The organism is Nitrospirota bacterium, assembly GCA_016194305.1.
Classification (GTDB): Bacteria; Nitrospirota; Nitrospiria; order JACQBW01; family JACQBW01; genus JACQBW01.
The window spans coordinates 1-57,671 of the sequence record JACQBW010000033.1 but is presented as its reverse complement, the minus strand read 5'-3'; the positions used below and the strand labels follow the sequence as shown (position 1 = coordinate 57,671).

Annotated in this window: 58 protein-coding genes (1 of these 58 running past the window's edge); 35 read left to right on the top strand and 23 right to left on the bottom strand. The window is 46.1% G+C overall.

The features are described 5' to 3' along the window. The 6 genes from HY200_09890 to HY200_09865 form a co-directional block, all read left to right on the top strand. Positions 1-1,488: the 3' portion of an arginine--tRNA ligase gene (locus tag HY200_09890; GenBank protein ID MBI3595256.1), read on the top strand. 159 nt of this gene lie to the left of the window's left edge; the window shows 1,488 of its 1,647 coding nt (coding positions 160-1,647); its start codon lies off the left edge, out of view; it ends in the stop codon at positions 1,486-1,488. After that, positions 1,449-2,618 carry a tRNA guanosine(34) transglycosylase Tgt gene (gene tgt / locus HY200_09885; protein MBI3595255.1) on the top strand — a complete coding sequence of 390 codons (1,170 nt, stop codon included), beginning with the start codon at positions 1,449-1,451 and terminating at the stop codon, positions 2,616-2,618. The genes HY200_09890 and tgt overlap by 40 nt, the downstream gene beginning before the upstream one ends. 46 nt (positions 2,619-2,664) lie before the next feature. Continuing rightward, entirely contained in the window at positions 2,665-3,003 is a 339-nt protein-coding gene (gene yajC, locus HY200_09880) for a preprotein translocase subunit YajC (GenBank protein ID MBI3595254.1), read from the top strand. Beyond that, positions 3,000-4,640: a protein translocase subunit SecD gene (gene secD, locus HY200_09875; GenBank protein MBI3595253.1), complete on the top strand. Its 1,641-nt coding sequence runs from the start codon at positions 3,000-3,002 to the stop codon at positions 4,638-4,640. The genes yajC and secD overlap by 4 nt, the downstream gene beginning before the upstream one ends. Positions 4,641-4,658: 18 nt before the next feature. After that, the gene (gene secF / locus HY200_09870) at positions 4,659-5,579 is read left to right on the top strand and encodes a protein translocase subunit SecF (GenBank protein ID MBI3595252.1); all 921 of its coding nucleotides are present in this window, start codon (positions 4,659-4,661) and stop codon (positions 5,577-5,579) included. Positions 5,580-5,743: 164 nt separating this feature from the next. After that, a complete protein-coding gene (locus HY200_09865; protein MBI3595251.1) occupies positions 5,744-6,076 on the top strand; it encodes a hypothetical protein in 333 nt (110 codons plus the stop codon). Between the two features lie 6 nt (positions 6,077-6,082). Here HY200_09865 and HY200_09860 read toward each other — a convergent pair whose 3' ends face one another. The 4 genes from HY200_09860 to HY200_09845 form a co-directional block, all read right to left on the bottom strand. After that, the gene (locus HY200_09860) at positions 6,083-6,772 is read right to left on the bottom strand and encodes an ABC transporter ATP-binding protein (GenBank protein MBI3595250.1); all 690 of its coding nucleotides are present in this window, start codon (positions 6,770-6,772) and stop codon (positions 6,083-6,085) included. After that, positions 6,765-8,009: a lipoprotein-releasing ABC transporter permease subunit gene (locus HY200_09855; protein MBI3595249.1), complete on the bottom strand. Its 1,245-nt coding sequence runs from the start codon at positions 8,007-8,009 to the stop codon at positions 6,765-6,767. Before HY200_09855 ends, HY200_09860 begins: the two co-directional genes overlap by 8 nt. Positions 8,010-8,025: 16 nt before the next feature. After that, a complete protein-coding gene (lysS, locus tag HY200_09850) occupies positions 8,026-9,516 on the bottom strand; it encodes a lysine--tRNA ligase (protein MBI3595248.1) in 1,491 nt (496 codons plus the stop codon). A gap of 87 nt (positions 9,517-9,603) precedes the next feature. Then, positions 9,604-11,358, bottom strand: a complete 1,755-nt coding sequence (locus HY200_09845; GenBank protein ID MBI3595247.1) for a hypothetical protein — start codon at positions 11,356-11,358, stop codon at positions 9,604-9,606. Positions 11,359-11,420: 62 nt separating this feature from the next. Here HY200_09845 and HY200_09840 point away from each other — a divergent pair, with 62 nt between their 5' ends. From HY200_09840 to iscX, 8 genes are all read left to right on the top strand, one after another. Continuing rightward, positions 11,421-13,307, top strand: coding sequence for a HEAT repeat domain-containing protein (locus tag HY200_09840; GenBank protein ID MBI3595246.1), 1,887 nt, complete (start codon positions 11,421-11,423; stop codon positions 13,305-13,307). Next, positions 13,291-14,772 carry an HD-GYP domain-containing protein gene (locus tag HY200_09835; GenBank protein ID MBI3595245.1) on the top strand — a complete coding sequence of 494 codons (1,482 nt, stop codon included), beginning with the start codon at positions 13,291-13,293 and terminating at the stop codon, positions 14,770-14,772. The genes HY200_09840 and HY200_09835 overlap by 17 nt, the downstream gene beginning before the upstream one ends. 137 nt (positions 14,773-14,909) lie before the next feature. After that, entirely contained in the window at positions 14,910-15,371 is a 462-nt protein-coding gene (locus HY200_09830; protein ID MBI3595244.1) for an Rrf2 family transcriptional regulator, read from the top strand. Between the two features lie 20 nt (positions 15,372-15,391). Next, on the top strand, positions 15,392-16,606 hold the full coding sequence (locus tag HY200_09825) for an IscS subfamily cysteine desulfurase (GenBank protein MBI3595243.1): 1,215 nt from the start codon (positions 15,392-15,394) through the stop codon (positions 16,604-16,606). 27 nt (positions 16,607-16,633) lie between these two features. Further along, entirely contained in the window at positions 16,634-17,044 is a 411-nt protein-coding gene (iscU, locus tag HY200_09820; protein MBI3595242.1) for a Fe-S cluster assembly scaffold IscU, read from the top strand. 3 nt (positions 17,045-17,047) lie between these two features. Continuing rightward, a complete protein-coding gene (gene hscB, locus HY200_09815) occupies positions 17,048-17,779 on the top strand; it encodes a Fe-S protein assembly co-chaperone HscB (GenBank protein MBI3595241.1) in 732 nt (243 codons plus the stop codon). 91 nt (positions 17,780-17,870) lie between these two features. Continuing rightward, positions 17,871-18,149 (top strand): 2Fe-2S iron-sulfur cluster binding domain-containing protein, encoded by a 279-nt coding sequence (locus HY200_09810; GenBank protein MBI3595240.1) that lies wholly within the window; start codon positions 17,871-17,873, stop codon positions 18,147-18,149. 5 nt (positions 18,150-18,154) lie between these two features. Beyond that, on the top strand, positions 18,155-18,361 hold the full coding sequence (gene iscX, locus HY200_09805) for a Fe-S cluster assembly protein IscX (protein MBI3595239.1): 207 nt from the start codon (positions 18,155-18,157) through the stop codon (positions 18,359-18,361). Positions 18,362-18,390: 29 nt separating this feature from the next. Here the strand turns inward: iscX and HY200_09800 are convergent, their stop codons facing one another. From HY200_09800 to HY200_09790, 3 genes are read right to left on the bottom strand one after another with little or no spacing between them, the layout of a single operon-like run. Next, positions 18,391-18,657 (bottom strand): hypothetical protein, encoded by a 267-nt coding sequence (locus HY200_09800; protein MBI3595238.1) that lies wholly within the window; start codon positions 18,655-18,657, stop codon positions 18,391-18,393. Continuing rightward, positions 18,658-18,999, bottom strand: coding sequence for a DsrE family protein (locus tag HY200_09795; GenBank protein MBI3595237.1), 342 nt, complete (start codon positions 18,997-18,999; stop codon positions 18,658-18,660). It abuts the gene before it with no gap. Positions 19,000-19,027: 28 nt separating this feature from the next. Continuing rightward, a complete protein-coding gene (locus tag HY200_09790) occupies positions 19,028-19,336 on the bottom strand; it encodes a DsrE family protein (protein ID MBI3595236.1) in 309 nt (102 codons plus the stop codon). A gap of 101 nt (positions 19,337-19,437) precedes the next feature. On the opposite strand from HY200_09790, the gene HY200_09785 reads away from it, so the two are divergent. Further along, positions 19,438-20,589, top strand: a complete 1,152-nt coding sequence (locus tag HY200_09785) for a cysteine desulfurase (protein ID MBI3595235.1) — start codon at positions 19,438-19,440, stop codon at positions 20,587-20,589. Here the strand turns inward: HY200_09785 and gltX are convergent. The 4 genes from gltX to HY200_09765 all read right to left on the bottom strand — a co-directional run bounded on the left by gltX (position 20,578) and on the right by HY200_09765 (position 26,216). Next, positions 20,578-21,987: a glutamate--tRNA ligase gene (gene gltX / locus HY200_09780; GenBank protein ID MBI3595234.1), complete on the bottom strand. Its 1,410-nt coding sequence runs from the start codon at positions 21,985-21,987 to the stop codon at positions 20,578-20,580. The two genes, HY200_09785 and gltX, sit on opposite strands and share 12 nt — an antisense overlap. A 102-nt stretch (positions 21,988-22,089) precedes the next feature. Next, positions 22,090-24,006 carry a HAMP domain-containing protein gene (locus HY200_09775; protein MBI3595233.1) on the bottom strand — a complete coding sequence of 639 codons (1,917 nt, stop codon included), beginning with the start codon at positions 24,004-24,006 and terminating at the stop codon, positions 22,090-22,092. Beyond that, positions 23,961-24,116 (bottom strand): transposase, encoded by a 156-nt coding sequence (locus tag HY200_09770; GenBank protein ID MBI3595232.1) that lies wholly within the window; start codon positions 24,114-24,116, stop codon positions 23,961-23,963. Before HY200_09770 ends, HY200_09775 begins: the two co-directional genes overlap by 46 nt. A 198-nt stretch (positions 24,117-24,314) precedes the next feature. After that, entirely contained in the window at positions 24,315-26,216 is a 1,902-nt protein-coding gene (locus HY200_09765) for an ABC-F family ATP-binding cassette domain-containing protein (protein ID MBI3595231.1), read from the bottom strand. A 69-nt stretch (positions 26,217-26,285) separates the two neighbouring features. On the opposite strand from HY200_09765, the gene HY200_09760 reads away from it, so the two are divergent. The 8 genes from HY200_09760 to HY200_09725 all read left to right on the top strand — a co-directional run bounded on the left by HY200_09760 (position 26,286) and on the right by HY200_09725 (position 32,735). Continuing rightward, positions 26,286-27,557, top strand: coding sequence for an MFS transporter (locus tag HY200_09760; protein MBI3595230.1), 1,272 nt, complete (start codon positions 26,286-26,288; stop codon positions 27,555-27,557). A gap of 68 nt (positions 27,558-27,625) precedes the next feature. Continuing rightward, on the top strand, positions 27,626-27,874 hold the full coding sequence (locus tag HY200_09755; GenBank protein MBI3595229.1) for an AtpZ/AtpI family protein: 249 nt from the start codon (positions 27,626-27,628) through the stop codon (positions 27,872-27,874). 5 nt (positions 27,875-27,879) lie between these two features. Beyond that, on the top strand, positions 27,880-28,611 hold the full coding sequence (locus tag HY200_09750) for a F0F1 ATP synthase subunit A (protein ID MBI3595228.1): 732 nt from the start codon (positions 27,880-27,882) through the stop codon (positions 28,609-28,611). 61 nt (positions 28,612-28,672) lie between these two features. Continuing rightward, positions 28,673-28,903 carry an ATP synthase F0 subunit C gene (gene atpE, locus HY200_09745; protein ID MBI3595227.1) on the top strand — a complete coding sequence of 77 codons (231 nt, stop codon included), beginning with the start codon at positions 28,673-28,675 and terminating at the stop codon, positions 28,901-28,903. Positions 28,904-28,942: 39 nt separating this feature from the next. Continuing rightward, entirely contained in the window at positions 28,943-29,449 is a 507-nt protein-coding gene (gene atpF, locus HY200_09740; protein MBI3595226.1) for a F0F1 ATP synthase subunit B, read from the top strand. A 109-nt stretch (positions 29,450-29,558) separates the two neighbouring features. Then, on the top strand, positions 29,559-30,593 hold the full coding sequence (locus tag HY200_09735) for a glycosyltransferase family 2 protein (protein MBI3595225.1): 1,035 nt from the start codon (positions 29,559-29,561) through the stop codon (positions 30,591-30,593). Between the two features lies 1 nt (position 30,594). Beyond that, on the top strand, positions 30,595-31,749 hold the full coding sequence (locus tag HY200_09730) for a glycosyltransferase family 4 protein (protein MBI3595224.1): 1,155 nt from the start codon (positions 30,595-30,597) through the stop codon (positions 31,747-31,749). Between the two features lie 17 nt (positions 31,750-31,766). Further along, positions 31,767-32,735, top strand: coding sequence for a GDP-mannose 4,6-dehydratase (locus tag HY200_09725; protein MBI3595223.1), 969 nt, complete (start codon positions 31,767-31,769; stop codon positions 32,733-32,735). A gap of 12 nt (positions 32,736-32,747) precedes the next feature. On the opposite strand, the gene HY200_09720 is transcribed toward HY200_09725, so the two are convergent. From HY200_09720 to HY200_09705, 4 genes are all read right to left on the bottom strand, one after another. After that, the gene (locus HY200_09720; protein MBI3595222.1) at positions 32,748-33,476 is read right to left on the bottom strand and encodes an SDR family oxidoreductase; all 729 of its coding nucleotides are present in this window, start codon (positions 33,474-33,476) and stop codon (positions 32,748-32,750) included. Positions 33,477-33,567: 91 nt separating this feature from the next. Next, positions 33,568-33,840: an acylphosphatase gene (locus HY200_09715; protein ID MBI3595221.1), complete on the bottom strand. Its 273-nt coding sequence runs from the start codon at positions 33,838-33,840 to the stop codon at positions 33,568-33,570. 21 nt (positions 33,841-33,861) lie between these two features. Then, positions 33,862-35,811, bottom strand: coding sequence for an acetate--CoA ligase (acs, locus tag HY200_09710; GenBank protein ID MBI3595220.1), 1,950 nt, complete (start codon positions 35,809-35,811; stop codon positions 33,862-33,864). Between the two features lie 79 nt (positions 35,812-35,890). Continuing rightward, positions 35,891-37,771 carry a HAMP domain-containing protein gene (locus tag HY200_09705; protein MBI3595219.1) on the bottom strand — a complete coding sequence of 627 codons (1,881 nt, stop codon included), beginning with the start codon at positions 37,769-37,771 and terminating at the stop codon, positions 35,891-35,893. Between the two features lie 200 nt (positions 37,772-37,971). Between HY200_09705 and HY200_09700 the strand changes: the two genes are divergently transcribed. The 6 genes from HY200_09700 to HY200_09675 all read left to right on the top strand — a co-directional run bounded on the left by HY200_09700 (position 37,972) and on the right by HY200_09675 (position 41,985). After that, a complete protein-coding gene (locus tag HY200_09700) occupies positions 37,972-38,298 on the top strand; it encodes a (2Fe-2S) ferredoxin domain-containing protein (protein ID MBI3595218.1) in 327 nt (108 codons plus the stop codon). 5 nt (positions 38,299-38,303) lie between these two features. Next, positions 38,304-38,675 carry a dihydroneopterin aldolase gene (folB, locus tag HY200_09695; GenBank protein ID MBI3595217.1) on the top strand — a complete coding sequence of 124 codons (372 nt, stop codon included), beginning with the start codon at positions 38,304-38,306 and terminating at the stop codon, positions 38,673-38,675. Then, positions 38,672-39,205 (top strand): YkgJ family cysteine cluster protein, encoded by a 534-nt coding sequence (locus HY200_09690; protein MBI3595216.1) that lies wholly within the window; start codon positions 38,672-38,674, stop codon positions 39,203-39,205. Before folB ends, HY200_09690 begins: the two co-directional genes overlap by 4 nt. A 128-nt stretch (positions 39,206-39,333) precedes the next feature. After that, entirely contained in the window at positions 39,334-40,149 is an 816-nt protein-coding gene (locus HY200_09685) for a DUF2156 domain-containing protein (GenBank protein ID MBI3595215.1), read from the top strand. Between the two features lie 19 nt (positions 40,150-40,168). Beyond that, complete coding sequence (locus HY200_09680) at positions 40,169-41,050, top strand: NAD(P)-dependent oxidoreductase (GenBank protein ID MBI3595214.1); 882 nt, start codon at positions 40,169-40,171, stop codon at positions 41,048-41,050. Next, positions 41,047-41,985: a methyltransferase domain-containing protein gene (locus HY200_09675; GenBank protein ID MBI3595213.1), complete on the top strand. Its 939-nt coding sequence runs from the start codon at positions 41,047-41,049 to the stop codon at positions 41,983-41,985. Before HY200_09680 ends, HY200_09675 begins: the two co-directional genes overlap by 4 nt. A gap of 50 nt (positions 41,986-42,035) precedes the next feature. On the opposite strand, the gene pyk is transcribed toward HY200_09675, so the two are convergent. Next, entirely contained in the window at positions 42,036-43,460 is a 1,425-nt protein-coding gene (gene pyk, locus HY200_09670) for a pyruvate kinase (GenBank protein MBI3595212.1), read from the bottom strand. Between the two features lie 323 nt (positions 43,461-43,783). On the opposite strand from pyk, the gene HY200_09665 reads away from it, so the two are divergent. Together HY200_09665 and HY200_09660 are read left to right on the top strand one after the other, a co-directional pair. Further along, complete coding sequence (locus HY200_09665; GenBank protein MBI3595211.1) at positions 43,784-44,386, top strand: hypothetical protein; 603 nt, start codon at positions 43,784-43,786, stop codon at positions 44,384-44,386. Positions 44,387-44,581: 195 nt separating this feature from the next. Further along, the gene (locus HY200_09660) at positions 44,582-45,637 is read left to right on the top strand and encodes an AI-2E family transporter (protein MBI3595210.1); all 1,056 of its coding nucleotides are present in this window, start codon (positions 44,582-44,584) and stop codon (positions 45,635-45,637) included. A gap of 70 nt (positions 45,638-45,707) precedes the next feature. Here the strand turns inward: HY200_09660 and HY200_09655 are convergent, their stop codons facing one another. From HY200_09655 to bamD, 7 genes are all read right to left on the bottom strand, one after another. Further along, entirely contained in the window at positions 45,708-46,646 is a 939-nt protein-coding gene (locus HY200_09655; protein ID MBI3595209.1) for a paraslipin, read from the bottom strand. A gap of 18 nt (positions 46,647-46,664) precedes the next feature. Next, positions 46,665-47,111: an NfeD family protein gene (locus tag HY200_09650; protein ID MBI3595208.1), complete on the bottom strand. Its 447-nt coding sequence runs from the start codon at positions 47,109-47,111 to the stop codon at positions 46,665-46,667. A gap of 201 nt (positions 47,112-47,312) precedes the next feature. Continuing rightward, positions 47,313-47,756: a hypothetical protein gene (locus HY200_09645; protein ID MBI3595207.1), complete on the bottom strand. Its 444-nt coding sequence runs from the start codon at positions 47,754-47,756 to the stop codon at positions 47,313-47,315. After that, positions 47,753-48,697 (bottom strand): DUF692 family protein, encoded by a 945-nt coding sequence (locus HY200_09640; GenBank protein ID MBI3595206.1) that lies wholly within the window; start codon positions 48,695-48,697, stop codon positions 47,753-47,755. The genes HY200_09645 and HY200_09640 overlap by 4 nt, the downstream gene beginning before the upstream one ends. Before the next feature lie 19 nt (positions 48,698-48,716). After that, entirely contained in the window at positions 48,717-48,878 is a 162-nt protein-coding gene (locus tag HY200_09635; protein ID MBI3595205.1) for a hypothetical protein, read from the bottom strand. After that, positions 48,868-49,512 carry a bifunctional precorrin-2 dehydrogenase/sirohydrochlorin ferrochelatase gene (locus HY200_09630; protein ID MBI3595204.1) on the bottom strand — a complete coding sequence of 215 codons (645 nt, stop codon included), beginning with the start codon at positions 49,510-49,512 and terminating at the stop codon, positions 48,868-48,870. The genes HY200_09635 and HY200_09630 overlap by 11 nt, the downstream gene beginning before the upstream one ends. Before the next feature lie 20 nt (positions 49,513-49,532). Beyond that, positions 49,533-50,291: an outer membrane protein assembly factor BamD gene (gene bamD, locus HY200_09625; GenBank protein ID MBI3595203.1), complete on the bottom strand. Its 759-nt coding sequence runs from the start codon at positions 50,289-50,291 to the stop codon at positions 49,533-49,535. A 133-nt stretch (positions 50,292-50,424) separates the two neighbouring features. On the opposite strand from bamD, the gene HY200_09620 reads away from it, so the two are divergent. The 4 genes from HY200_09620 to HY200_09605 all read left to right on the top strand — a co-directional run bounded on the left by HY200_09620 (position 50,425) and on the right by HY200_09605 (position 57,500). Beyond that, entirely contained in the window at positions 50,425-51,408 is a 984-nt protein-coding gene (locus HY200_09620) for a ketoacyl-ACP synthase III (protein MBI3595202.1), read from the top strand. Next, positions 51,402-53,429 (top strand): ribonuclease R, encoded by a 2,028-nt coding sequence (rnr, locus tag HY200_09615; protein ID MBI3595201.1) that lies wholly within the window; start codon positions 51,402-51,404, stop codon positions 53,427-53,429. Before HY200_09620 ends, rnr begins: the two co-directional genes overlap by 7 nt. 136 nt (positions 53,430-53,565) lie before the next feature. Then, positions 53,566-57,159 carry a chromosome segregation protein SMC gene (smc, locus tag HY200_09610; protein ID MBI3595200.1) on the top strand — a complete coding sequence of 1,198 codons (3,594 nt, stop codon included), beginning with the start codon at positions 53,566-53,568 and terminating at the stop codon, positions 57,157-57,159. Positions 57,160-57,323: 164 nt separating this feature from the next. Then, positions 57,324-57,500, top strand: coding sequence for a hypothetical protein (locus HY200_09605; protein MBI3595199.1), 177 nt, complete (start codon positions 57,324-57,326; stop codon positions 57,498-57,500). Positions 57,501-57,671 lie beyond the last annotated feature (171 nt).

The window sequence follows — 57,671 nt, the reverse complement described above, 5'->3', positions numbered from 1 at the left end:
CGCCAGTCTCCCCGGAAAATCGCGGAGAAACTATTCAATCTATTAGCCGGACACCCTCTGATAGAAAAAATCGAGATTGCGGGTGCGGGGTATCTCAATATTACATTAAAAATCAGTTACTGGCACGATAAACTGCGGGAGATTATTCAAAAACAAAATAAGTATGGCTGGTCCGAGGGTGGAAATGGGATAAAAGTGCAGATCGAATTTGTCAGCGCGAATCCCACGGGGCCACTCCATGTCGGTCATGGGCGCGGAGCGGTCGTGGGAGATTCTCTGGCCAAGCTTTTCAAAATGACCGGTCATGATGTGCAATGTGAATATTATATCAATGACGTCGGAAAACAGGTGGAGCTTCTGGGACAATCGACCTGGGCCAGATACCGGCAATTACAAGGCGAGAACTCGGAAATTCCAGCTGAAGGATATCTCGGTGAATACGTGACGGAAATTGCGCGGGAAATCATTTCGAAAAACATTTCACTCCCCGCAAACGAAACCGAAATGGTTCCTTTCTTCACACAATTTGCCAAATCCATTATTCTGGAAGAGATCAAAAAAGATCTGGACCGGCTCGATATCCGGTTTACCGACTGGTTTTCTGAAAAAGAGCTGTACGATTCAAACCTTGTGTCAGAAACGCTCGAAACCTTGAAAACAAATGGATTCTTATATGAATCGGATGGAGCCACGTGGTTTGCTACCCTTCGACTTGGCGATGACAAGGACCGGATTGTCATCAAGAAGAACGGAGAAAAGACCTATTACGCGTCCGATATTGCTTACCATTATCATAAATTCAAGCGTGGATATGACCGGATGATCAATATCTGGGGAGCCGATCACCATGGGTATATCAATCGCGTCAAAGCGGCCATAAAGGCGCTTGGATACGATCCGAAAAAACTGGACATTCTGTTGATTCAATTGGTCAATCTGGTGAGAGAAGGAAAGCCCGTCGCCATGTCCAAGAGATCAGGAGAATATGTGACTCTTCGGGAGGTGATTGACGAAGTCGGTCCGGACGCAACCCGATTCTTCTTTCTGACCCGGGGAACGGATATTACGCTCGATTTTGATCTCGAGCTTGCCAAGAAGGAGTCGAATGAGAACCCGGTCTTTTATGTTCAGTATGCCTATGCAAGACTTTGTTCCGTTTTAAGAAATGCTGAAAATCAAAAAACAGATTGCAATGAGGATGGAGCGGATCTGAATTTATTAACTCTGGATCAGGAACTTGCCTTGATGAAACAGCTCGCTTTGTATCCTCAGGTGGTTCAAGATTCTGTCGGGGCACTGGAACCGCACCGGCTTGCTTACTATCTTCAGGATCTTGCCGGATCCCTTCATCAGTATTATTATAAGAACCGAATCCTGTCAGATGATATCCCATTGACGCGTAGCCGCCTAGTGCTGACCCAGGCAATCAAGATCGTGCTGGCCAACGGATTGGAAGTTCTTGGAGTTCATACGCCGGAGAAAATGTAGAGTTGGACTTTCAGATACTCAAAAAGGATTCTTCTTCGAAAGCCAGAACGGGATTATTGACTACCCCGCATGGAGAGATTCGGACACCGGTATTTATGCCGGTCGGAACGCATGGTTCTGTAAAATCAATGTCACCCCGGGATCTCGATGAAGTCGGCACAGAGATTATTCTCGGAAATACCTATCACCTTTTTTTGAGGCCCGGAGACAAGGCCATTGTGCAACTGGGGGGACTACATTCCTTTATGTCCTGGTCGAAACCGATCTTGACTGACAGCGGAGGGTTCCAGATATTTAGCTTAGGCCAGCTCTCAAAAATATCCGAAGAAGGTGTTCAATTCAAGTCCCACCTGGATGGATCATCCCATTTCTTTTCTCCGGAGTTCGCAATCGAGGTACAGGAAAATCTCGGAAGTGACTTTATGATGGTTCTCGATGAATGCCTCCCATATCCCGCTTCATTCCGGGAGACCGAGGATTCTCTCAGTCGGACGACCCGCTGGGCTTCGCGTTGCCAAACTGCCCAAAAAAAAAGAGAAGAAATGACACTGGTCGGGATTGTTCAAGGGGGTTTCTACCCTGTGCTTCGGGAAAGAAGCCTTCAACAGCTCATCGAACTCAATTTTTCTGCTTACGCGCTGGGAGGCATGTCGGTGGGGGAACCCAAACCACTCATGTATGAAACGATGGAAGCGATTCTACCGTTGTTTCCGGAGAAGAAACCACGATACGTCATGGGAATCGGAACCCCGGAAGATCTCGTTCAGGGAGTTCTGCAGGGGGTGGATCTCTTCGATTGCACATTGCCTACCCGGCATGCCAGAACCGGAGAGCTCTTTACCCACTTTGGAGAAATTGCCATCAGAAATGCCAGGTATGCGTCCGATTCCGATCCGGTCGATGCGCTTTGCCGGTGTTATACTTGCAGGAACTTCACCCGGGCGTATTTGAGGCATCTCTTCATGTCAAATGAGATTTTGGGAATTCATCTCAATACGATTCATAATCTTTCTTATTATTTAGATCTGATGAAAGAGATTCGGCAATCCATCAACAATAATAACTTGGATACGTTTTGCAGAGAGTTTTACCATCTTCGAAACAGTGTAACCATCCAGACGGGCCATTAGTCAAAGAGAAAAAAACTGTGGCTTGTTTATCATAAAAGGAGAGTCTATGTTTAGTTCGGTGGCTTATGCTCAGGCCGTTCCTGCTGCAGGAGGGTCCGAAGGGAGTATGCTTGCGACACTTATCCCCTTTGGATTGATTTTTATCGTCTTTTATTTCTTGCTCATCCTTCCCCAGCAGAAGAAAGCAAAGAGTCATAAACAGATGCTCGAAAATCTCAAAAAAGGTGATCGCGTTGTGACAGTAGGCGGTGTTATTGGATCGGTGACCAGTATCAATCAGGACGTGGTTACGCTTCAAATCGCGGACAATGTTAAAATCAAGGTCATCCGTGAAGGGGTGACAGGGTTAAGGAAGGCGGAAGAGGAAGGAGAGAAAGGATCATGAAAAAGGGGATCAAGGGAAGAATCATTTTAATTAGTTTGACGATACTCAGTTCGATTGTGTTTTTTTTACCTTCCACCCGATTCTATTCCCTTTTCCCCAGCTGGTGGGGAAATATTTTTCCGAATAAAGGAATCAATCTTGGCCTTGATTTACAAGGTGGAATTCATCTTGTTCTTGAAGTGGAACAAGATGAGGCTGTTTCAAATAATCTGGATCAAATGATGGCGGGGATCAAAGATTCCGCAAATGAAAAAAAGATTGAGGTCAGTTCGGTTAAAAAAGTGGCGATGTCCGATATTCTGATTGAGTATCCCAGAAAGGAAGCAAAAGAAACGTTGACAAAAGTGATCAATGATCAATTTCCTTTCTTAATCAGCAAGGAATCGAAAGACAATGCCCTGTTATTGACGCTGTCAAATGACGAGGCTAGCCGAATCAAGGAGAACGCGGTCTCCCAATCGATGGAGACCATTCGAAATCGGATCGACCAGTTTGGTGTTGCAGAACCGTTGATCCAGAGGCAGGGGACGAACCAGATCCTGATTCAGCTTCCCGGCATAAAAAATCCTCAACAGGCACTCTCTCTGATCAAAACGACCGCGCTTCTGGAGTTTAAACTGGTGGATGACGAAAACAGTTTTTCCAGAGAACTTCCCAACAGTCTTAAACTGGATCAGGAAGAAAAATTTAAATCTGAATTTGGCCCCAGAATTCCAGAAGGCGATGAAATTCTTTTTGAAAAAATTGTGGACAAGGATAGCCAGGCTGTTACTAAACGTCCTTTTCTGATCAAAAAAAGAACTTTGTTGACAGGCGACAAATTGAGTGATGCGCGGATGTCATTCGATGAATACAATAAGCCCTATGTCTCAGTGGTTTTTGACAGAACCGGTTCAAAACAGTTTGAAACCATTACGGCCGAAAATGTGAGAAAACGCCTTGCGATCATACTGGACGGTACGGTCTATTCCGCCCCGGTTATTCAAGACCGAATTTTGGGCGGACGGGCCCAGATTTCAGGCGGATTTACCCCGGAAGAAGCAACCAGCCTGGCCATTGTACTGCGGGCCGGTGCGCTTCCCGCCCCGGTTAAAACAATCCAGAACGTGACGGTCGGTCCTTCTTTGGGGAGAGATTCTATCGAGATGGGTTTCCGGGCCGCAAAATGGGGCACATTACTTGTGGTGGTTTTCATGATTTTCTATTACCGGTTAGCGGGGCTCATCGCGGATTTCGCTCTGGTACTGAATGTGATTTTGTTGATTGGCGCTTTGGCAGCGCTGAATGCCACATTAACTTTGCCGGGTATCGCCGGCATCATTTTGACCATCGGGATGTCCGTCGATTCAAACGTTCTTATTTTTGAACGAATCCGCGAAGAGCTTCGGCTGGGGAAACCGGTTCGGGGAGCAATCGACTCGGGATATGATAAGGCCTTTCTGACCATCATTGATTCCCATGTGACGACACTGATTACGGCATTGGTCCTGTTTATTTTTGGAACAGGGCCCATCAAGGGGTTTGCGGTCTCCCTGAGTCTGGGCGTGACCATCAATCTTTTCACGTCGCTGGTCGGAACCAAGGTGATATTTGACATGATAACCATGAGAAAAAAGATAGAAACTTTAAGTATATAAAAAGGTGAGGTGCGATGCATGTTTGAATTATTAGGGAAGACGCGAATTGATTTTATAGGTAAGCGCTACTATGCATTTCTGTTTTCCGGATTGATGATTGTGTTAGGGCTCATTTCTCTATTCTCGATCAGTATGGGAAAGGCCAATCTCGGAATTGATTTTGCCGGAGGAACGGCTGTTCAGCTTAAATTCGAACACCCTGTCAAGATTGAGGATGCCAGGGTGATTTTGGAAAAAAATGATCTGAAGGAAGCAGAACTCCAGGAGTTTTCAGAGGGGAATAAACTCCTGATACGAATCAAGAAACAGACAACCATTCAGGAAAAGATTGCAGAAAAAGTCGTTTCAATTTTTACAAAGGAACTGCCAGACAATCATTTTGTCATTGATAGCAGCGAAGAGATCGGACCTACGATCGGTCAGAAACTTCAAAAAGATGCGACGCTTGCTGTTGGGATCGCCATGCTCGGAATTATCATCTATATAGCCTTTCGTTTCGAGTTTAGATTTGGTGTGGCGGCGGCCATTGCGACATTTCATGATGTTTTGGCTGTTTTGGGAATATTTTATTTATTGCATAGGGAGATTAATCTTCTTATTGTGACTGCGCTTTTAACGCTTGCCGGATACTCCTTGACGGATACGGTGGTAGTTTTTGACCGGATCAGGGAGAATTTAAGGCTGAGAAGCCGGGAGACCCTGGAACAGGTGATTAACAATGGCATCAATCAGGTATTGAGTCGTACGATTGTAGTCTCCTTGACGGTCTTTCTCGTCCTATTGGCTCTATTCTTTTTTGGGGGAGAGGTGATTCATGACTTTTCATTTGCTCTTCTGATGGGAGTTGTTATCGGAACTTACTCTTCCATATTTGTCGCAAGCCCAATCCTTGTCGTTTGGAAAGGGAGCAAGGGAAAACTTCTTCGTCGAATGGCCTGAGGAATTGCTTGAAATCCGGCGAGTGAGAGAGAACAATTTTTTTAAAATATCAAAAAAATCAATATGTTGCATTTCCTTAAACTGGCATAAAAGATGCAGTTCATATAATAGACGGAGTTTGTCTTTTTCAAATTAAGAAACCTCTACTACTAAAAGGAGGAGTAATGAGTAAGGATTTACAGCTATTTTGGGGACTGACCGTTATTTTCGGACTCAGCTTTGGTTCACAGGCTTTGGCGTTAGAAGGCGATTATTCGAATGATCGAGACGTGACTGTAAAAGAATCGGTCGATCCTTCTTCTGGCAGAGAAACAAGTGAAATCGGTGAATTGGAAAAGGAATCAGACCGGGACCTGCTTTCTGACGCCGGTCATCACGAAAGTGTTCACGAAGATCACGAATCTGTAAATGGGGAGTCGCACGAATCCGGCAGAGCCGAATCGCAGGACTCCGGGGGCGGGGGAAAAGAACCGGCCGAACATCTCGGATCAAAGTAAGTGAAGTCAGGATACCTTGATCGTGCCATCGACCATTTCCAGTAACCGATCTCCCTGAACGGCGATCTTTTCATTATGGGTGACCAGAATAAAGGTGATCTTCTTATCCTGATTTAATTTTCTAAGTAATTTAAAAATTTCCATACTCGTCCGGGAATCGAGATTCCCGGTCGGTTCATCTGCAAGTACAAGAGAGGGACTCAGTAACAGTGCTCTGGCTACGGCGACCCTTTGCTGCTCGCCTCCCGATAGCTCTCCCGGCTTATGATCGGTTCGATGACCTAAGCCAACCTCCTCCAAAATCTTTTTTGCCATTTGTAGAGACTCTTTCTTTGAAATGCCTCGAATGAGGCCCGGCATGGCGGCATTTTCAAGCGCGGTAAATTCAGGGAGAAGATGATGAAACTGGAAAACAAAACCGACCTGTTTATTTCGAAATTCTGCAAGAGAGGACTCTCCCAATTGTGAGAGTTTGGTTCCTTCAAAGAGAATTTCTCCGCGGGTTGGCGAATCGAGAGCGCCCAATAGATGGAGAAAGGTACTTTTCCCCACTCCGGAAGCTCCGATAATTGAGAGAAATTCCCCTTTTGCAACGTTCAGATTTATTCCCCGGAGAACTTCGATTTCCCGGTGATTCAAAATAAATGATTTGCTCAGGTTTTTAATTTCCAGGAGAACGGGTGAGGGACTATTCATACCGAAGCGCTTCGACCGGTTTAAGTTTTCCCGCCTGGAGAGAGGGATAAAGCGTTGCGCCAAAACTGATTAAGATTGCCGAAAAAGAGACCCAAAAAATATCCAGTGCCTTGACTTTCACGGGAATGTGACTGATGTAGTAGACATCGCTGGGAAGTGTATAAACCATCGGAATCAATTCGCAAATCCCGTATCCCAGTGGAATACCGATCAGAGTTCCAAGGACACCGATCGTAATCCCTTCCAGCATAAAAATTGCCATAATGCTTCTTCGCGTAGCCCCCATTGCTTTTAGAATTGCAATCTCAGATTTTTTTTCAACGACCATCATGGTCAATATCCCGATGATATTAAAAGAAGCGACAAGGATGATCAACACCAGGATAATAAACATGACACCCTTTTCAAGCTGGAGAGCCGAGAAGAGATTCTTGTTTAGACGCATCCAATCCCGGGCGGAATAAGAGATTCCTATTTTAGTTTCAATATCCTTTGCGATTTTACCCGCCTGAAAGTAATCGTCTACCCTGACTTCAATGCCGGAGACCGTATCTCCCATTTTAAAGAATTCCTGCGCGTTCTTGATTGAGATATAGGCAAGTGACGAATCATATTCATAGAATCCGGAGTCAAATATCCCAACGACCTGGAATCTCTTCATCCGGGGGATGAGTCCAAACGGCCCGGCTTCTCCAACCGGAGAAATGACATTGATCCGGTTGCCGGTGAATACACCCAGTTTCAGGGCCAGTTCCCTGCCGATAATAATGGACGGGACCATGACCTTATTTTCCCCAGGATGATCGATATCGAGGTCGCCGAGTGATCCTTCAATCAAATTTTTGTGGATATCCGTGATCGCGCCCTCGGTCCGGGAATGAATGCCGCGCAAAACGACACCATGCACATTGGCGTCGGAACTGAGGAGGACCTGATTGTAGATGAATGGCGTCGATGCAATCACATGCGGTGTCTGATTGACCTCGTTCAAAAGACTGGGATAATCGGGTATTGAATCCTTTAATCGATCGGTGATGACGATATGGGAGTTGGTTCCGAGAATCTTTTCCCGGAGATCTTCTTTAAATCCGGTCATTACAGCAAGCGTGGCAATCAGGGCCGCTGTTCCGAGAGTGATCCCGGCAATAGATATAAAAGTATTGAGAGAGATTGTTTTGTGTTTTTTTTTAGCCAACAGATAACGGAGACTAATCTGAAACTCATAGGGAAGATTCACGTGCGGGCTCAGACTCCTATTTTTCCGGTTTCATCTGGGGGAAGAGAATGACATCCCGGATCGAGGCCGACTGAGTCAGGAGCATGACCAGCCGGTCGATCCCAATTCCTTCACCCGCAGTAGGAGGCATGCCATGTTCCAGTGCGCGCAGGAAATCTTCGTCGACGTCGTGGGCTTCCGCGTCACCGGCTTCTTTGAGAGTCATTTGTGTTTCAAATCTTTTACGTTGATCCACAGGATCGTTTAATTCGGAGAAAGCGTTCGCGATTTCGCGAGAAACAACGAAGAGCTCAAACCGTTCAGTCAGAGCGGGATCCTCCTCCTTCCTTTTGGCGAGGGGAGAGATCGCGGTTGGAAAGTCGACGATGAAAGTCGGTTGTGTAAGATGCGGTTCGACTATGGTCTCAAAAATTTCATTGAGTATCTTTGGAGTAGAAAGATTTTCATCGAGCCTTACCTGATTTTCTTTAGCCAAACGAATAATTGCACTTCGGTCATCAGCCATATCCGCCTTGAAAGAGGTGTAGGCGGATAATCCTTCATAGTATGAGATTCTTTTCCAGGGTGTCGTTAAATCAATTTCCGTATTGTCGTACCGGAATTTCAATGTGCCCAGGATCTCCAATGCGATTTTGGAAATCAAATCTTCCGTGAGGAGCATCAAATCCTGATAGTCGGCATAAGCCATGTAGAATTCCAGCATGGTAAATTCTGGATTGTGCGTCGTGGAGATTCCTTCATTCCTGAAATTTCGGTTGATCTCATATACCCGATCGAACCCGCCCACGATCAGCCGCTTCAAATAGAGTTCGGGAGCAATACGGAGAAAAAGGGGAATATTCAGGGCATGATGATGTGTGACGAATGGTTTCGCGGCGGCTCCGCCTGCTTTTGCCTGCATCATCGGCGTTTCAACTTCAATAAATCCCCTTTGATTTAAATATTGCCTGACCAGGTCAATCACTCTGACCCGTTTCAGGAAGGTTTCTTTGACTTCTGGATTGACGATCAGATCGAGATAACGCTGACGGTAACGAATTTCGACATCCGTAAGACCATGCCATTTCTCAGGCAGAGGACGCAAGGATTTTGTCAGGAACGATAACTTTTTAACCTCAATAGTCAGTTCATCTGTCTTGGTGCGAAACAAAGTTCCTTCGACTCCGATAATATCTCCAAGATCGATAAGCTCGAATACCTGAAACTGGGTATCCCCGAGAACATCTTTTTTGAAATAAACCTGAATTTTTCCGGAATGATCTTGTATATGGGAAAACGCCGCTTTTCCAAATCGTCTGGAAGTCATAATTCGACCTGCGATGGTTGTCCGGAGTTGTTTTTCATGGAGTTCATCCCGACTATATCCGTCGTAGTCCGAAATTAATTTCTTGATCGAAGTGCCCACCTTAAAGGATGTTCCAAAAGGGGGAACGCCCAATTCATTTAACTTCGTAACTTTATTTAGACGCTGGGCAACCTGGTCACTCAGTTCGTTTTGTTCATCCATTCATTTTGTCCAAGAAATTGTTCGCAAAAAATTCCATAAAAAACACTGAATCATAACATGGTAAGGGTGATTATTCTATTTCTTATTTTACGGGGAGGAGAGGATCGCTCCGTTGTCTCCCACGACCAAGAATGATTTTTCGTTCCAGATCACAGCAGAGAGATGATCCAACGTGCCTGAAATTCGTCTTGTCCATTGCTTCCCGTCGTCTGACGTCAAGATCGTACCACTTTCTCCAACCGCAGTGAAAATATTTCCGGACCAGGCGATGGCGTTGAGCCTGCTGAGAGTGCCAGATTCCTGAATGGTCCAGCGAACTCCGTCAATAGAATTCAGAATAGTTCCTGAAGTACCCACTGCAACCCACTGACTTCCGGACCAGGCCAGGCCGAGAAGAGTCTGAGAAGTGGGCGGAAGTCTGGAAGTCCAGGTCATACCGTCTGGGGAAGCGAGAATGGTACCGTTATATCCCGACGCGAGGAATTCATGCCCCTGCCAGGTTACGCAAAAAAGGTTGTTGGTTGTTCCGGAGGCTCTCTTCTTCCAGGTGATGCCATCGGGAGAAGTAAGTATGGTTCCCTGATACCCCACAGCGACAAATTGAGTTCCGGACCAGGTTGCACCGAGGAGAGTATTGGAATTTTCTGGAGCACTTGGAGTCCAGGAAATGCCGTTCATTGAATAGAGGAGTGTGCCGGAGATTCCAACGGCGACCAGTTTAATCCCCGATCCGGTGATATTCTGGAGAAAGTTCGAAGTTCCTGAAAAACGGGGCGTCCAGGTGATGCCGTCTGGAGACGTAAAGATCAGACCCCAGTTTCCAACAACAATGAATTGGCTTCCTGTCCAGACAGCGCCATGTAGCCAGGTGACCATCCATTCGCGCTCTTTATTCCAGTCGACTCCGTCCCGAGAAGTCAATATCACACCGGAGAGGCCTACCGACACAAATTTTTCACCGGACCAGGTAATTCCGATTAGGAAAAAATGGGTCCCGGAAGCTCTTTGTGTCCAGACCACACCATCCGGAGAGGTTAAGATCGTTCCGCCATACCCGACCGCGATAAATTGAGAACCGTTCCAGACTATTCCATTCAATTCGAACAATGTCCCGGAACTGGTTTCTTTCCAGAGCGTTCCATCCGGGGAGGAGATGATTGTGCCCCCTTGACCTACGGCGATCAGTTGGGAACCCGACCAGGATAATTGATAGAGATGACGAACCGTTCCTGTATTTTGTGATGTCCATTTGATGCCGTCAGAAGAGGTCAATACCGACCCTGAACTGCCCGCGATCACAAATCGGGATCCGGTCCAGATGATATCAAAATAGCTATTGGAAACCGGGGAGATCCTTTTTGTCCAGATCGTTCCGTCGGGAGAGGTCAAAATCGTGCCCGAAGTCCCCGCCACGACGAGCAGTTCGTTCGAGCCTCCGATTGCAATGAGGTCTTCGGATATACCCGAATCCTGATTCCTCCAACTTATTCCATCCAGCGAAGAAAGAATCGTACCGCCGCCTCCCACAGCAATGTTTCGATTTTGAAAGTGGGTAATTCCCACCAGTGATTTCGTCGTACCTGATTTTTGGGTGATCCAGTTCTTCCCGTCTCGGGATGTCCGAATGGTCCCCCGGTCTCCTACCGCGATAAACTGGAATTCGGACCAAATGACACGGGTGAGAGAATGGGTTGCCGAAATCCAGTTGGTCCCTGCCTTTGGAGAGCCGGAGCCAGCGGCTGGTTCTGTGGGAATGTTAACGCCGGCCTTTCCCAAGCTTGAAACAGGTGTCTCGAACAGCAGGATAAGCAATAAAAGGGCGATGCGGTAAAATAGTCTCATTTTGGAAAAAACTTTCAATCTGTCGGACAAGGGAAGACCTCGGAAAGTCTCGATTTTAAAGGATGATTATCTATTTTTCCCTTCACAATATCAAGACTTTGTCGATTGAAGCCGCTTTGACAAAAATCATCGCAGGCGGTAGACTTTTTAATGTGAACGAAGATCAAAAAAAACAGCCTGGAACAGCTTCATTGACGCTCAAAGGAGAAACTGACGACATTTCTCTGGCACAGGAGATCTCTTCGCTTCATGAGGTCTTCAAAGTCCTGATCAAGGCATTAAAAAATCTCAAAATTTATCTCGCCAATAATCCGCTGCATCAACGCTTTTTAAAAGAATTTTACAGCAAACTCGAACTTCATTTAAAGACCTATGGGGAATCTGTTTTGACTGTCGGTCAATATACATTAATCTATCACGACCAAATTATTTACGAAAATATCAATCGCCTGGATAGTCTGGCATTCAAATTATTTGTCGACGGTGTCCGGAAAATGACTCTGCTGGAAGGAATTACCGAGGAAGAATCGGGAAGTTTCTTGGATGTTTTGGGAAAGAGTTATGACGCGGAACGTCCGGATGACGATCTGGTTACACTGCTGTGGGAAAAGAAATTCCATCATATCAAGTTCCAGATTATTGAAGACTATTTCAGCGATGCAGATCAGGTGATCCAGATTTCTGAACCCGAAGCAAAAGAAGGATTTAACAGCATGGTCCAGGCGGAACTGGTTCAACAGAAGGAATTGGCGAAAAAAGAGGCTTCGCTTGCGGATGAACAGACAGGTAAATTTCGATTTCACCAGGTTTTCAGGCTGACGGAGGATGAGATATTTTCAATTAAGAATGAGATGAAACTCGAAACGGAAAAGGATTTGATTTCAGAATTGATTCAAATCGTTTACGCAGTTCTCCAGGTTGAAAAAGAAGAGCCCCTGTTTAAAGAAGTGGTCGAATTGCTTGTACAAAACTCGGTACAAATGATCGAGGCGGGGGATATGGTTCAGATCGAAAAAATAGCGCGGTTGTTCAATTCATTGAAAGAACAGATTCCTCCATTGCCCGACGTCAAGCTCGCCATTCTCAACGATGCGATCGTTTCCCTCGGAAAAACGGACTATTTAAGTAAAATTGAACCCCATTTAAATACCATGGACGAAAAGAACCTTTCGGCTCTGGGTGAATATTTAAAAATTTTGAATTCTTCCGCAGTTCATTCCATTATCGATATATTGAGCAAGGCGAAAGTCAGAAAAACCCGGAAATTGATCTCCGACATTCTGGTGGACATGGGAAAAAAGGAGATTACCCCGATTCTTAATCGATTGCAGGGGAGCCCCTGGTATGTGGTCCGAAACCTGGTTCAGGTGATCGGGCAGATTGGAAGTTCTCAGGCGGTGGATTCCTTGAGAAAATTGATTAATTACCCGGATGAAAGAGTTCGCAAGGAGATTGTTTATTCGCTGATGCTTATTGGAAAAGAAAACGAAAAAGCCCGCGACATGATTCTGTACTTCCTGAACGATCATGATATGGGCATTCGAAAACAGGTTTTGCAAATCATTCAGACTAACCGGCACGAAAAGGGTCTCCCTTTGTTGATTAAAATCATTGCGGGAAATGAATTTGAAGCCCGGGATTCCGAGGAACGGTACCTGACCTTCAGTGCACTCGGAAGGTTGGGAAAAGAAGACCTTTTGCCCATGTTGAGAGAGCGATTGAAGCCGACCTTTTTGTCGTTTCTCAAACGGAGTCTGAAAGAAGAGCAGGCCATCTGTGCGCTTTATGCTCTGCGGCACATGGAAAGCCCCGAGGCAATCGTACTTTTAACCGAAGCCAAAAAGCACCCTTATAAAATGGTCGCGGATTTCGCCACAAAAGCACTCTATGAAATTCAAAAATCAAAAGAGAAAAAGGAGTTGAAGGAAACGCATGAGCTCAAACACTGACATCGATAAAAATGAGCCGGCGCCTCCCAGGACCGCCGACGTCGAACTCCTGAACTTCGGTAAACGATTTGTTATTCAGATGAATATATTGCTGAAGATGGCTCAAATTCATCAGGTTCAGAATTCTTCTTTCGACAGTCCTGTATCGAATCTGATGAGTGTTCTTGAACTTTGTTTTGCTCACGACGATTCGATGACCATCGCCCGGGAACGGGACACTCTTTTTTTGAATGAAGAAAAGCTCAAGATGGACATTGAAACGTTTTCATCCTTTTCTAATTTTATGGATGCCCTGGCGCAAAGAAAAATCGGTAAGATTAATTTTTTAAAAACGGTTACCGGTCAGGATCTTAGAAATTTTATCGTTCTTTTTAACAGCGTCGATATTAAGTCAGATCCCGAACCATTTCAAACCTTTCAGAGTTCTCTTGAAAAGTTTCCGCTAGAATCGATAAAAATTGAAGAATATATTGAGAAAAAAGGGATTGACCTCTCCTCGAATGTCCATAAAGGAAGCAAGGAATTTGCCAAAAAAACCTATATGAACACCGTCTCGGCGGTCAATCAGGTGATGGAAAGCGCCAAGCTGAATCAGGCGGTCAGCATGAAAAGGACAAAGCGGTTGGTCCAATCGATGGTCGACCTGATCCTGCAGGAGGAATCGGTCCTTCTTGGATTGACGAATTTGAGATGTTACGATGAATATACCTACCATCATTCGGTCAATGTTTGTATCCTGAGCCTGGGCATGGGTCAAAGATTGGGGTATGACAAGATTGAATTGTCTAATCTCGGAATGGCTTCTTTATTTCATGATATCGGAAAAGCAAATGTTCCCGTCGACCTTCTCAATAAGCCGACAGATTTTGATGATGAGGAGTGGAAAATCATTCGCCGCCATCCGATTCTCGGAGTCAGAAATATCTTGAAAATGAAAGGTTTGAATGAACTGGCCATTAAAACGATGTACGGTTCCTTTGAACACCACCTTAACTACGATAATTCCGGATATCCTAAATTGGCGGAAAAAAGAAAGTTGTCGCTCTTTGGAAGAATCATTTCAACCGCCGATTGTTATGACGCGATGACTTCATCCCGTGTCTATAACCGGATTCCGATCCCGCCTGACAGGGCGCTCCAGCTGATGCTTAAGAAGAGTGGAACCGCGTTTGATCCGGTGTTGATCAAAGTGTTTGTGAACTGTATTGGATCTTTTCCGATCGGAACACTCGTCCTGCTCGATACGAGCGAAATCGCCGTCGTTGTTCAAACTCATCCGGACTCGGATAAAGGGGACCGTCCTAAAGTGAAGATTATTGTAACCAAATCGGGCCAGGAGATGATTGATGGTGAGGTCGTTGATCTCAGCGAGACCCTGACCGGAGCGAGAGATTTCAAAAGAAGTATTCTCCGTACCATTGACCCCCACAAATATAAAGTGGATGTCAGCCGTTATTTTATCTGATTTGTCCACAAAATCCTCCCGAATTTCTCTTGACACCGATTCATCAATGGTGTAAATTTATATACGACTGAATTAGTCTCAATCTAAAGTGGTCGGATATAAACGCACCGTAAAATCTATCAAGAGGTCATCGATATATGTTAAAACTATCGAAAAAAACCGATTACGCCCTGATTGCCATGCATTATATCGCTATGGAAAATGACCAGGTTGTCAATACCAAGGCGATTGCTGAAAAATACCATATCCCGCTTGAGCTTTTAGCTAAAATTCTCCAAAAATTGGCCAAAAAAGGTCTTGTGATCAGCCATAACGGGCCAAAAGGGGGCTATCTTTTAGCTAAAGATCCTGCCGACATTTCAATCGGTGAAGTGATTGAAGCAATTGAAGGACCCATTGGCATAGCTGAATGTTACCACGATGAAAACAATTTTTGTTCCCAGAAGGCCCATTGCAATATCAGGACGCCGATGGGGGTCATCCAGATAAAAATAATTGATCTATTAAAAGGCATCTCGCTGGAACAGATGCACCAGGAAACTATCAATAGAGAAAATTTACCCGTGCACGCGCAACTGCAGAACATTCTTATTCAATAAAGGAGTATTGAATCATGGATTTGGAAAACCCGATATTTATGGATAATCATTCGACTACCCCAGTTGATCCAAGGGTGCTGGAAGCAATGATTCCTTATTTTACGCAGAAATTTGGAAATGCGGCGAGCCGAAACCATGTTTTTGGTTGGGAGGCTGAAAAAGCGGTGGAGGTTTCCCGGGCGGAGATCGCCTCCCTCATTCATGCGGATCCGAAAGAGATCGTCTTTACGAGTGGGGCGACAGAATCGAACAACCTGGCTTTGAAAGGGGTGGTCGAGATGTACCGTGAAAAAGGGGATCATATCATTACCTCGATGACCGAGCACCGATCGGTACTCGATACGGCCAGGAAACTCGAAAAATCAGGAATGAAGGTGACCTATGTCCCAGTCGATTCCTATGGCGTGGTTCAGCCCGAGGAGATTCGTAAGGCGATCACGGACAAGACGATCTTGATTTCAGTGATGATGGTCAACAATGAGATTGGGACTATTAACCCGGTGGCCGAGATCGGAAAAATTGCCAAAGAGAAAGGAATCCTGTTTCATTGCGATGCGACCCAGGGGGTTGGAAAGATCCCGGTCGACGTGGAAGCGATGAAGATTGATCTGCTGTCTTTTACCGCCCATAAAATTTACGGTCCCAAAGGGATTGGAGCCCTCTATGTCAGAAGAAAAAATCCAAGAGTCCGTCTTGCTCCCCAAATGGACGGCGGTGGGCACGAAAGAGGGATGCGGTCCGGAACACTGAATGTTCCGGGCATAGTCGGTTTTGCGAAAGCCTGTCAGATTTGCGCTGACGTGATGTCCGAAGAATCAGTCCGGATTAAAAAAATGCGGGATAAGCTTCAGGATGGCATTATGGGTGCTTTGGACTATGTCAGTTTAAATGGTCATCCCACGGAACGGATCCCGAACAATCTGAATATCAGTTTTGCCTATGTCGAAGGCGAATCTCTCCTGATGGGTCTGAATAAAATCGCCCTCTCTTCCGGATCAGCTTGCACTACTGCGACGCTGGAACCTTCCTATGTGTTACGCGCGCTCGGGGTGGGGCACGATCTCGCCCACTCGTCAATTCGATTTGGTATCGGCCGGTTCAATACCGACGCAGAGGTGGAAGAGGTGCTTAATAGAACCGTTCAGGCAGTAAAGCGGTTAAGGGGAATGTCCCCGTTATATGAAATGGCATTAGAAGGGGTTGATCTTTCAAAGGTTCAATGGACTCAACATTAATTCTGTTTTGGAAAGGAGTGTTTAGAAATGTCATATAGCGAAAAGGTCGTTGATCATTATAATAATCCTAGAAATTTGGGAAGTTTTGACAAGAGTGACAAGAATGTCGGCACCGGAATCGTCGGGGCTCCTGAATGCGGCGATGTGATGAAACTCCAGATCAAGGTTAATGAAGATGGGATCATTGAAGATGCCCGGTTTAAGACATTTGGCTGTGGAAGCGCCATTGCGAGCTCCAGTCTGGCTACTGAATGGGTTAAAGGAAAAACGATCGAAGATGCTTTGAAAATCAAAAACACCGAAATTGTGAACGAACTCAATCTTCCTCCGGTCAAGATCCATTGCTCTGTCTTGGCTGAAGATGCCATCAAAGCGGCTCTGGCGGATTACCAAAAGAAAGCACAGGAGAAGAATTCGGTCGGTGCGGAAACGAAATAAGGAATGGCAAAAGAGATGAGTCGGGGGGGAGAGGTGATCAGCGAAGCGGTCAGAAGCGAGGATTCGCTTCTTTCAACGGCGCCCGGATGCTGGGATTGCCTCGGAAAAGTGGAGAAGTTTTTTTGCACCCGATGCGGTAAAATTCAACCGATTCCTTCTTTGCTGGATTATTTTTCATTGCTTGGGATGGCAAGGAAACTCCAGTTTGATTCTCAAAAGGTTGAAAATCAGTTTCATGCTTTGAGCCGAAAATTTCATCCCGATTTTTATCAAGGCAAATCGCCCAAAGAGCAGGAATTAAGTCTTGAAAATGCTTCAGCGCTAAACCAGGCCTATCGGACGCTCCGGGATCCTATTTCAAAAATAGAATACCTCTTTCAGCTAGAATTGGGAGACGCGGAGGGCATTCGCTGTCAAGTTCCGCCTGACCTTCTTGAAGAGGTTCTCGACCTTCATTCAAAGCTTGAAGAAATCCATCATTTGAAAAAAGGAGATGATCCTTCCGAAGAGAAAAAGATAAAAACCTATTTGGGTGCCGAACTCATCGTACTTCAGGGACGGTTTCAGAAGATCGAAGATCAGATTCAGGAGCTTTCCGTGAAATGGGATCACATTCCCGCAAAGGACCAGGCAAAGTCTGTCGAAAGAAAAAATCTCCTACTGGAATTGAGAAATGTCCTTTCTCAGCGCACTTATCTCTCCAATGTTATTGAAGACATCAAAAGAACAATCTAAATAGATAGACGGAATCATGGAAACTTCAATCGAAAAAAATAAAGAAATAACGGCGGGGACAGAAAAAACCTACAAGGTGCTCTTCCTTCCGATGAATATTGAAGCATCGGGCAAGGAAGGAGAAAGTATCCTCGATGTTGCCGAAAATTACGGGGTTGACCTTCCGCACAATTGCGGAGGGGTCTGCGCCTGTTCCACCTGTCACGTGATTATCAAGGCGGGTCTGGAGCATCTGAGTCCAAAATCCGAAGATGAGGATGACCGGCTGGATATGGCCGAAAATCTGACACTCGATTCTCGGCTTGGATGTCAGGCGAAAATCTACGGTGACATCACCGTCGAACTGCCTGATTGTACGCGGAGGGAGTAAGAAACATGGATTGGAGCAATATCGAAGATATCGCCCTCGGTCTGGTAGAAAAATATCCCGACACTGATCCGCTCACTGTCCGTTTTACCGATATGCACCGGTCGATTGTCTCCCTTGACGGATTTACGGGAGACCCGAAGAAATCGAACGAAAAGATTCTGGAAGCGATTCAAATGACCTGGCACGAAGAATACCAGGATGCAAAGAAATAGTCCTTCTCAACGGTTTCTACCTCATTCCCCTACCACGTCACAACCGAATCCGCTTCAAAAATCAGATCGACGAGCCGGCTATAACCAATCTCTTCACATTCTCCCATTTGAGGGACGGAGCTAGAAGCGACATCGATCAAGCAAAAAGTTTGACATTTCCAGATAGGTTTCACCCTGATCGCTTCTTGAATCAAAACGACTCGAATCTTGTCGGGATATCGCTCTGAAAGGTTTTGAATGATCAATTGGGCTTTTTCGTCAATTTCTTTTTTAAGAATATGTAGCTGATTTTCCATTTAGAAGATGAGAAATTTTTCTCCCGCTGAAATTTTATCGGCTATGATTTCTGTCGTGGTCGATGCATATGGATAAACAGTTTCAAAATCGGGATGATTTTTTAAAAATGCCTCTTCAATATAAAAGGGTTTTTCGGAATCTTCAAAACTGGAAATATATTTCTCTAGCGTCTCGTAATCCAGAATCCTCTCCTGTTCCTCCGTGAGGAGATAAGGTGCATCGCCCATCAGAATAATTTCCACCTGGTGAACGCCGCTTCCCAGCCCAAGCGCCATTCGGATTGCTTCGACGCCCCGGGGCGATTCAAATGGGTTTGTCTTGATCAGGACCACGATTTTCAAAGAATGTTTTTCGGGCGAGAGGGGCATTCTAGTTAAGGGAAATAAACCGGTCGGTGCCTTCAATCAGGCTCCCCAGCATGACCAATCCGCAGTAGGTGGCACGGGGGTCGTCATAGGGAAGATTCCGGGACTGGCAGCCATAGGCACACACATAGAGTTTTGCCCCTTGCGCAACGAGATCGAAGAGGGGAGAGCCTGTTAAGTGGTAGACCCCTTCGTCTGTGACATAGAGATAGACTTCAATCTTTTTTTCCAGTGCAGCTTTAGCCAAATTGATCGTAGTCCGTGAAGAAGGGTCTTCGGGACGGGTGGTCAAGGCAAGCGCGAGTTTTCTCAATTAAGGATCTCCGGAGCTTCCTTTAAAATAACACTGCCGTTTCCTGGTTGTCAACGAGTCAAAACGACGGGTATAATGACCCGATATGACGGATAGTTCCGATGAATGAAATTTATCTTGATTATGTGAATGGTTCTCCTCTCCTTCCTGAAGTTTTTGAGGGGATGGCTCCGTTTCTCGCAAACGAATTTGGCAACCCGCAAAGTCTCCATACTCTCGGAAAAAAGGCAAAAAGGGCGATTGAAGAAGCAAGAAATGAGGTCGCTCAACTCATTGGAGCAAGATCAAACGAGATCTTTTTTACTTCATCCGGATCAGAAGGAAATAACTGGGTTATTCGTGGGGTCCCTTCTGCTTATCTGAAAAGGGGTCATCATGTTCTGACCAGTTCGACAGAACACGTTTCAATCACGAAACCCCTGAAAAACTGGGAAAAACACGGAGGAAAAGTCACTTACCTTCCCGTTGATCCGGTTGGCCGCGTCGCTCCAGAGAAGGTTCAGGAAGGGATTCTGCCACAGACTGTTTTAATTACAATTCATCATGCCCAGAGTGAAATTGGCACGATACAGCCGATAAAAGAAATTGTTGAAAGGATCAAGGATTCCGGAGTCCTTGTCCATTCGGACGGGGTTTCTCTGGCAGGCACCCAGCCGCTCGATGTGAGAGAATTGGGGGTCCACTATTACACCTTCTCTGCACAGTCGGTTTATGGTCCTAAAGGGGTGGGAGCACTTTATATTCAAACAGGAATGAAGATTGACCGTTTGATCGAAGGTGGAAATCAGGAAGAAGGGAAGAGAGGAGGGCTAGAAAATGTTCCCGGAATCGTTGGGTTTGGCATTGCGGCAAAAATTGCCCGAGAAAACCTGAAAAAACGGCAGGAGAGTTTCAAGGCATTGAGAGATGTTCTTATTCAGGAGATTCAAAAAAGGATACCGGATGCCCGGTTAACCGGTGATCCGATTCATCGTCTCCCATATCATGCCAGTTTTCACTTAAAAGGAATCGAAGGAGAGGCTTTGGTCCTGTTTTTGTCGGCCAACGGTGTCGCAGCTGCCACGGGATCGAGTTGCCTGTCCGGCAATTTGAATAGCCCGTCTATTTTAACCGCTCTGGGATTTCCGGCGGCTCGGGCGCGGGGGACTCTTCTTTTGACAATAGGATGGAAGACGACCTTGGAAGAGATCCGTGAATCAGTTGGCATCATCCAAAAAGGAGTCGAAGAGATCAAGCGATTGTCAGGCCATTGATGAGAGAATCTGTATGGCGTGGTCAATCCGTAGTAGCGAACGTTCTTTCCCGAGCAGGCGAAAAACTTCAAAAATACCCGGACTCACCGTTTTTCCCGTCAACGCAATTCGAAGCGGTTGAGCGATTTCACCCATCTTTTTTCCGTATGTTTCCATCACCTCTTTGATCATCTTCTCAAGAGGATCATGATCAACGGGAATCGATGCAAGCCTTTCCTTGACCTCTCTCAAAACAGGAAGGGCGTCGGGTGTCAGTTTTTTCATTCCCTCCGGGTCAATCTTGATTTTATCGACGAAATAATCTACGGCGGTACGAACCAGTTCATTCAAATCGCGAGATCTTTCCTTCAAGATGAAATAGGTATCTTTTAAATGTTCCGGATCAATTCCTTTCGGGTCAATCAGTCCGAGCGCTTCGATTTGATCCATCATGAGGCGAACCATTCGTTCGGGCTCACCATGTTTAATATAATGAGCATTGAGCCAGAGGAGTTTTTCCGGATTGAAAATAGAGGCCGAACTTCCCACAGAATCCATTGAGAAATGGTGTATCAGGTCCTGCAGTGAAAAAATCTCCTGATCCTGATAGGACCACCCGAGACGGACGAGATAGTTAATCATCGCTTCGGGGAGATATCCCATGGCCTTGTATTCCATGATTGAAGTCGCCCCGTGCCGTTTTGACAGGCGCGCTTTATCTGAACCGAGAATCATCGAGACATGTCCGAATCGGGGGAGGGCATAGCCAAAAGCCTGAAACATAATAATCTGTCGAGGTGTATTATTCAAATGGTCGTCTCCCCGTATGACATGGGTAATCTTCATTAAAGCATCATCGACGACCACGCAAAAGTTATAGGTCGGCCATCCGTCTGAACGCACGATAATCAAATCATCCAATTGCTGATTTTCAAAACTAACTCTTCCTTTGACCATATCCTGAAAAACAGTTTGTCCTTCCAGAGGAGCCTTAAATCTCAGGGCCGGTCTTCTCCCTTCCACTGGCTGATTCAGATTCCGGCATCGTCCGTCGTATTTTGGAGGTTTTCCTTTTTTCATGGCCTCTTTTCTGCGCTCATCCAGCTCTTCGGGGAGACAGTAACAAGGGTAAGCTTTCCCTTCAGAAAGGAGACGGTCGGCATGTTGACGGTAAAGAGGCAGGCGATCCGTCTGGCGGAAAGGTCCTTCATCCCAGTCCAGACCGAGCCAATTCATCCCTTCCAGGATTGCCTGAATTGACTGGTCTGTAGAGCGCTCCTGATCGGTATCTTCGATTCTTAAAATAAATCTGCCCTGGTGGTGGCGAGCAAAAAGCCAGTTAAACAGGGCGGTTCTGACACCCCCGATGTGCAAATGGCCGGTAGGACTGGGCGCAAAACGAACGCGAATATCAGACATGAAAAATCCCTTTGCAGGTATGGGAAAAATAAATATCGTAAGAGCCTATCATAACTCAAATGGAAGGGGAGAGGAAAGAGAGATTTGGGACGACGGGAATAATTAAATTTTAAAACGTTCCATTTCAGATTTTAGCACTTCGGCCTGCTGGGAAAGGAGGTGGATCGATTTGTTCATTTCTTCAACCAGGCTTACAGTGTCCCATGAAGTGGACTGAATGCTTTCCATGGAACCCATAAATATTTCGGTTCCTTTTTTCTGCTCTTTAATGGCTCTTGAAATCTGTTTCACCCGTTCATTGACGTTTTCCACCGCTTCGGTAATTTGTTTGCTTCCTTTTGACTGTTCCTGCATAGATCGCTGTACGGTGCGGGTCGCATCCCGCATTTTTTCGGTATTGCTCAGTATTTGTTCGCTTCCTTTCTTCTGCTGTGTGGTCGCAGCGGAAATCTGCTGAATCATCTTATTGATCTGCTCCATGGCCTCTCTCATTTTACTGACCTGTCCCGTCTGTTCGATCGTCGCTTTTTCGATATTCTGCGACATAGAACTTGAAAGCCTGGAGCTGTCCAGAATCTTCTTGAGCGCGTCGCGGGCAGCAAGCGACAATTGAAGACCTGTTTCAACCGTTCTGAAACCTGACTGGGAAGCCTGAATCGCTTCCTGAACCTCTCTTTGTACGTCCTTGATGAGCTGTGAAATTTCCCGGGTAGATCCGGAAGTCTGATCTGCCAGATTCTTGATTTCTTCGGCAACAACCGCGAACCCTTTTCCTTGTTCGCCAGCCTGCGCCGCGAGTATGGCGGCATTTAAGGCCAGTAGATTGGTCTGTTTTGTAACCTGTTCAATGACCGTGAGAACTTTTCCGATCTGTTCTGAACGTTCTCCCAGCTTATTGATCACCGTGACGGAGGATAGAACGCTCTCTTTGATCTGATTCATACCATAAATTGTTTTTTCAACCGCAGTCATTCCAAGTTTTTCCGCATCGAGTGACACTTTTTCAGAGAGGGAAGCCGATTCTTTGGCATGGCTTTCGACCTCTTTCACGGAGAGATTGATTTCTTGCACCGCAGACGCAGTTTTTTCTGCTGAAAACGAGAGCTGCTCGACATTCTGACCGACCTCCTTTATAGCGCTGGCCATTTCGGTAATGGAACTGGAGGTCTCATCCACGCGATCAACCATATGAATAGTTGTGTTGGCGACTTCTTCAAATGACGCAGACATCTGGAGGATTGAGGAGGAGGTTGCCTCAGAGGAGTGGGAAAGCCCTTCCACATTGCTGGTAATTTCCAGGATGGACGTGTTCATTTGTACGACAGAGGAAGAGCTTGTTTCGCCACTCGAGGCCTGTGCTTTGGCTCCTTGCATTACGGTTTCAGAATGTTTTTTCATCTGTACGGATGCGGACGCAAGGTTATGGGTGACTTCCCGGATATTTTTGATCATTGCGTTCAGGCTTCCGGACATTTTAATGAAAGCCTGACCGAGAACTCCGATTTCATCCCGTGAAGTCACATTTAGCGAGTGGGTGAAATCCCCGTCAGCAATTTTTGTTGCCAGGAGCGCCATCTCTTCAATCGGCTGAACAATCGATTTAACATATATGAAGGCAAGAAAGCTTCCAATTAAAATGATCATACCCGTCAGGAGGAGAGTGAGCAGAAGATCGGTTCTGATCTTTTCACTGAGATTTCGGGTGGAAAGACCAATTCTAACGGTACCGATGGAATTGACCTGTCCTGTTTGCGAAGCCATAAGGGCATCGGTGCTTCGGTTTCGGATCGGAGAAACGATTTCGTAGAGATCTTCCCCTCTTTCATTCGTAAGTTCATTTACGGATGATTCAACCGAACCATTTATCCTTGCCGCATCATCTGTGACAGTCTTTCCAACAAGATCTTTTTGCGAGTGGGCCAGGACCTTTCCATCTTTGTCCAGGATGGCCACATAAGAGACGTCGGATTCCTTCAGCACGCCGGGAAGAAATCCCATGAGAACATCCGAATCTCCCACCGTGACGCCGTAAGCGCTGTTAAATGCAAGGCTTTTTGAAAGAGAGATGCCCCGCTCTTTGAGATCCTCTTTGAGTGAGCTCTTTTCCCGGACCATGAAGAAAATTCCAAGGATGGCGCCCTGGATCAGGAAGAGAAGTGAGAATATCGCTATAAATTTTAATCGGAGGCCAAATTTTATCTTTTGATCCATGCAGATGCTTTCTAGAATTTTTCCGGGAGCTTGAGCCCTTTTCTATTAAAAAATCCCGAATACTTGATTTAAATATAACATATTTTCAGGAACCCGCTTTTCGAATTGATTCTCTCTTATTCCACCGTACGTTTGGTTTCAAGATGCTCCCACCTGAGAACACATTCACTCAGGAGTTTCTCAATTTTACGAAATTCTTCTCCGATTTCGTTGAGTTCTGCGTGCTTTGAACCTGCGGGCTGGGTCATCCGCCGTATAATTTCCTTTTTTCGACTTTCAATCTTTTCAATCTCTTTTTCGATCGCGTTGAGCTCCTGCTGTTCATTAAAGGTCAGTCCCTTCTTTTTCTTGAGAGGCGCCGGAGACGTCCGGGGATCCTCTTTTTTAGGTTCCTTTTTCCTGATTACTTCCTTTCGAGTTTTCCAATTCAGATAGATTTCATAGTTTCCTTCAATATAGTGAACGGAGCCGTCTGATTCAAAACTTAAGATCCCCGTAGCCACTTTATCCAGGAAATAGCGGTCATGAGTCACCATAAGAACACATCCTTTGAAAGAGTTCAGCGCTTCATCGAGAAGCTGTAGAGTCGGAATATCCAGATCATTGGTGGGCTCGTCGAGGAGTAGGAAGTTGCTGTTTTCCAGCATCAGTTTTGCCAAAATCAGACGCGCCTTCTCTCCTCCTGACAGGGTTCGGATCAATTTCTTTTGATCGGAAAAGGAGAAGAGAAATGATTCCAGATAAGCGGTTCGGGTTTGGGTCACCTCACCGGATTTGATCCAGGCGCCCTCGCCCAGGGCAAGCTCCACTCTGGCGTCCGGATCAAGCGATTCACGATGCTGGTCAAAATAAGAAATTCGGGTATTTTTCCCCAAAAGTATGTTTCCGCCTGACGGCAGTTCTTCTTTGAGAATTAACTTTAGAAGCGTGGACTTCCCTGATCCGTTGGGCCCGATGATGCCGATCCGGTCTCCTTTCTTGATCGATATAAGGAGATCCTTGAAGAGGAGTTTTGAACCAAACGATTTGGTGAGGTACTGCAATTCCAGAATAATGTCGCCGAGACGGGCATTGCTCTGAAAATCGAGCTGTAACCCTCCGGACTGGGGTCCTTTGATCTGTTTTTGCAGCTCGCCATACCGTTCGATTCTTGATTTGGATTTGGTGGTTCTTGCCCTTGCGCCCCGCATAATCCAGGCGGTTTCGGTTCTTAGAAGGGTGACAAGCCTTCCCTGCGCCCGTCCTTCATGAATAAGCCGTTCCGCTTTCTTTTCCACATAGATGGAGTAACTTCCCGGATAGGGAGTCAGGGATCCATTTTCAACTTCGATGATCCGTGTCACGACGCGGTCTAGAAAATAGCGGTCATGGGTGATGAGCATCACCGCTCCCGGGTATCGGATCAGATAGGATTCAAGCCATTGGGTCGTATCGGCGTCGAGGTGATTGGTCGGTTCATCCAACAGGAGGAGCGAAGGTTCTTCCAGAACCAGCCGCGCGAGGGCGACTCTTTTTTTTAACCCACCGGATAAATTGCCGATCCTTTCCTTTTTGTCAGGGATATTGAGATGGCGCAGGATCTCGTCGACGCGATGTCCCAGATTCCATCCCCCGTGCTGGGAAATCCAGTGTGAAACTTCCTCTTGTTCCCTGATGAGCCAGTCCAAATCCGCTTTCCGGGGAGACTTCGCGAGGAGGAGATTGATCTCTTCGAACCGGTGAACCGCTTTTAAAATTGCATGAAGTGCAGATTCGAGTTCCTGCTCGATCGTATGATCCGCATTGAGAACCGGATCCTGGGCCAGATATCCCAACGAGGTCTCCTTTTTAAAGGAGAGGATGCCACTATCTTTGGACTCCAGTGCGGCCACAATTCTAAACAGAGTCGACTTTCCGCTTCCATTTTGGCCCACAAACCCGACTTTTTCTTGCTCTCCGATGGTAAAGGTGGCATGATCAAGAACCGGTTTATAGGCATATTTCTTATCCAGATTCTGGACATCCAGGACGTTCGTCATAAAATATAAAATAACAGATTCCTTCGAATTATGGTAAAAAATAAAAAAAGCGGTGTCCGTTGGAAAATATTGTCGTGGCTTTTTATCATCAGCGTTATTACCTATGTGGACCGGGTCAATATTTCTGTGGCGGGCCAGGAAATGATGCCCGCATTGGGAATATCCTCGATCGAGATCGGAGCGCTTTTCTCCGCATTTGTTTTGGGTTATGCGCTCTTTCAAATCCCGGGGGGATGGCTGGGAGATATTTGGGGATCCCGAATTGTGCTTACGCTTGCTCTCCTCTGGTGGTCAATTTTTACGATCCTAACTGCATTGGCTGACCGTCTTTTTTTAGTTTCCTTTTTAGGACTCTTTGGCACGTTGATGGTGATCCGTTTTTTAATCGGAACAGGAGAAGCCGCCGCGCTGCCCAATTTTAACCGGACAGTGGCAAACTGGTTTCCCGGTTCGGAGAGAGGAATCGGCATGGGTGTCGCAATTGGAGGAATCGGATTGGGTTCGGCCATTACGCCTCCGGCCGTTGCGTGGATGATGACTCAATATGGATGGAAAGCGGCCTTTTATGTGACCGGGGCTGCCGGTCTGATCGTAGCAGCCGGGTGGTACTTGATGGCAAGGGATGATCCTCGCCAACATTCGGGCGTTAATCATGAAGAACTGGCATGGATTGTTTCTTCTGCGTATCCGGATTCGGAATCTGCCAAAAAATCCGATGAAAAGTCGTTTCGTATTCTCCTTAAGATGCCGTCGGTATGGTATCTGACGCTCAGCTACACGATGCTCGGTTATATCGCGTATATTTATCTCTCATGGTTCTTTCTCTACCTGGTCAATGTAAGGCACTTTACGGTCTTAAAAGGTTCTTTTTTAGCTTCATCGCCCTTTCTGGCAATGGCCATTTTTTGTCCTCTCGGAGGCTGGATGACAGACAGAGCGACAAGGCGGTATGGACCGAATATAGGGAGAAGAGGCATCGGAGCGGGAGGAATGTTGATGACTTCGCTTTTGATTTATTCCGGAGCGATTACGACAAATCCGTACTGGGCCATTGTTCTCCTTTCGTTCGGCGCGGGGATCCTTTACGGGACCGTCGGGGCTTTCTGGTCGAGTACGATTGATCTCTCAAAGGAGCATTCCGGAGCGCTATCCGGACTGATGAATATGGGGGCGAATTTAGGGGGAACCCTTTCTCCCACGCTAACCCCTTGGCTGGGAGAACGATATGGCTGGCACATCGCTCTGACGGTAGCCGCTGCTGCCGCTTTCCTGGGTACAATTCTCTGGTTAGGGGTTCGATTTGATCAAAAAATACCCTCCCAATCCGATTCTTTTTCTTGACATTTCCTTCCATTTTTTGGTTAACTATCGTGATTTTATTTCTGGACATTTCACCAGGCGGAGGCAGGGTGGTTAAAGAAGGAGATCCCTTTTATAAAGGCCTTTCTTATGCTGCCAGAATCGGTGTCGAATTGGTTGCGGCGACCCTGCTGGGAACCGGTTTGGGGTATGCGGCCGACCGATATTTCAATACCTCACCCTGGTTTTTGACAGGCGGGGTCCTGCTGGGCGCGGCCGCAGGGTTCTTAAATATATATCGATTTGTGACCGCGCTCCAAAAAGAGGAATCTGCAGATCCCGAAAAAAAACAAGAATAGGTGCCATGGAACATAATCCATTAGAACATTTTCAGCTTTATAATATTCTGAGTCTTCATCTGGGGATTTTTGATATTTCCATCAATAAGGCGGTGTTAATGATGTGGCTGGTGAGCGCCTCGGTGATACTCTTTTTTATGGCGGCGGGTAGATCCGTCAGGCTCATTCCAGGAAAATTTCAGAATCTTGCTGAAATCGCAATGGAATTTCTAAGAAACATGGTGCTTGAAAATATGGGAGAAAAGGGATTGAAGTTTGTTCCGTTTGTGGCCACCCTTTTCTTTTTTATTCTTTTTTCAAACTTGCTGGGACTCATTCCCGGATTCTATACCGTGACTAGCCAGCTCATTGTGACAGCAGGATTTGCGGCGCTGGTTTATTTGATCAGCATCGGGGTTGGTTTTCTGTATCATGGATTCGGATTTCTCCATATTTTGATTCCTCCTGGAACGCCCGGCTGGCTCCTTCCCCTGATGATTCCAATTGAAATCGTGAGTCAACTTGCCAGGCCTGTTTCCCTGGCAGTCAGGCTTTTTGCAAATATGACGGCTGGCCATACCGTCCTGGGTGTTTTATTAGGGATGGCTATTTCTCTCGGATTTCTGATCGGATGGCTTCCTTTCGGGTTTTCCGTTGCGATTAATCTGCTGGAAGTGGGTATTGCGTTTATTCAAGCCTATATCTTTACGATATTGACTACCGTTTATTTAGGAGACGCCATAAAAATGGAACATTGAGTCATCGATAGCATCGTCTAGAGGGGTTAACATTTCATTTCAAAGAGAGAAGGAGAACAAAATGGATTCATCAGCGGCAGCATTGATCGGCATGGGAATAGCAGCGGCAGGGTTTGCGGGATCTGGGATTGGCATCGGTTATATTTTTGGCAAGATGATTGAATCTGTGGCCAGACAGCCCCAGGCAGAAGCAAAGATCGGAAAATATATGTGGATCGGATTTGCGCTGGTCGAAGCCATTGCCCTTTACGGACTTGTCATTGCGTTTATTGTCATGGGTTTGAGAAAATAGGGCGCCGTTCGACAGTCGTTAAAGGAAAAGGAAAAGAATATGCCTCAGTTTGATGCCCATTTTTTTACGCCGTTGCTTTTTTGGTCAATCGTTTCTTTCGGAATATTATGGTATGTCCTTTCAAAATATGCCTATCCTCCGATTTTGGAAATGCTTGAGATCCGAGAGAAGAAAATAAAGGAGAGCCTGGAACAGGCAGAAAGGCTCCAGAGTGAGGCGAAAACATTGATGGCTGACTATGAAAATCGGTTAAAGCTGTCGAAGAAAGAGGCCGAAGCGATTCTTGAAAAAGCGCGCGTCAGGAGCCAGCAGATCCTGGAGGAGAGTGAAAAGCGCGCCAGGGAAGAATCTGAAAGAATGCTTGTATCGACCCGCCAGGAGATGGAACGTGAAAAAATAAAGCTGATGAAAGAAGTAAAACAAGCGACCGCCGAACTGGTGATTTCCACGACCGAGAAATTGATTCAAAAATCTTTAAATAAAGAGGATCACTACCGGTTAATTGAAGAGGCCATTGAACTCTCTTCTCGAAATTTCAAGCCGTAGATCTGAATCATTTTTCACTTGTTTCTCAAATAAAAGCCATGGATTGCACCCATGGCTTTTTTTTTAACTTTAGATTGAATGAATATTCCAATTTGAATATATTGGTGAAATGACAATTCCCCCTTTTGTTTCAGTCATTGTTGTGAATTGGAACGGCAAGGAAACCCTTCAAAAATGTCTGGAGTCACTTTTTAATCAATCCTATTCTTCGATTGAAATTATTGTCGTCGACAATCATTCGGAAGACGGATCCTATGAATCGACACGTTCGATTTATGGAGAAAAAATAAAATGGATCCGCAATTCAAAAAATGAAGGATTTGCCCGCGGAAATAACATCGGGATACTCGCCTCCCGTGGGGAATACATTCTTCTACTCAATAATGACGCATGGGCCGAACCGGACTGGGTTCGAAACCTGGTCGAATCGGCTTCGTTTAATGATAAAACCGGAATGGTCGCTTCCCGTATTTATCTGGGAGACCAGGAAGAAATTATCGACAACACGGGACATCTTGTCTATCCTGACGGGATCAGCTGGGGAAGAGGAAGGATGCAAAGAGATACAGGACAGTTTGATCAGGAAACAGAGGTGATTTTCCCCAGCGGGTGCGCGGCCCTTTACAAAAAGCAGATGCTAGACGAAATCGGGTATTTTGACGAACATTTTTTCGCCTATTGTGAAGATACGGATTTAGGATTTAGGGCGAGACTTGCAGGCTGGCAATGTCGCTATTCGCCTCGAGCCGTTGTTCATCATTATTTCTCCAAATCTTCCTCTGAAACCTCTTCTTTCAAGGCTTTTCAGGTGGAAAGAAACAGGCGATGGGTGATCATGAAGAATTACCCCTGGCCTTATTTGATTCTTTCTCCGTGGTATTCGATAAAGCGATATCTGTGGCAAGGTTATGGCATTTTGAAAGGAAAGGGAATGGCAAGCCAGTTTTCTCAAAGAAATTCCCTGATTTCCGGATGGATGATTCTGATCCGGTCCTTTTATTGCGCATGGGTGATGTTTCCAGTCATGCGGAAAGAACGTTTCAGAATACAGGTGAAAAGAAAGATCTCTTCAAAAGAATTCGGGCAGTTGCTAAACAGGTTTGGTGTTGGAGTCAGAACCATTGCCTTCGGCGAACAGGAGTAGGATGAGAATAGCCCATCTTGTTTCAACTTTTCCCCCTTATCGAGGTGGCATTGGAAATGTCGCGAACGAATATGCCAGGGGACTGACTCTTCTTGGAGACGAGAATGAAATTTTTACCCCCGACTATGAAGGGAAAGGAACGATTTCGGATCAAACAGCAGGTTTCAAAATTAATCGATTGACCCCTTGGTTCAAGTACGGTAATGCAGCATTGGTTCCACAGGCCTTGTTAAAGCTCTCCTCATTTGATCTGATTCACCTTCATTATCCATTTTTTGGCGGTGCCGAATGGCTCCTTTTTCTTAAATGGATTCTTGTACGGTCGCCCAAAATCGTTTTGAGCTATCATATGGATGTCCTGGGATCTGGAATCCTGAAGCTTGTTTTCAAGGGATATGGAAAGACGATATTGCCTCTTCTGGCAAGCACTGCCGATGGGGTTATTTTTGCCACCCGCGAGTATGGAGAATCGAGCCTGATCGCTCCTTTCGTAAGGGAGAAACCGGTATATCATATTCCTTACGGGGTTGCTTCCCGATTTCATCCGAGAAAAAAAAGTGACAGCCTGGTTTCCCGCTTCAAATTTTCCTCGGATGACAAAGTCCTGCTCTTTGTAGGAGGGTTGGATCGTGCCCATCACTTTAAAGGCGTCTCCCTGCTCATTTCAGCCGTCGGAAAGCTGAAAATGAAAGAAATAAAATTAGTAATCGTCGGGAATGGAAACCTGATTCCCCATTACCGAAACGCGGCAAAAAATGAAGGATTGTCGAATCAGGTTATTTTTGCCCAAGGGGTTTCCGATGATGAACTTCCAGATTATTATAATCTTGCCGATATAGCAGTGCTCCCTTCTGTCAATCGTTCTGAAGCGTTTGGCATTGTCCTTCTCGAAGCGATGGCTTGCGCACGGCCGGTTGTCGCTTCGTCCTTGCCTGGAGTCAGGGTGTTAGTCGATAACCACAAAAATGGCCTTTTGGCTGAACCGGGCCATGTCGGCGAACTCGCTGAAAAGATAAAGTTTCTCCTGTCCCATCCCGAGCTTCGGGAGGAGTATGGTCTGAATGGATTTAAAAAAGTGGAAGAGCATTTTAGATGGGGTCCATTGGTTCAAAAAGTCAGAGTGGTTTATCAGGAGTTACTGAAAAAGAGGGCATGAGTGGAGACGACCAGCGGATGAAGAAGGTGCTTATTACAGGAATATCGGGTTTTGTGGGAAGTCATTTGGCGGAATTTCTCCTCTCGACCGGCAAAGAAGTTTATGGCACCTATCTTGAAGACGAATCGCTGGGACTTCTTGAAGGGATAAGAGAAAAACTGATCTTGCGGCCATGCCTGATTCAGGAAAGTGAAGAGATATATCAAATTATCAGGGAGATTTCTCCCGATGAAATCTATCATCTGGCAGGAATGGCCTTTGTGGTCGATGCATGGCAGAATCCGAAAGAGGCCTTTTCTGTCAACGCACTCGGTACGATGAATCTTTACGAAGCCGTTGTCCGAAGCAGACTAAATCCATGGATTCTTTCAGTTCTGTCCGCGGATGTTTATGGGATACCCGGGGAAGAAGAGATGCCGCTGACGGAAGAGAGAATTCTGCGTCCGATTCATCCTTACGGATTAAGCAAGGCTACTGCTGACCTGATCGGATATCACTATTTTTATGCTTATAACCTTCCCATCATAAGGGTTCGGCCCTTTAATCACATTGGTCCACGCCAGAGCCCTAAATTCGTCTGCTCTGACTTTGCATGGCAAATTGCCAGAATTGAAGAAAAATTACAGGAGCCGTTCATCGAAGTCGGCAATCTCGACTCGAAACGGGATTTTACGGATGTCCGGGATATGGTTCGTGCCTATGGACTGTTAATTGAAAAAGGAAGAGCCGGAGAAGTTTACCATGTCTCCTCCGAAGAGGCCGTACCCATCCACAAAATCTTAAGCATGCTGCTCGGAATGGCCAAAGTTCCGATTGAAATCAGGACCAATCCTACCAAAATGCGAAGATCTGACTCGCCGGTTCAGATTGGGGATTGCTCAAAACTCAAAAAGGAGACCGGTTGGAATCCTGCGATTCCGCTCAAAAAGACACTGGAAGACTTATTGAATTACTGGCGAAATCAGATTGCGATTCAAAAAAGATAAAGCCCTGATTTTCTAAGTGGAATGGGTGGACATGAGATCCGCTGCGTCAAATGATTTTCCGGAGTCGGCCTGAGTTCCCGTGCAGACGAGACCGAGACAGGTTTCAGCAATCTTTTCGGGAGGGGGGAGGGACATGGGATCTTCGTCCGGGCAGGCTTCGGCCCTCATCTGAGTTCTCGTGGGACCTGGATTCAATGAGAAGACCCGGATGTGATACGGAGAGACCTCCTCGGCTAGAACCTGTGTCAGACCCTCTACCCCGAATTTGGAGACAGCATAGGCTCCCCATTGTGCCTTTCCTTTCTTACCTACACCGGACGAGATATTGACGATACATCCTGATTTTTTCAAAATCATCTGTTTTAATGCCGATTGGGTTACGTTAAAGACACCCGTTAAATTGATATCGATGACTTTTAGCCATTCCTGATACGGGTAGGAAAGAATGTCTGTCTTTGGACCCAGTATCGACGCATTGTTAATAAGGATATCGACCAGTCCATAATATGACTTGATGGTTTTGAATAGTCTCTGCACCTCGCGGATTGAAGTAATATCAGCAACGTGAATTAAGGCCTCTTTCCCTTCATTTTTGATTTCTTTTTCGGTTTCTTTTAATTCCTGACCCGATCGGGAGCAGATTACCACTTTGGCCCCTTCTCTTGCAAAAGTCTTTGCAAGGGCCTTTCCGATTCCTCTTCCTCCTCCGGTAATCAGCGCAATCTTTCCCTCTAGCTTCATTCAAGCAATCCTTATTTCATCCGATGCATTAATAAATGTTTTTAAAAGTATAACGGGTTTTCCAACGTATTCGCAACCCAATTGAATCATTCTAGTCGCGAATAACAAAGGAGGTTTCGTATAGAAGCGCAAGGGGAGAGGTCACGATCACCTTGTCAACTTCTGCCCGGGGAGGCCCGATATGAAGTTCTCTGATCAATTCCTGGATCTTGTCGGAATGTCCCTCAACAGCGATTTCAACATCTCCGGAAGGGAGGTTTTTGCAATAACCGGAAAGATTCAGTCGAAGAGCATGGCTGACAACAAATTTTCGATATCCGACGCCCTGCACTCTACCTGTTACAAGGATATGTTGTCTCATCATCCCTTACAGTCACTCCTGGTTCTATTCTTCATCTTCCCGAAGTTTCGCCAGTACGGAAATATCCTCCAGCGTGGAAGTATCTCCCAGTGTCTGATGATTAGCTGCAATATCTCTCAGGAGCCTGCGCATGATTTTTCCGCTCCTTGTCTTGGGAAGGTTTTCCGTGAATCGGATTTCGTCGGGTCTTGCAATGGCGCCGATTTCTTTTACGACATGTTGGCGCAATTCATTCTTAAGGTCATCACTCTGCTTGGAAGTGGCTTTTAATGTTACAAACGCTACAATCGCGGTTCCCTTCAAAGAATCGGGCCTTCCTACGACTGAAGCTTCGGCAACCGCGGAATGACTGACCAGGGCACTTTCTATTTCCATGGTTCCTAACCGGTGCCCTGCAACATTGATCACATCATCGACTCGGCCCATAACCCAGAAGTAGCCATCTTTATCGCGCCTTGCACCATCTCCGGTGAAATACATTCCCTTAAACTGGGACCAGTATTGTTGTTTAAATCTTTCCGGATCTTTGTAGATGGTTCTCATCATACTCGGCCAGGGCCTCTTGATGACCAGATAGCCCCCCTGATTGGGTTCAACAGGATTTCCGGCCTTATTGACCACATCAGCCATAATTCCCGGGAGGGGGAGTGTGGCTGATCCCGGTTTGGTTGGCGTTGCTCCAGGCAGGGGGGTAATCAAAATTGAACCGGTTTCGGTCTGCCACCAGGTATCCACGATGGGACAACGTTTCTTGCCGATAACGGTATGGTACCACATCCAGGCCTCCGGATTGATCGGCTCACCAACCGTTCCGAGAAGTCTCAGACTGCTTAAATCACGATTCAGGGGCCATTCATCGCCGCTTTTTATCAGTGCTCGAATCGCTGTTGGAGCCGTATAAAAGACATTGACTTTGTATCTTTCAATAATCTGCCAAAGCCTGTCCGGTTTGGGATAGTTCGGAGCCCCTTCAAACATCAGGGTGGTCGCGCCGTTGGCAAGGGGGCCGTATACGACATAACTATGACCGGTCACCCAGCCGATATCGGCAGTACACCAGTAAGTGTCTTCATCTTTGAGGTCAAAGACCCATTTGCTGGTAATCGCAGCGCCGAGAAGGTAACCGGCCGTAGAATGAACGACGCCCTTCGGTTTACCTGTCGTACCGCTGGTGTAGAGTATAAAAAGGGGATGCTCCGAATCGAGTTTCTCTGCCTTGCATTGTTCGGACGACTCTGTCATGAGCACATTCCAGTCATAGTCTCTTCCTTGAAGCATCTGAGTCGGAGTTTGTGTTCTTTGATATACAATGACTTTAACCGCAAATGGAACTGACTTGAGCGCCTGGTCCACATTCTCCTTCAAAGGGACGAGGGTTCCTTTTCGATACCCTCCGTCTGCTGTGACAACGATTTTCGCTTCCGCATCCAGTATACGGTCTTTAAGCGCTTCGGAAGAAAATCCTCCAAAGATAATCGAATGGGTTGCTCCAATCCGGGCGCAACCCAACATGGCAATAGCCAGTTCCGGAATCATGGGCATGTAAATCGCCACCCGGTCTCCCTTTTTAACGGCCAGTTTTTTCAAGACATTGGAAAACTTGCAGACTTCGCGATAAAGCTCCTGATAGGTGAGCGTTCTCGTATCACCGGGCTCTCCTTCCCAGATAATAGCCGCTTTATTTTTTCGCCATGTTTTAATATGGCGATCAAGGCAGTTATAGGAAACATTCAATTTTCCGCCGACAAACCACTTCGCAAAAGGTTCTTTCCACTGAAGTACTTTCTTCCAGGGTGTAAACCAATCAAGCTCCTTGGCCAGGTTTCCCCAGAACTTTTCCGGATTCTTCTCGGCCTGCTGATAAAGTGCTTTGTAGTTTTTTAAGCTCTTAATATGGGCCGATTTTGAAAAGAGAGAAGACGGTTTAAAGACGCGCTTTTCTTTTAGATGCGATTCAATATCCATGGAGGCCATAAAGTGACTCCTACGAGGTTATCAGGAAATACGGAATTAATCGGCCTGATTATATATAATTTAAGGAGTGAAAACAACGTCACACTTCATTCAGCAGGGGGAAAGTGAGCGTAAAGGAAGTTCCTTTTTGGGGTTCCGAAGAAACGGTAATTTTCCCGTCATTGGCTTTGACAATACCATAGGTCACGGACAATCCGAGGCCCGTCCCTTTCCCGACATCTTTTGTCGTAAAAAAGGGTTCAAAAATATGTTCCAAAATATCCGTTTCAATTCCGACCCCGTTGTCCTGAACCGTTATTTCTACATAATCCCTCAAGATGGCCAGGTCTGATTCCAGGGGAAGCTTTTTATGTTCAGTCCGAATTCTGATTTGGCCCCCCTCATTCAGGAGGGCATCCCTGGCATTGATGCAGAGGTTCAAAAGTGCTTGATGAAGCTGATTTTCGTCTGCCATGATCCAAAATGGTTTGTCAGAAAGCTCCGTTCGGATCAGAATTTCTTTATCGAGACTTTTTTGAAAAATAGCACTGACATTAAACACGAATGCATTCACCTCCATTCTTGCCTTGGAAAGGGGATGCCAGCTTGCAAAACCGATCATTTGTTGAACCAGATCCCTGGCCCGAAATGACGATTTCTCAATTACTTTTAATGCTTTCTGGCTGAAATCATCTGATGGGAGTTGTTCTCTCAGGAGTTGGGCATATCCCAGAATTCCCGTTAAGATATTATTGAAATCATGGGCAATGCCTCCTGACAAGACTCCGAGGCTTTCCAGTTTTTGGGACTGGATAAGCTGGTTTTCAAGATTGTGCTGAAGTGTGATGTCTTCCATCGCGAGAATGGCTCCATCAAACCGGCCCTGGGCATCAAACAGCGGCATACCACTGATATTAAAGGTTAACGGGTTCGTTCTTTCCTTGATCGGTACGGATACTTTCCAGAGCTTGAAAGGAATTCCCTTTTCGAGGAGTTGCCGAATTTCGTTTTTGAAAAGACCCAGTTGAATCAAGGGAATTTCAATGACGGGTTTTTGGTTCCATTCCTTAAGATAGATGGGACTTTTCCTTTGCGAGAGATAGGCAGAATTGACATTCAGGATGGTCCCTTTGGCATCGATCAGGACAAGCGGGAGAGGAAAGAAATGGAAAATGTTAAGATACCTTTCTTCAGAGGCCTTGAGAGCGTTCTGCTGACTTGCAAGCGACTGGGAGACCTGATTAAAGAGTTTGGTTAATTTTCTAATTTCATAGTTTGATTTGACGGGAATCTGAATGCCTAAATCTCCCTCCCCCAGTCTTTCTGTTGCGTGGATCAGTCGATTCAGCGGCAAGGCAATAATTTTGCGGAGTAAAAAGTAAAAAATGATCATGGCAACGGCGGTTAAAGCTGAAGCCAGCTTAAGATACGACCAGAAGCGGGCTTTCGGTTCAGATAAGACATCGCTGTCCAGGAAAGTCGTAACCAGGATAAATTCAACCGGTCCATTCTGGTTTAGGCGTATTGGAGAGACCAGCTCAAAAAGATTTTCCTTTGGCTTGAAAATCACTTCTCCTCTATTTTCAAGAAAGGCCTGTCGAAGTTCGTCATTCCGAAAATAGTTTCTGGAAAGGTCTGCAATCGGCAATCCGATCACTCCATTTTGTTTGGAAGCAATCACTTTGAGATTTTTGTCCAGGATCGCAGAAAAGAAGATAATATCTTCCTGACCGAACTGTTCAATCATTTTCTGGAGAGCGGGAGTGTCCTTCTTCTTCAGGAGCATCGCGGCGAAATTTCCCATCTGATCAGTGATCCGATGGGCACTGCTTAGAAAACTTTCCGTTTCAGCCGTATGCTGAATGCGGTACGAGAATCCTGCGATTATCAGCGCGAAAAAAGTGCCTCCGATCAAGATGATCAGGGCGATAATCGTGGAGACGGAAGATAACTTTGGGAGCTGTTTAAAGAAACGGGTCAATGGGATCTTCCATATTATTCAACAGGCCATTAACCATATTGTATTTAAAAAAAAGAGATTAAACAAGCCGACATTGTGGAATGAAATCCATCCCTCAGCGGAGGATGGATCTCCGGTCCAGATGAAGCCATTGCACAGAAAAACAAGCTCAGGTATAATCAGCAAAACTTAAGAAGAGCATGTGGAATAGGAAAAATAGGATGGAAGCATATTCAAGGCATATTTTTGTCTGCCAGGGAAATGATTGTTTTCAAAAGGGATCAGAGGAGATCAGGGCGGAGTTCAGAAAACAATTGATGGAAAGAAAGCTTTTTAATTGCGATGTAAAGGTTAATAAGTCAGGGTGCTTCGATCAATGCAAATATGGTGTGAATGTTGTGATCTATCCGGAGGGAACCTGGTATTGCAATGTGGAACTCGGATCAGTAAAAAAAATAATCGATAAACATATTGTGGAAGGTGAAGTGGTGACTAACCTGCTCCATTTTCAGCTGCAACAGACGATGAAACGAGGGAATATCTCCTGAAGAAGATGCCCGCCTCCGAAGATAAGATTCTGATTGATGCCATCGAATTTCTAGGGCACTGCGGAGTTCCTCATTCAGAGCGGAGTGCCCTCCAGAGATTTTCAGTCTCGGTCGAGCTTGGGCTGAACTTGAGACCCGCGGCCGGTTCGGACCGTCTTGAAGAGACGGTGGACTATGAAGCGGTGTCCCACCTCGTTGTTTCGGTTGGCAAATCAAAATCCTTTGTGTTACTTGAAACGATGGCGGAGGAGATTGCGTCGGAATTGTTAAAAGGGTTTAAGATCAGGAGCGTCAAGATTTTGCTTAAAAAGTCCGTTCCGCCGGTCGAAGCGATTAAAGGCTTTTTTGCAGTTGAAATTCTAAGAATGTCAGGATGACAAATTTCCGATTTGAATCCATGGTTCCCTCTGAACTCTGTCTACAGTGTGACATCTGCTGTCGTTTCCCTGAGGCGGATTCTCCCCTGGCTCCCTATTTTACCTCCGACGAGGTGAAACAGGCGATCAAAGCGGGATTGTCTCCCGATGCATTCAAGTCGGGCAACGTCGGACGGGTTCAACTCATCCCATTTCCTCTGAATGTGGTGAGCCCGGGTCATCAGGAAGGGTGTATCTGTCCTTCCTTTGATCCGAGAACTCAGGAGTGCGCAATTTATCCAGACCGTCCCTTAGATTGTCGCCTTTACCCTTTTGCTGTCATGAAAAGTATCACTAACGAGGAGACTGTACTTGGAATCGACACGAAATGCCCCTTTATCAGGGATCCCTTGAATCAATCCGTCGTCGAAGCTTACGGAATGGAGTTGCTAAAACTTCTCGGAACTCCTCCGTATCGTGAAACGTTTCAGAAAAATATGGACCTGATCGGACCCTTCCAGGATGATGTCATCATTTTGGGTGCAATTTAGACGGGGAATATGGATCAACAGGGAAAGGAAATAGCAGGTCTAATTCCGCTGTCGCTCGAAGAAAGATCTCTTTTTGAAAACCTGTTAAAAAAAAAAGGTCTTTCCTTTCTGCCCAGTCCTTTCCGTTAATTTGGGTCTGGAAAGACTTTTTTGACTATTTCTGGTCGGTTCAAAATCAGGTCTACTACCTGTTTGCTCGCTATGACCGATTCTGGTATATGCCGATTCCTCCTCTCGGGGAGGTCCCTTTAAAAGAAACGGCGGCAACGGCATTTGAAATGTTGAACCGGCTGAATGACGATCCTCTCAACGGCCGGATTGAGAATCTGGACTTGACGGATTGTTCTGATCTCGATTTATGGCGATTTAACAGGAAATTAAAGAGCTGGGATTACCTTTATGACAGGTTAAAATTGAGCGAGTTGAAAGGTAACCGTTATAAGGGAAAGAGAAATCCCTTCAATTCCTTCACAAAACAACATCGACCCCGCTATCTTCCTTTTTCAACGAAAGATCTCACCCGCTGTCTTGAGCTCTATGATCAATGGATGGAGAAGAAGAAAAGGAACCTAACCCATGAGGAAGATGACTATGAAGCCTGCCTGCTGGAGGATAGCCGAAAGGCTCACCAGCGGATGATGAATGAGTTCGAAATGCTCGGCCTGATTGGACGCGTCGTCTGGATTGAATCGGAAATCAGGGGATATATTTTCGGTGCGGAACTAAACGCATCCACACTGATCGTGATTGCCGAAGTGACCGAGCTTTCAGTCAAAGGTCTTGCGCAGTATATTTTCAGAACTTTTTGTGAGGAAATGGACCGCTATCATTGGATTAATGTGATGGATGACTCCGGACTGGATTCCTTGCGAAAAGTCAAGGAATCGTACTTTCCCGATTTTTTGGCCCCGGCCTATATTCTGGATCAGAGGCGTATTGAGTAAAAATGAGGAGAGATTCCGTATGAGAAAGATAGGATTCTTGGGATTGGGGATCATGGGGACCGGTATGTGCAAGAGGCTCCTCGGCGCCGGATATCATCTGACAGTCTATAACAGGACCCCCGGCAAAGCCAGGGAGTTGATATCTCTGGGCGCAATAGAGGCAAGAACGCCTTCCGAGACGGTATCACAATGCGATGTCAGTATAACAATGCTCGGGGATCCCGCTTCCGTCAAAGAGGTCATTCTGGAAAAGGGGGGTGTACTTGAGGGGATCCGTCGTGGCGCCTATCATGTCGATATGACGACAATCGATCCGAATACATCAAAAAGGCTCTGGCATGCTTTTTACCAGAAGGGAGCTCATTTTCTGGAGGCCCCTGTAACCGGAAGTAAATTGGCCGCCGCGAGAGGAGAACTGGTGCTCATGGTGGGCGGGGAAAAAGATGATCTCGAGACGCTTCTTCCGGTTTTAACACCGCTTTCCAAGAAGATTGTCCATATGGGTGAAGTTGGAAAGGGAGCTATGATGAAACTGGTCAATAACCTTTCAATGGCGGGAGCTATGGAAGCCTTCTTTGAAGGATTTACACTTGGTCGAAAAGCAGGCCTTTCGCCCGAAAGGATCCTTGAAGTATTAAATCAGAGCGCCTTGGCCTCTCCCCTTTTGAAGATGAAGGGGGAGGCCGCGCTCAATCGAGATTTTGAAACGCATTTCTCGCTTAAACATATGGCCAAGGATATCCGGCTTGCCGTTGTCGAAGCAAGAAGGCTTGAAGTTCCACTGCCAGTGACCTTGGTCGTCGATGGACTTTTTGATTTCGCAAGGTCCCAGGGTCTGGATGAATTCGATTTTGCGTCCCTGGTGCAAGTCGTTGAACAGATGGCCCAGCTGAAAACGTGAAAATAGGCAAGGGTTCTGCATCGGGTCGATTCAAAATTCAACTTTCGTCGCCTGAAAATACCCGCTTAAGCCGGCTGGCATGGGAGAGTCTTTCTGAAGAGGAATCAGATCTTTTCACGTTCGAGGTTCAAAATGAATCCGTGAACGAATTGGAGAAACCGGATCTTCTGGTGACCATTTCGGATCAGACGGACCAGCCCCCCCGCACGATTTCTTCCAACTTGCGACAGGTCCACTGGATCCTTCCGTCGGGTGAAAGGGAGCCCGAATTGACCGATGAAATCCGCCTTTTCTTAAAAGAAATGGTGCAGACCTTTCGAAGTCCCACGACAGGAAACGCACCTTTACAGGACCAAAGCTGGAGTCAGTATTACCAGGAAAAGAATACCGCATGGGATCTGGGCGAACCCTCTCCTCCATTTGTTCGTCTCTTTCAAAAGGGTGAAATGAACAAAGGTCGCCTGGCGATCCCCGGAGCAGGAAAAGGGCACGAAGTACTCTACTTTGCCAGGGAAGGATTTGACGTCACTGCGATTGACTTCACCGGCGAAGCCATTCAGATTCTCAAAGAAAGACTTTCCGAAGCGGCGCTCTCCGCTCATTTGGCACAGGCGGATTTCTTGGATCTTCCGTCCCGGTACGAGGAGTCCTTTGACGCAATTTTGGAACAGACCTGTTACTGCGCGATTGAACCGATTAGAAGAGCCGATTATGTCCGGAGCGCGCATCGGCTTCTACGGCCGGGAGGAGAATTGTTCGCGTTATTCTACGATATCGAAAATATCGACGGACCTCCATTTGGCACCACTGTTCAGGAGATCCGGAGTCGATTTTCATCCCATTTTCTTCTGAATGTTCTGGAGCCGTGCGCGACCTCACATCCCAGGCGGACAGACAAGGAATGGCTGGCCCGGTTCAGAAAAAAAAACCAATAAGAAAAAAGATTCCTGCTGTCGAAGAGGTTAGACACGTTAGAAGGACAGAGTCAGCCTTCTAATTTTTCATTATGAAATACCCGTATGAAATTCGCGGACTCCGTTTTTTTGGCTGAGAGGACTCCCGTGAAGATAATGGCTTCATCGGGACGGATCAATCCCTTTTTCTGAATCAGGTCAAATATGGATTTGGGATCCTGATCAATCCCTGCCAGGTCTTTTAAAAGGAGCGGAAAGATCCCCCGATAGATGACAAGCTGCCGGCATTCTCTTTTGTCATCGGTCAAAGCGACGATGGGAACATGAGGTCTCGCTGAAGAAAGGCGTTGGGCGATCTTGCCGGAATGGCTGACCGCAACAATTGCACCTGCATTAATTTGATTTGCAATATAACAGGCCCCGTTGGTCACTCCTTCCGAAATTTCCATGACCTGATCTTTTCGTCTTTCTTCCTGGGGATTCTTCTTACGATGATTTTCCAGTTCCAAAATGACACGATCCATAATGCCAATAGCCTGTAAAGGATATTTCCCGATAGCGGTCTCCTGGGACAACATGACCGCATCTGTTCCGTCTAACACTGCATTGGCTACATCTGCAACCTCCGCGCGTGTCGGCCAGGGCTGCTCGACCATCGATTCCAGCATTTGAGTGGCCGTTACGACAGGTTTTCCCATGCGATTGGCTAATTCTATGATCTTTTTCTGGGCCAGAGGGACCTGCTCCACTGGAATTTCTACCCCCAGGTCACCCCGCGCCACCATGACCCCATCGCTGCTGCGAAGAATCTCTTCCAGATGAAGCATGGCTTCGCGCCTCTCAATTTTGGCCATCAGTTTAGGATATTTTCCTCTGGCCTGACAATACGATCTTACCTCCTCGACATCTTCACCTTTTCGGACAAATGAAAGTGCTACCCAGTCCACATCCTGTGCCAGGCCGAAATCGAGTTGACTTAAATCGTGTTGTGAAATTGCTGGCATTGAAAGATTTGTTTCGGGAACATTGATACCCTGTTCGCTTCTGAGTTTTCCGCCCGCGATCACTTCGGTTTCAATTTCGCTGGAAGAGACTCGGATTACTTTCAACCGGATATGACCATCATCTATAAAGATCGGATCGCCCACTGCAACTTCCCCGGGAAGTCTGGCGTAATTGATCCGGACAGATCTTTCTGATCCTTCGTCGGCTTCGGTTCTCAGAATAAACCTGGATCCGGATTTGAGAAGAACTTCCCCCGCCTTGACGGTTCCAATCCGTATTTTAGGTCCAGGTAAATCCTGAAGGATCGCAACCGTCTTTTCCAGAGAAGCGGCTTCTTCTCGAATAATCTGTATCCATTTTTCAAACTGGCGTGGATCTCCATGAGAAAAATTCAACCGGGCAACGTCCATTCCGGCGGAAATCATACCTCTCAGCATCTTTTGACTGGATATCGCCGGACCAATTGTGCAGACAATTTTGGTATTCCTCATTCTTTTATGATATCACGCGGTTGATCGGGTAAGACTTTCTTTTACCAGACTTCGGGAAAGTTCACAAGGTAAACCTGATTGAAGGTGGACGATTCGTTCAAAGGTATTGAAAGTCTGAATACCTGATTGACTGAGCTTTCCAGAAAGCCGGGCGGCATGGTTCCCGCACTGAAGGAACGCGCTGGATGATGGTGTTTCTCAAATTGAGTGTTATTCTCCTAATTAAAGGCCTAAAATGAAGAAATGATCGAAAAACCTACAAACTTTAGTCCTTTGCCAGTTTATCCCGACCGCCTCAATGAACTCGCAAAAGAAAGGCCCTTTTGAAAAACAAAATTTCAGAAATAGTGTCCAGGATTGTCCTGTTGGAAGAAGAGCTTGAAAGGGAAATTGAAAGGGGAATCAAAGAACAACATCTCAGGTTCCAATACCGAATTGAAACAGGGAAGATCGCTTTCGAACAAGAGGCGAGGACCCTCCATAAAAAGTTTCGACAGGGTGTCATCGCTTTCTTGTGGGAGTCTTCTCTGGCCAGTCTTCTGATCGCCCCGGTTCTCTATTCCCTCTTTATTCCCCTGATTCTGCTGGACTTCTGGATTTGGGTTTACCAGACGATCTGTTTCCCCGTGTATCGTATTGCAAAAGTGGATCGTAAGCGGTACGTGGTGCTGGACCGGGGAAAACTGGGTTACCTCAACGGCATTGAGAGGCTTAACTGCAATTACTGTGGTTATGCCAATGGATTGGTCGCTTATGCGCGCGAGATTGCGTCCAGAACAGAACAATATTTCTGTCCCATCAAACATGCCCGTCCGGTAGCAGGAGCCCATTCACGGTATCGGGATTTTCTGGATTACGGAGATGGCAGTCGCTATAAAAAGGATTTGGAAGCGATTCGTGCAAAACTCCGGTCATCTGAACTTTAAAGTCAATGGGCAGCTGTCTTCCGTTTTTTTTTGCCACGGTTTATTTCAAAGATCCCTTTCCCCGAAGCCTGCAGGTGTATCCACGCTATCCCAAAATTCTTGCACGAATGAGAGAGATGGAATATGATCCCTCGTATTCCAGTACTTGTCGAATCGAACCATTCATTTCAAATTCTAATCAAGAGGTGTTTCCCTATGATGGATAAGGTCGCTTTGGATGGAGGAACGCGAATCCTTATTAATGCGGCAGCGCTCGTCATTATTGTCGCAGGTATCAATCAGGCACAGTCGGTTCTGGTCTCCATACTTGTCGCGGTTTTCCTTGCCGTGATCGCGACATCGCCGGTGCTCTGGCTCGAGCGGAAACGTATTCCCTCAGTCGTTGCAGTTTTACTGGTCATTTCATGCATGATTTTGATCCTTCTGATGATGGGTAGCGTGGTTGGGGTGTCCTTGAATAGCTTTTACAGCAAGCTTCCTGCTTACCAGGCTCATTTGCAGGAACAGGTATTGAAGATCCAGGCATTTTTGGATAAAGCAGGCATTCGAGGAATTGATAAAATGCTCCTTGGAACTGTCAATCCCGGAACCGTGATGAATTTTACCGCTCGCATGATTACGGATTTAGGTATGGCGTTTAAAAACATCGTTCTCATTTTGCTCACTGTGACATTCATCTTGCTTGAAGCGTCAAGTTTTCCTGTCAAGTTACGAACAGTTCTAGGCCATTCCCAACAGAGTTTTCCTGGATTCACAAAATACTTCGATGATATTAAACGGTATATGGTGATCAAGTCGCTTATTAGTCTGGTCACGGGAATTCTGATTGCGATCTGGTTGGCAATCCTCGGTGTCGATTTTCCTGTTCTCTGGGGATTCCTGGCCTTTTTGTTGACGTATGTCCCGAATATCGGCTCAACGATCGCTGCGGTTCCTGCAGTACTCCTGGCTCTTATCCAGCTCGGGGTAGGATACGCGGCCCTTGCAGCAGCTGGCTATATCGTGATTAATTTCATCCTGTTCAATGTGTTTGAAACCAGGTTTATGGGACAGAAACTGGGATTGTCTACTTTGGTTGTATTTCTCTCATTGGTATTATGGGGAAGTTTATTGGGCCCGATCGGAATGGTACTCTGCATCCCTTTTACCATCACGCTAAAGTATGCCTGCCAGGGTGGCAAAGACACACAATGGATCGCGACATTCCTCGGACGAGACCCCGTGACTGAAAAACATACCTCGAAAGAATAAATGAGATGAGCTCCAGCCTGGTCCCTGGAATTTCAGAAATAATTTCCAACACGAGACTTCTTCACTGTTTTCAGGATTTAGGTATTTCCTGAGCCGGTAGCCCTGACACTTTTTTAATGGTGGTCAACGCCGTAGCCACCATGGAGCCTACCTCGCCCAGGTTCGCAGGAAGAATCAATGTCGTGCTTTCTTTTGCAATGTTCCCGAATTGCCCGACCCACTGTTCCGCCACCCGGAGATTGATTGCTTCCATTCCTCCCTGACCTGAAATGGCCTGACCCACTTGTCTGATCGCCTCTGCCGTTGCCCTGGCAACCGAAAGAATGGCTTCGGCCCGTCCTTCGGCTTCATTGATCTGAAGCTGCTTAGTCGCTTCACTATTTTTGATGACTTGTTGTTTGTCCCCTTCGGCCCTGTTAATTTTTGCGTCCCGCTCTCCTTCGCTGGTTAATATCAGGCTCCGCTTTTCTCTTTCAGCTCTCATTTGTTTTTCCATCGCTCCGAGCACATCTTTTGGCGGATTGATGTTTTTGATTTCGTAGCGGAGGACCTTGACTCCCCAGGGCTCCGTGGCCTTATCCAGTTCCGTGACAACCAGCATATTAATGTTCTGTCTCTCTTCAAAAGTTTTGTCGAGCGTTATTTTACCAATTTCGCTTCTTAAAGTCGTCTGGGCTAACTGCGTTACAGCAAAAATGTAATTGCCTATTCCATAGGAAGCGAGTTTTGCGTCGATGATTCGCAGAAAGAGGACACCGTCCACTCCCACTTGGACATTGTCTTTGGTGATGCAGACCTGTTCGGGGATCTCCATCGAGATCTCTTTCATCACGTGTTTGTACCGGACACTATCGACAAACGGGATGATAAAATTTAATCCGGCCGTGAGAGTAGCGTGGTATTTCCCCAGCCGCTCAACGACCCAGGCCGATTGTTGAGGTACTGTGCAGACGCCGGCTGCGAAAACAATGAATGTAAGAATCACCAGTAAAATTAATCCAATCGTCATCTATCCTCCCGCTATTTTTCACTTATCTTCGAATGATTTGACCCATATTTTTAATCCTTTTTGCCGAACGATCCTCACCTTGGATCCTGCCGGTATCGACACTTTTTCTTCGGAAAGCGCTTCCCACGGACTTCCTTGAAATTCAACCTGCCCCTCACCGCCGACCGGAATTTCTCTCGTGACCTGGAGTACCTGCCCGGTAGAATCTTCGATTTGTTTCCCTGCCGAACCTTTATTAAAACGTGAAACGATCGCTTTTCGTAAGGTAATCAGCAGGAAGACCGACGAGACGACAAAAAATAAGATCTCGGCGTCCAGCCCGGGTAAAATCGAATACCAGGCCAGCAAGGCTGTCAGTAGCCCGCCCAATCCAAGAAAACAGATCCAGAAACCCCCAGACACCACTTCGAGAATCAGACCGATCATACCCACAATTAGCCAGAATTCCGGATGTGAAATTTTCAAATCTGCCTCCTTCTTTCCTTTTCTGATTCGTGAATCGTGAAAACGCCACCTGATATCCGGTGAGCTTGTGTTTGAGAAATCTTATTACTTTTAAATTCTTTCTTTCAACCTTTTTTCAATCACTTTCTCTAACAGAGAAAGCCTGCCATCCGTTCTCAATATTCTGCCGGATTGGAAAGATATTGAGAGTGGATTACCCATTTAATCAGGTGGATTAAATGCGAGGTATGCTTTCCGGCAGGAGTGATATTCCTGATCGACGATGTCCAGGAGTCTTGTCCGGGTGGCCGGTTCAGTCCATTCCGCGCATTGGGTGACAAAGACTCTGAACCGATCGAGTTTTATCTTGAAGAAGTCGTATTCTGTTTTCAGAGAAAGAGGTTCCTGGTGAAAGAAAGAGACAAACTTGTTTAGGTCGATCCCCTCTTTTTTCAATTCCGTGACCGTATTGCTGAAAATTTCTTCGATGATTCCGCTCCAGTTCAGAATTTGATCCTTCAAATAGTCACGCTGAAAGTTATGAAGCGCGTCCTGATTTTCGAGCCGAACCATTGAGGCAAGGGAGCTCTTATGATATTCGGTCCGCCCGATAATTAATTCAAAATAATCGAAATATTGTTTTTGGAGAGATTCTTCGTTATTCAATCGGGGACTTTCCTGAGATCTAACCATTTGGCTCCGAGGGATTGAAAGCGGGCATATTCAGTGAGAATCAGATCAATCTCTTTGGTATCCACCTCCAGCGCAATTCCCTTTAAATAAGCCAGTCTGGAATCGCCCAACAGGAGAGGGAGGAACTCAAATAAGAGCTCTGGCACAGGTGAACCATGATGATCCTGATAGCCCTGATGATATACTTTTAAGCCTCCCAGGTGAATTTGAACGACTCTTTCGAGTGGAAATTCGTCGAGAAAAGTTTCGATAAAGCTTTCAAACAAGATTCGATGTTTCAAACCAGAGCTAAGAAAGTAGGTGTAAAGGTGCCCGATATCCAGTAGAAATCCACACGGGGAATGCTCTGAGATAATCCTGAAAAAATGCGAAAGAGTCAGATCACCCACAGCAAATGAATAAAAGGGAGGAATTTCGATCAGGAGAAGCGGAGGAAGGACGTCCTGATCCTCCCAGTGGGAAAATAAATAGTCTTGAATAAATGCACTCTGCCGGCCAATTAATTCACCGCTCATCCGGGTCAACAGCGGAGGAAGATAGGTTCCGAAGAAATTTCCGAAAATTTCTTTGGTCGCGCATTCATGTGTCACCCAGTGAGATTTGAGGATTGAGGTGTCCTGGATAATCTTACGACACTCCTTCTCCCAGGGAGTTTGAAAAAACTCAGGTTGCGTAAACCAAAGGGAGTCGGCGTGATATTCGAGAGGATGAATCTTCTGGATAACCTTTCGGACCGGTGCCAATAGGGAGACCGGACCTCTGAAAACTTCCAGGTAATCGAATGCAAGGCCGGCGTGGTTAAGTCGGGAGATCAATTCAAAAAGATCGGGTACGTGCAGATCGACCGAAAGTCCGATTCCATGAAAGGGTATCGATTGAATCAATTGAATATACTTTTCAGATTGAGTTTTCATTTAAGAAGCCGGAGAATGATTACTGTTGAAGAAACCAGCCCGCATAAAAGGTCACAATTCCAGTGACAGCACCGGACATCAGAAACCCCATTTTATAGCTGGAGTCAAAAAAAAGGATGATCACGACCAGGGTTATCGCGAGACCAATGAGTTGGAGAGCGCGTGCCAGGCTATATAACATCTTCAACTACCTTAAATTTGATCGGAGTCTGTGGAGATATCTCCTTTACCCTTTGTAAGACACGTTCCCTTTGCTGATTTTTTAGCAAATCCAATATATCAGACTCAACCAGATTATTCAAAATGGCAGACCGATTTTCCTCCGGTACCGCTATTTTATGCAGCTGACGTCTGACCTGGCTGAGCAGGTCGATAAAAACGTCATACTCCGACCCAAACTCATTTTCCAGTTTGATCCGGATTTGCCGGGTCAGCGCAGGACTCTGGCCGCTCGTTGAAATTGCGATTTGAAGATCTTTTTTTGAAATGACGGAAGGAACGATAAATGTGGAATGGTCCGGAGAATTGACATGATTCACAAAAAGAGAAAGTGTCTTTGCCTCCTCTGCGACACTCTGATTGATGTCGAATGAGTTGGTTGCCGCGATGACCAGCGCAGCTCCTTTGAGGTCGCCAGTCTGATAATTCCGTTGGAATTGATGAATCTGGCGGTACTTAACCATTTCAGACAGGGTGGGCGTCAATTCAGGGCTAATGACAACCACATTTGCGCCCGCTTCGATCAGAGATACGACCTTCCTTTCTGCGACGGTGCCTCCCCCGACAACGACCACGATCCTATTTTCAAGATTCACAAAAATGGGATAATAACGCATCAGGAGAGGGGAGAAGAGTCGGCGAGAATGCGATTAATCTGTTCCCGATATCGGGTCTTGGGATTTTTTTGGATCAATTCCCCGAATAAGGACTTGTATTTCTCGCTATTGCCCGACTTCTGGTAAGACGCTCCAAGGTAAAAGAGTGCGTCTTCCGCTTTGCCTGAATCCGGGTACTCTTTCAATAATGACTCCAAGCGGGCGATGGCGGCGGGATAGGAGCCCTTTTTATAGTAGAAATAGCCAATATAATACTCCCTCTCAGAAAGTCGGGATTTCAGTTCTGCAATGTAGGGTTCTGTCTTTTGGGCGTAAAGACTTTGCGGAGACTCTTTAACGAGGTTTTGAAATGCCGTGAGTGCCTTGAGCATCGGTTCGACGTCCCGGTCGATCGTCCTGATTTGATGATAATAGCATAATCCAATACGGAACCGCGCCAAATTAGCAAGTCTGTCGATCGGATGCAGGTCGAGATATCGCTGGTATTCGACCAGTGCCGTCTCATATTCTTCCTTTGCATAGTGATTTTCCGCCTGACGGATCAGCGTGTTTGCGTCAAAAGTTCTTTCAAGATCTTCTTTAGGCGGTTCCGAAGGCGATTCATCGATTCCCAGGAGGTTTCTCAGTTCCGGCCCCAATTCGTCCTTTTGAGTTGAAGCGCATGCGATCACCAAGAATAGTGCTGACGTCATGATGACGAAGCGGAGAAAGCGATTTGCGACCCGGAAAGAGAAGATTTTAGGATAATCTTGTTTCATCTAAAAAAAATAACAAATCCACTGCAAAACTTCAATTTAATTTTTCCCCATGCAGGATTCATCCTTTGCATGGACTTTCACTTCAATTTGGGAGACCCGTATTTCTAGAGAAAAATTATGTTATAATGCGCGAATGAAGAGTGGTATCGAGATCCGGGGAACCGGCTCTTCCCTTCCTGAAAGGGTAATTTCAAACCAATATCTGGCGTGTCATTTCGGTATCCGGGAAAGGGATATCGTCAGAAAGACCGGTATCCATGAACGGCGATGGGCCCAGGAGAAAGAGGCCTCCTCGGATCTTGCGACGCGCGCTTCCAGAATCGCCCTGAATAACGCTGGGTTGGACGCAAAGGAACTTGATCTGATTGTCCTTTCATCGACCTCTCCCGATATGATGTTTCCTTCTACAGCCTGCATCCTCCAGGCGAATTTGAAGGCAAAGATGATTCCGGCCTTTGACATTCAAGCCTCCTGTTCCGGCTTTCTCTTTGGATTGTCGATCGCCGAAAATTTTTTGAAACAGACCCGGTCCAAAAATGCACTCGTTGTTGCCAGCGAAGTGAAGTCCCGCATGTTGAATCTCCGCGATTCCGGCACTTCAATTTTGTTTGGAGACGGTGCGGGAGCCGTGGTATTGTCCAAATCAAAAAGAAAAGAAGGAATACTTTCGATTAATCTTCATTCCGACGGAACAAAACATGACTATATCCAGCTTCGTGCCGGAGGATCGAGAACACCGCCTTCGGTCGAAACGCTTCGAAAGGGCCTTCATTATCTTGAAATGAAGGGGACCCTGGTTTATCGAAGCGCGGTTCTCTGTTTTGGAAAGGCGATTCATGAGGCGCTTGCATCCCAGGCAATTGAAATGGAACAGATCGCCTGTTTTATCTTTCATCAGGCCAATCTTCGGTTACTTGAAAAAATAATCGAAAAATATCGTATTCCGGGAGAAAAAGTGGAAATGACGATTCAAAAATACGGGAATACGTCATCGGCTTCCCTGCCGATTACGTTGGATCAGGCGGTTTCAAAGAAAAAATTAAAAAACGGAGATCTCCTCCTATTCGCTTCGTTTGGGGGAGGAGTGACCTGGGCTTCCGCGTTGTATCGATGGTGAGAAAGATAAGAAGGAAAAATAAAGAGACCAGCCGAGAAGTTGATGGGAAATTGCAGACCCATTCCGATGGATACGGTTTCGTCCTTTCCGAAAATGCCGGTCAGTCCGATATTTTTATCTCCCGTCACAAGATGCTTGATGCCATGCATGGCGACCGTGTATCGGTCCGAATTGAAGGAAAAAACAGGAGAGGAAAGCCTGAAGGCAAAATAATCCGGGTTTTGGCGAGAGCCCATGCCCATGTCGTGGGAAAATATACGGAGAAATCCGGAAAGGGATGGGTTGTTCCAAACGACCGGAAGATGGTCCATGACCTTTTCATTCCCCACTTGGACAACCTGAAACCCCGTACAGGAGAGATGGTCGTCGCAGAAGTCACGTCCTATCCGACATTTGAAAAAGGTCCGGAAGGGAAGATTATAAAAATTCTGGGCGAGGCATATGTACCACTGCTGGATACTTCGATGGTCATGGAGGAGTTTCATCTTCCGTCTCATTTTTCGCAGGAAGTTCTATCTGATACGGGTCACATTCCCACAGAGACCACGCCCGACATGATGGATGGGAGACGCGATCTTCGTCAGGAGGTCATTTTGACGATAGATGGCGAACATGCAAAAGATTTTGATGATGCCGTTTCCATAAATCGCCTTGCCGATGGCGGTTATAAGCTTGGCGTCCATATCGCCGATGTGAGCACTTATGTTTCGGTTGGTAGTCCGCTTGACAAAGAGGCCTATGAACGGGGAACGTCGGTCTATTTCCCCGACAAAGTGGTGCCCATGTTCCCGGAGACGCTTTCAAACGGGATCTGCAGTCTGAATCCTCAAGTCGACCGATTAACCTTCTCGGTTGAAATGACATTCGATCGAGAGGGACATCGAACAAGCTATCAGATTTTTGAAAGTGTCATTCATAGTCAGGCTCGCATGACCTATACCGAGGTTTGGGAAATCATTAACAGTTCGGGCCGCTCATCATTGAGGAAAAAAGAAATACTTGATACGCTGTTCTTGTTGAAAGAGCTTGCACTGCTATTAAAAAACAGAAGATCAGAGAGAGGAAGTATTGATTTTGATCTTCCGGAACCTCAGATCCTGATCGATATTTCGGGGGAAATTAGTTCAATTCTGAAAGAGGAACGGAATCTGGCCCATCGGATCATTGAAGAATGCATGCTTGCCGCAAACGAAACAGTTGCCAAACATATGGCCGATCTCGGCCTTCCATTTATTTACAGAATCCATGAAAAGCCTTCGGCTGAAAAAATCAATGATTTCCAGTTCTTCATACTGAACCTGGGATTTTCGTTAAAGGGATTTCCCAAAAAAGTGACTCCTGAATCCTTTCAAGAAATTTTAGATCAGGCGAAAGGAAAAGTGGAAGAGAGACTGATCAATCATCTGATGCTCCGATCGATGAAACAGGCCGTCTATTCGACTGAGAATCCGGGACATTTCGGTCTTGCGGCAGAATTCTATACGCACTTTACGTCTCCCATCCGTCGTTATCCCGACTTGATGGTCCATCGTTTGATCAAGGAGGCCCAAAAAAGGGAATTTACGCCCAGGCGGATCTCATATTACAAGAAACGATTGCCTGAGGTTGCAGCGCACTGCTCGGCATGCGAGCGGGTTTCCGTGAATGCGGAGCGTGAAGTGGTTTCATTAAAGAAAGTCAGGTTTATGGACAATAAAATTGACCAGGAATTTGAAGGACACATTACCGGTGTCACATCCTTCGGACTCTTTGTCGAATTGAATCATATTTTTGTGGAAGGACTTGTTCACATCTCGTCTCTCACGGACCACTATATTTACGACGCCAAGAAACACTCCTTAATCGGCGCACGATTTCGGAATGTCTATCGTCTGGGAGATATTATCAGAATAAAAGTCGAAGGGGTCAGTTTGGAAAAAAGAGAGATTCGCTTCCTCCTGCTGGATGAAATTCCTGAAAAAGGAAAATCTGATAAAGTGAGGCCTGAAAACCGAAAAAGGACCAAAGAATCAAAAAGATAGGTCTGATCGCATCTTATTTCTATATGTAGTGTTTTGGTGCCAGTCGCCCCCTTCCTGTTGTGTTTTTTTCTTGTTTTTTAAATCTAATCATGTTAAAAAATGTCAAGCCAAATTAACCTCTTGGGAGAGAAATGAGATGCTTTTAAAAAAATTGGAACTCCTTGGTTTTAAATCTTTTTGTGACAAGACTACCATTCAGTTTCAGCCAGGGGTGACGGCCGTAGTCGGTCCCAATGGATGTGGCAAGAGTAATATTGCGGATGCGATTTTGTGGGTTCTGGGAGAACAGAGCGCCAAGACCCTCAGAGGTGAAAAAATGGAAGATGTCATTTTTAATGGCACCGAAAACAAAAAAAGCCTCGGTCTTTCAGAAGTGAACTTAACACTGGGAGATATTTCAACAGGACAGTTATCGGGCGATTTCAGCGAATACCAGGAGATTACGATTACCCGTCGATTGTACCGATCGGGGGAGAGTGACTATTTGATCAACAAGATTCCCTGTCGATTGAAAGATATCCGGGATCTTCTGATCGATACGGGTGCGGGGGCTAAAGGACATACCATTATAGAACAGGGGAAAGTGGATGAAATCCTGAATTCATCTCCCGGGAGAAGAAGAGAAATTATTGAAGAGACTGCAGGGATCGCGAAATACAAAATCCGGAGAAATGAAGCGCTCCGCAAGCTCGATTCAACCCAGCAGAATTTGTTACGAGTGCGGGATATCATGGCAGAAGTTAAGAAACAGATGAACTCCCTGGACCGCCAGGCCCGAAAAGCGGAAAGATACCAGGTTGTTTACAAAGAGATGCGACACCTGGAACTTGCCTTATCTGTTTTCGAAGGGAAAACTCTGGAATCCTCTGCCACGACTCTTAAAAAGGAGCTGACGGAATACGAAAATCGACTCATATCCATTCAGACCCGGCTCACCCAGACGGATCTGAAAATCGAACAGCTTCGGCTTCAAATTGCCGGGAAAGAAGGCGAGCTGAACCGATTGAATCAAACCGTCAATGAAAAAGAGGGAGAGCTCCAGAAAAAAGAGGGGCGACTTGCCCTTCTTGATTCGCAGACGACCGAGTGGAGAGAGCAAGCCTGTCAGGCGGTGATTGAAAAGGGGAGAGATCAATCCCATTTTGAAGAGCTTGAACTGAAAAAGCTCGTATTGTTAAAGGAAGAAGCTGCCTTGCACGGCCTATTGAATGAAAGGGCTCAACTTCTCAAGGAACAGGAGGAACGGGATTACGCTCTTGTTGAAAAGGTCAATCGCCACCGGATCGAATACGAAACGACTCATTCAAACCTTAACCAATTAATTACGGATCTGGGAGCCATTTCGGCTCGCATGGCGACACAAAGTTCTCGAAGAGAAGAGGTCCATAAAAGGCTTGAGAAAGCGAAGGAAGAGTGCGAAGAAGTCCATCAGCTTTACTTGCAGTCTAAACAGCTGGAGGAAGAGGAATTCAAAAGATCGGCGCAGGTTACCGAATCGTGTGATGAAAAAAATCTGGCACTGTCCAAACTCGATGAAGAGATCCGTCAGCTTCAGTCCGAAATACAGCTGGCCCAGCAAGTCCTCTCCGAGAGGAAAGAGGCCCTTCATTCTACCCGGGCCCGTTTCGAATCCCTGGTGGATCTTCAGAAGAAAAGGGCGGGCTATCTTCAGGGAATCAGGGCCTTATTGAAGGCAGAAGAAGGGGGCGAGCTTGCGTCACCCCTTCTGGGCACGCTTGCAGATTGTATCGAGGTCAAACCTGAATTTGAAAAGGCCATCGAATCGGTATTAAACGAACGGCTGCAGGGGATTCTGATCGATTCACCCGAGGAGGCAATCCGGTTAATTCAGTTTTTGAAAGATAGAACGCTGGGAAAGGGACTTTTTTTAATAAGAGATCATGCCAAGCAGTCGGTCCCGGAATGGGATGAAATAAATGACCAGATTTTAGGAAGCGCCATGAGTATGGTCACTGTTCGCCCTGGTTTTGAGAAAGTGGTCGAAGGATTGTTAAGACAGGTTGTCATCGTGACTGACATGGAAGTCGCGAGCAGGCTTTGGGGAGAAAAGAGGGGCCTTTTTACGTTTGTGACGCTGGAAGGGGAGGTATTTGGCGCATCAGGTACGATACGAGGCGGTTCGAAGGATAACGGGGGAGAAGGACTTCTTCAACGCCAGAGAGAAATGAGAGAGCGCCAGATTGAAGTCAATGACCTCAAAGCGGAGATTCTCCTGCTGGAGGAGAAATGCGGGCGGTTTCAGGCTGTGTCAGCCAAATCTTCAGAAGAAAGAAAGGAGCTGGATAGCTCTCTCCATCAACTGGATATTGAGAAAGCGACCCAGCTCAAACAGATCGAAAAACATAAACATGATTGTGAGAGGTTATCCCAGCGTGAGTTACAATACCGGCAGGAACTTGAGCAGGGGGAAGAAATTCTTACTCAGATTGATCGGGAATACCAGCTGTTGCTTGAAGAAAGGGTGGTCAAGGAACAGTCGAGGTCTCGTTTGGACGAGAGTATTACCGGATTGAAGGAGGCGCTTCAGTTAAGCATGGAAGAAAAGGAACAGGCAGGAAGCCGGTTAACTGAAATCAAAATAGAAATAAATACCTTGAAAAACCAGGCCATTCATCTCGGCTTCAATCTGAAAGGATTGGAGACCAGCCAGACTGATACCCGTGCCAAAATTGCCATGAAAGAAGAGATCTGCGTTAATCTGGCGAATAAGGAGAAGACAGCGCATCAGGAGAAGGAGCTGATCCTTTTGGCGATTTCTGAAGAACTTGTTTCTCTTGATGCCCTCAAGAGCGGCAAAAGCCGTCTCGTGGAAGAACATGGAGAATTGGCCGGAATGTTAAGAAGCGAGGAAGAAGGTTTTCGACTAAACCGAAAAGAGATCGATGAAGTGTCGAAAAGGAAGAATGAACTCGATTTGAAATGGACGGAAATCCGCCTGAAAAAAGAACACCTGGATGAGTTCATTCAACTCCATTATCAGAAAAGTCTTGCCGAAGCGCTGGAGGGTGAATATGAGGAACTGGATTGGGAGCTTTCCAGGACCAATTTGTCTGAATTGAAACAGAAGATCGACCAGATCGGGCCGGTGAATATCACTGCGATTGATGAGTTCAAGGAACTCGAGGAACGATTCAAATTTCTCTCATCCCAGGAGGCGGACCTGACCCAATCCGTGGATTCTCTTCAGGAGGCGATTCAAAAGATCAATAAGACGACCCGAACTCTTTTTAACGAAACTTTTGTAACGCTCAACCAGAAATTCATGGAGGTCTTTGTTTCCTTTTTTGAAGGTGGAAAAGCAGAGATGATTCTGCTTGACGATGGGAATCCGTTTGAATCCGGAGTCGATATCATCGTTCAGCCGCCGGGGAAAAAAGTGAGAAATGTATCCATGTTATCCGGAGGGGAGAAGGCGCTGACTGCTATTGCACTTCTTTTCGCCTCATTTCTCATCCACCCAAGCCCATTCTGCATTCTTGATGAGATTGATGCTCCTCTCGACGAAGAGAATATTCGCCGTTTCACGACTGTTTTACGAAAAATGACAGGCCATTCACAATTCATTGTGATTACCCATAATAAAAGGACGATGGAAATTGCAGATATCCTGTACGGAGTAACTCAGGAAGATCCTGGCATATCGAAGCTGATATCGGTCAGGATGAATCAGGCGGAACAAAGTGGCGAACTGCAGCCGGTCATTTCCTGAAACGCGAGAAGTCTTGACAGAATTTCAAAAACTCTGGTACCCTGAGATGCGTCGTCGGATCCTAATAGAAACGTTGCCGGTTGAATCATTTTTGGAAGAAGGAATCTTTTTCAGTGGTTCTTCCTTGAATGTTGAAACGGCAAAATGATATGGGGGTGTCTCGTATGAAAGTGTCAATCGGGCGCGTTGGAGATCGTGGAATGGACGCGATCCTGGATCGTGAGCAGTTATTTGAAAAGAACTACGAAGAAAGGACAAGAAGAGAATATATCAAGGATCACTTCTATCATGGAACCAAGCGTCTGAAGGGTGTCATCCTGAAATCATCAAAAAATAAATAAAGAGATTTGAACGAGGTCAGGTTGGTAGAGCCTTGGAGGAAAATTCCTTCAAGGCTTATTTATTGTTTGGACTACCTCTAGAGACGGTAAGCAAACGATGTCGAAAAAAGATCTCCATCTTTCAGATCTGGAACAAAAGTACCGCATCCTTGTTGAAAACTCACCCGACGG

Bases quoted from the DNA above. Each gene is read 5' to 3' on its own strand.
- yajC (MBI3595254.1), top strand. From the start codon at position 2,665: ATGTTTAGTTCGGTGGCTTATGCTCAGGCCGTTCCTGCTGCAGGAGGG.
- secD (MBI3595253.1), top strand. From the start codon at position 3,000: ATGAAAAAGGGGATCAAGGGAAGAATCATTTTAATTAGTTTGACGATA.
- secF (MBI3595252.1), top strand. From the start codon at position 4,659: ATGTTTGAATTATTAGGGAAGACGCGAATTGATTTTATAGGTAAGCGC.
- HY200_09865 (MBI3595251.1), top strand. From the start codon at position 5,744: ATGAGTAAGGATTTACAGCTATTTTGGGGACTGACCGTTATTTTCGGA.
- HY200_09860 (MBI3595250.1), bottom strand. From the start codon at position 6,772: ATGAATAGTCCCTCACCCGTTCTCCTGGAAATTAAAAACCTGAGCAAA.
- lysS (MBI3595248.1), bottom strand. From the start codon at position 9,516: ATGGATGAACAAAACGAACTGAGTGACCAGGTTGCCCAGCGTCTAAAT.
- HY200_09845 (MBI3595247.1), bottom strand. From the start codon at position 11,358: ATGAGACTATTTTACCGCATCGCCCTTTTATTGCTTATCCTGCTGTTC.
- HY200_09840 (MBI3595246.1), top strand. From the start codon at position 11,421: ATGATTATCTATTTTTCCCTTCACAATATCAAGACTTTGTCGATTGAA.
- HY200_09835 (MBI3595245.1), top strand. From the start codon at position 13,291: ATGAGCTCAAACACTGACATCGATAAAAATGAGCCGGCGCCTCCCAGG.
- HY200_09830 (MBI3595244.1), top strand. From the start codon at position 14,910: ATGTTAAAACTATCGAAAAAAACCGATTACGCCCTGATTGCCATGCAT.
- iscU (MBI3595242.1), top strand. From the start codon at position 16,634: ATGTCATATAGCGAAAAGGTCGTTGATCATTATAATAATCCTAGAAAT.
- hscB (MBI3595241.1), top strand. From the start codon at position 17,048: ATGGCAAAAGAGATGAGTCGGGGGGGAGAGGTGATCAGCGAAGCGGTC.
- HY200_09810 (MBI3595240.1), top strand. From the start codon at position 17,871: ATGAATATTGAAGCATCGGGCAAGGAAGGAGAAAGTATCCTCGATGTT.
- iscX (MBI3595239.1), top strand. From the start codon at position 18,155: ATGGATTGGAGCAATATCGAAGATATCGCCCTCGGTCTGGTAGAAAAA.
- HY200_09800 (MBI3595238.1), bottom strand. From the start codon at position 18,657: ATGGAAAATCAGCTACATATTCTTAAAAAAGAAATTGACGAAAAAGCC.
- HY200_09785 (MBI3595235.1), top strand. From the start codon at position 19,438: ATGAATGAAATTTATCTTGATTATGTGAATGGTTCTCCTCTCCTTCCT.
- gltX (MBI3595234.1), bottom strand. From the start codon at position 21,987: ATGTCTGATATTCGCGTTCGTTTTGCGCCCAGTCCTACCGGCCATTTG.
- HY200_09765 (MBI3595231.1), bottom strand. From the start codon at position 26,216: ATGACGAACGTCCTGGATGTCCAGAATCTGGATAAGAAATATGCCTAT.
- HY200_09750 (MBI3595228.1), top strand. From the start codon at position 27,880: ATGGAACATAATCCATTAGAACATTTTCAGCTTTATAATATTCTGAGT.
- atpE (MBI3595227.1), top strand. From the start codon at position 28,673: ATGGATTCATCAGCGGCAGCATTGATCGGCATGGGAATAGCAGCGGCA.
- atpF (MBI3595226.1), top strand. From the start codon at position 28,943: ATGCCTCAGTTTGATGCCCATTTTTTTACGCCGTTGCTTTTTTGGTCA.
- HY200_09735 (MBI3595225.1), top strand. From the start codon at position 29,559: ATGACAATTCCCCCTTTTGTTTCAGTCATTGTTGTGAATTGGAACGGC.
- HY200_09730 (MBI3595224.1), top strand. From the start codon at position 30,595: ATGAGAATAGCCCATCTTGTTTCAACTTTTCCCCCTTATCGAGGTGGC.
- HY200_09725 (MBI3595223.1), top strand. From the start codon at position 31,767: ATGAAGAAGGTGCTTATTACAGGAATATCGGGTTTTGTGGGAAGTCAT.
- HY200_09720 (MBI3595222.1), bottom strand. From the start codon at position 33,476: ATGAAGCTAGAGGGAAAGATTGCGCTGATTACCGGAGGAGGAAGAGGA.
- HY200_09715 (MBI3595221.1), bottom strand. From the start codon at position 33,840: ATGATGAGACAACATATCCTTGTAACAGGTAGAGTGCAGGGCGTCGGA.
- acs (MBI3595220.1), bottom strand. From the start codon at position 35,811: ATGGCCTCCATGGATATTGAATCGCATCTAAAAGAAAAGCGCGTCTTT.
- HY200_09700 (MBI3595218.1), top strand. From the start codon at position 37,972: ATGGAAGCATATTCAAGGCATATTTTTGTCTGCCAGGGAAATGATTGT.
- folB (MBI3595217.1), top strand. From the start codon at position 38,304: ATGCCCGCCTCCGAAGATAAGATTCTGATTGATGCCATCGAATTTCTA.
- HY200_09690 (MBI3595216.1), top strand. From the start codon at position 38,672: ATGACAAATTTCCGATTTGAATCCATGGTTCCCTCTGAACTCTGTCTA.
- HY200_09680 (MBI3595214.1), top strand. From the start codon at position 40,169: ATGAGAAAGATAGGATTCTTGGGATTGGGGATCATGGGGACCGGTATG.
- pyk (MBI3595212.1), bottom strand. From the start codon at position 43,460: ATGAGGAATACCAAAATTGTCTGCACAATTGGTCCGGCGATATCCAGT.
- HY200_09660 (MBI3595210.1), top strand. From the start codon at position 44,582: ATGATGGATAAGGTCGCTTTGGATGGAGGAACGCGAATCCTTATTAAT.
- HY200_09655 (MBI3595209.1), bottom strand. From the start codon at position 46,646: ATGACGATTGGATTAATTTTACTGGTGATTCTTACATTCATTGTTTTC.
- HY200_09640 (MBI3595206.1), bottom strand. From the start codon at position 48,697: ATGAAAACTCAATCTGAAAAGTATATTCAATTGATTCAATCGATACCC.
- HY200_09635 (MBI3595205.1), bottom strand. From the start codon at position 48,878: ATGTTATATAGCCTGGCACGCGCTCTCCAACTCATTGGTCTCGCGATA.
- bamD (MBI3595203.1), bottom strand. From the start codon at position 50,291: ATGAAACAAGATTATCCTAAAATCTTCTCTTTCCGGGTCGCAAATCGC.
- HY200_09620 (MBI3595202.1), top strand. From the start codon at position 50,425: ATGAAGAGTGGTATCGAGATCCGGGGAACCGGCTCTTCCCTTCCTGAA.
- rnr (MBI3595201.1), top strand. From the start codon at position 51,402: ATGGTGAGAAAGATAAGAAGGAAAAATAAAGAGACCAGCCGAGAAGTT.
- smc (MBI3595200.1), top strand. From the start codon at position 53,566: ATGCTTTTAAAAAAATTGGAACTCCTTGGTTTTAAATCTTTTTGTGAC.
- HY200_09605 (MBI3595199.1), top strand. From the start codon at position 57,324: ATGAAAGTGTCAATCGGGCGCGTTGGAGATCGTGGAATGGACGCGATC.